The organism is Streptomyces sp. NPDC006314, from assembly GCF_040613075.1.
GTDB lineage: Bacteria > Actinomycetota > Actinomycetes > Streptomycetales > Streptomycetaceae > Streptomyces.
On the sequence record NZ_JBEXRL010000003.1, the window covers coordinates 95643 to 151912 of the forward strand.

49 protein-coding genes, 3 tRNA genes and 3 pseudogenes (1 of these 55 only partly in view) are annotated in these 56270 nt (G+C 71.1%); 15 read left to right on the forward strand and 40 right to left on the reverse strand.

Annotated features, from left to right (window positions below):
* The first annotated feature begins 205 nt into the window (after positions 1-205).
* Positions 206-1144 (forward strand): RNA polymerase sigma factor SigF, encoded by a 939-nt coding sequence (locus ABZ079_RS06110; RefSeq protein ID WP_356938209.1) that lies wholly within the window; start codon positions 206-208, stop codon positions 1142-1144.
* 777 nt (positions 1145-1921) lie between these two features.
* Here the strand turns inward: ABZ079_RS06110 and ABZ079_RS06115 are convergent.
* Complete coding sequence (locus ABZ079_RS06115; protein WP_356938210.1) at positions 1922-2116, reverse strand: hypothetical protein; 195 nt, start codon at positions 2114-2116, stop codon at positions 1922-1924.
* Between the two features lie 205 nt (positions 2117-2321).
* Here ABZ079_RS06115 and ABZ079_RS06120 point away from each other — a divergent pair, with 205 nt between their 5' ends.
* From ABZ079_RS06120 to ABZ079_RS06135, 4 genes are all read left to right on the forward strand, one after another.
* Positions 2322-2813 (forward strand): MarR family transcriptional regulator, encoded by a 492-nt coding sequence (locus tag ABZ079_RS06120; protein ID WP_356938211.1) that lies wholly within the window; start codon positions 2322-2324, stop codon positions 2811-2813.
* A 13-nt stretch (positions 2814-2826) separates the two neighbouring features.
* Positions 2827-5355, forward strand: coding sequence for an MFS transporter (locus ABZ079_RS06125; protein WP_356938212.1), 2529 nt, complete (start codon positions 2827-2829; stop codon positions 5353-5355).
* A 155-nt stretch (positions 5356-5510) separates the two neighbouring features.
* On the forward strand, positions 5511-6332 hold the full coding sequence (locus tag ABZ079_RS06130; RefSeq protein ID WP_356938213.1) for a YceI family protein: 822 nt from the start codon (positions 5511-5513) through the stop codon (positions 6330-6332).
* 201 nt (positions 6333-6533) lie between these two features.
* Positions 6534-7004, forward strand: coding sequence for a PPOX class F420-dependent oxidoreductase (locus ABZ079_RS06135; RefSeq protein WP_356938214.1), 471 nt, complete (start codon positions 6534-6536; stop codon positions 7002-7004).
* Between the two features lie 39 nt (positions 7005-7043).
* Here ABZ079_RS06135 and ABZ079_RS06140 read toward each other — a convergent pair whose 3' ends face one another.
* From ABZ079_RS06140 to ABZ079_RS06190, 11 genes are all read right to left on the reverse strand, one after another.
* Complete coding sequence (locus ABZ079_RS06140) at positions 7044-7802, reverse strand: TetR/AcrR family transcriptional regulator (RefSeq protein WP_356938215.1); 759 nt, start codon at positions 7800-7802, stop codon at positions 7044-7046.
* A gap of 117 nt (positions 7803-7919) precedes the next feature.
* Entirely contained in the window at positions 7920-9317 is a 1398-nt protein-coding gene (locus ABZ079_RS06145) for an MFS transporter (protein ID WP_356938216.1), read from the reverse strand.
* A 49-nt stretch (positions 9318-9366) separates the two neighbouring features.
* Positions 9367-11499 (reverse strand): glycosyltransferase family 39 protein, encoded by a 2133-nt coding sequence (locus ABZ079_RS06150; RefSeq protein ID WP_356938217.1) that lies wholly within the window; start codon positions 11497-11499, stop codon positions 9367-9369.
* Positions 11496-13004, reverse strand: a complete 1509-nt coding sequence (locus ABZ079_RS06155) for a bifunctional glycosyltransferase family 2/GtrA family protein (protein ID WP_356938218.1) — start codon at positions 13002-13004, stop codon at positions 11496-11498. Before ABZ079_RS06155 ends, ABZ079_RS06150 begins: the two co-directional genes overlap by 4 nt.
* A 14-nt stretch (positions 13005-13018) precedes the next feature.
* Positions 13019-14695: a HAMP domain-containing sensor histidine kinase gene (locus tag ABZ079_RS06160; RefSeq protein ID WP_356938219.1), complete on the reverse strand. Its 1677-nt coding sequence runs from the start codon at positions 14693-14695 to the stop codon at positions 13019-13021.
* A complete protein-coding gene (locus ABZ079_RS06165; RefSeq protein ID WP_356938220.1) occupies positions 14692-15432 on the reverse strand; it encodes a response regulator transcription factor in 741 nt (246 codons plus the stop codon). Before ABZ079_RS06165 ends, ABZ079_RS06160 begins: the two co-directional genes overlap by 4 nt.
* A 118-nt stretch (positions 15433-15550) precedes the next feature.
* Positions 15551-15931 (reverse strand): antibiotic biosynthesis monooxygenase, encoded by a 381-nt coding sequence (locus ABZ079_RS06170; RefSeq protein ID WP_356938221.1) that lies wholly within the window; start codon positions 15929-15931, stop codon positions 15551-15553.
* Positions 15932-16017: 86 nt separating this feature from the next.
* Positions 16018-16890, reverse strand: a complete 873-nt coding sequence (locus ABZ079_RS06175; protein ID WP_356938222.1) for a DUF2797 domain-containing protein — start codon at positions 16888-16890, stop codon at positions 16018-16020.
* A 308-nt stretch (positions 16891-17198) separates the two neighbouring features.
* The gene (locus tag ABZ079_RS06180; protein WP_356938223.1) at positions 17199-18353 is read right to left on the reverse strand and encodes an HTTM domain-containing protein; all 1155 of its coding nucleotides are present in this window, start codon (positions 18351-18353) and stop codon (positions 17199-17201) included.
* Entirely contained in the window at positions 18340-18909 is a 570-nt protein-coding gene (locus ABZ079_RS06185) for a DUF5819 family protein (protein WP_356938224.1), read from the reverse strand. Before ABZ079_RS06185 ends, ABZ079_RS06180 begins: the two co-directional genes overlap by 14 nt.
* Positions 18910-19240: 331 nt before the next feature.
* Entirely contained in the window at positions 19241-20719 is a 1479-nt protein-coding gene (locus ABZ079_RS06190; RefSeq protein ID WP_356938225.1) for an ice-binding family protein, read from the reverse strand.
* 856 nt (positions 20720-21575) lie between these two features.
* On the opposite strand from ABZ079_RS06190, the pseudogene ABZ079_RS06195 reads away from it, so the two are divergent.
* A pseudogene (locus ABZ079_RS06195) lies at positions 21576-21752 on the forward strand (ASCH domain-containing protein); the annotation flags it as partial.
* A gap of 140 nt (positions 21753-21892) precedes the next feature.
* Here the strand turns inward: ABZ079_RS06195 and ABZ079_RS06200 are convergent.
* From ABZ079_RS06200 to ABZ079_RS06210, 3 genes are all read right to left on the reverse strand, one after another.
* Positions 21893-22381 carry a hypothetical protein gene (locus tag ABZ079_RS06200; RefSeq protein WP_356938226.1) on the reverse strand — a complete coding sequence of 163 codons (489 nt, stop codon included), beginning with the start codon at positions 22379-22381 and terminating at the stop codon, positions 21893-21895.
* Positions 22382-22544: 163 nt separating this feature from the next.
* Positions 22545-22617, reverse strand: a tRNA-Arg gene (locus tag ABZ079_RS06205).
* 216 nt (positions 22618-22833) lie between these two features.
* Positions 22834-22924: transfer RNA gene (locus tag ABZ079_RS06210), tRNA-Ser, on the reverse strand.
* Between the two features lie 230 nt (positions 22925-23154).
* Here ABZ079_RS06210 and ABZ079_RS06215 point away from each other — a divergent pair.
* Both ABZ079_RS06215 and ABZ079_RS06220 read left to right on the forward strand, forming a co-directional pair.
* The gene (locus tag ABZ079_RS06215) at positions 23155-23652 is read left to right on the forward strand and encodes an SSI family serine proteinase inhibitor (RefSeq protein ID WP_356938227.1); all 498 of its coding nucleotides are present in this window, start codon (positions 23155-23157) and stop codon (positions 23650-23652) included.
* A gap of 270 nt (positions 23653-23922) precedes the next feature.
* A complete protein-coding gene (locus ABZ079_RS06220; RefSeq protein WP_356938228.1) occupies positions 23923-28626 on the forward strand; it encodes a PAS domain-containing protein in 4704 nt (1567 codons plus the stop codon).
* 21 nt (positions 28627-28647) lie between these two features.
* Here ABZ079_RS06220 and ABZ079_RS06225 read toward each other — a convergent pair.
* From ABZ079_RS06225 to ABZ079_RS06255, 7 genes and pseudogenes are all read right to left on the reverse strand, one after another.
* Positions 28648-28962: pseudogene (locus ABZ079_RS06225) on the reverse strand (TetR/AcrR family transcriptional regulator); the annotation flags it as partial.
* 39 nt (positions 28963-29001) lie between these two features.
* Complete coding sequence (locus tag ABZ079_RS06230) at positions 29002-30657, reverse strand: long-chain fatty acid--CoA ligase (RefSeq protein ID WP_356938229.1); 1656 nt, start codon at positions 30655-30657, stop codon at positions 29002-29004.
* A gap of 99 nt (positions 30658-30756) precedes the next feature.
* A complete protein-coding gene (locus ABZ079_RS06235; protein ID WP_356938230.1) occupies positions 30757-31347 on the reverse strand; it encodes a SigE family RNA polymerase sigma factor in 591 nt (196 codons plus the stop codon).
* 169 nt (positions 31348-31516) lie between these two features.
* A complete protein-coding gene (locus ABZ079_RS06240; protein ID WP_356938231.1) occupies positions 31517-32683 on the reverse strand; it encodes a lipid-transfer protein in 1167 nt (388 codons plus the stop codon).
* A gap of 245 nt (positions 32684-32928) precedes the next feature.
* A pseudogene (locus ABZ079_RS06245) lies at positions 32929-33306 on the reverse strand (MaoC/PaaZ C-terminal domain-containing protein); the annotation flags it as partial.
* 52 nt (positions 33307-33358) lie between these two features.
* Positions 33359-34276 (reverse strand): bifunctional MaoC family dehydratase N-terminal/OB-fold nucleic acid binding domain-containing protein, encoded by a 918-nt coding sequence (locus ABZ079_RS06250; RefSeq protein WP_356938232.1) that lies wholly within the window; start codon positions 34274-34276, stop codon positions 33359-33361.
* A 2-nt stretch (positions 34277-34278) separates the two neighbouring features.
* Positions 34279-34530, reverse strand: coding sequence for a hypothetical protein (locus ABZ079_RS06255; RefSeq protein WP_356938233.1), 252 nt, complete (start codon positions 34528-34530; stop codon positions 34279-34281).
* A gap of 379 nt (positions 34531-34909) precedes the next feature.
* Between ABZ079_RS06255 and ABZ079_RS06260 the strand changes: the two genes are divergently transcribed.
* Complete coding sequence (locus ABZ079_RS06260) at positions 34910-35782, forward strand: bifunctional DNA primase/polymerase (protein ID WP_356938234.1); 873 nt, start codon at positions 34910-34912, stop codon at positions 35780-35782.
* Between the two features lie 60 nt (positions 35783-35842).
* Here ABZ079_RS06260 and ABZ079_RS06265 read toward each other — a convergent pair whose 3' ends face one another.
* The 12 genes from ABZ079_RS06265 to ABZ079_RS06320 form a co-directional block, all read right to left on the reverse strand.
* Positions 35843-36490 carry a hypothetical protein gene (locus ABZ079_RS06265; RefSeq protein ID WP_356938235.1) on the reverse strand — a complete coding sequence of 216 codons (648 nt, stop codon included), beginning with the start codon at positions 36488-36490 and terminating at the stop codon, positions 35843-35845.
* Between the two features lie 311 nt (positions 36491-36801).
* Positions 36802-37257 (reverse strand): hypothetical protein, encoded by a 456-nt coding sequence (locus ABZ079_RS06270; protein WP_356938236.1) that lies wholly within the window; start codon positions 37255-37257, stop codon positions 36802-36804.
* Positions 37258-37824: 567 nt separating this feature from the next.
* Positions 37825-38046, reverse strand: coding sequence for a hypothetical protein (locus tag ABZ079_RS06275; RefSeq protein WP_356938237.1), 222 nt, complete (start codon positions 38044-38046; stop codon positions 37825-37827).
* 116 nt (positions 38047-38162) lie between these two features.
* Positions 38163-39302: a site-specific integrase gene (locus tag ABZ079_RS06280; RefSeq protein WP_356938238.1), complete on the reverse strand. Its 1140-nt coding sequence runs from the start codon at positions 39300-39302 to the stop codon at positions 38163-38165.
* Positions 39302-39511: an excisionase family DNA-binding protein gene (locus tag ABZ079_RS06285; protein ID WP_356938239.1), complete on the reverse strand. Its 210-nt coding sequence runs from the start codon at positions 39509-39511 to the stop codon at positions 39302-39304. Before ABZ079_RS06285 ends, ABZ079_RS06280 begins: the two co-directional genes overlap by 1 nt.
* A 2-nt stretch (positions 39512-39513) precedes the next feature.
* Positions 39514-40905 carry a replication initiator protein RepSA gene (gene repSA, locus ABZ079_RS06290; protein WP_356938240.1) on the reverse strand — a complete coding sequence of 464 codons (1392 nt, stop codon included), beginning with the start codon at positions 40903-40905 and terminating at the stop codon, positions 39514-39516.
* Positions 40906-40909: 4 nt separating this feature from the next.
* A complete protein-coding gene (locus ABZ079_RS06295) occupies positions 40910-41089 on the reverse strand; it encodes a hypothetical protein (protein WP_356938241.1) in 180 nt (59 codons plus the stop codon).
* 93 nt (positions 41090-41182) lie between these two features.
* Complete coding sequence (locus ABZ079_RS06300; RefSeq protein ID WP_356938242.1) at positions 41183-41488, reverse strand: hypothetical protein; 306 nt, start codon at positions 41486-41488, stop codon at positions 41183-41185.
* An 18-nt stretch (positions 41489-41506) separates the two neighbouring features.
* Positions 41507-41695, reverse strand: a complete 189-nt coding sequence (locus tag ABZ079_RS06305) for a mobile element transfer protein (protein ID WP_356938581.1) — start codon at positions 41693-41695, stop codon at positions 41507-41509.
* A gap of 16 nt (positions 41696-41711) precedes the next feature.
* Positions 41712-42338 carry a DUF2637 domain-containing protein gene (locus ABZ079_RS06310; RefSeq protein WP_356938243.1) on the reverse strand — a complete coding sequence of 209 codons (627 nt, stop codon included), beginning with the start codon at positions 42336-42338 and terminating at the stop codon, positions 41712-41714.
* Between the two features lie 11 nt (positions 42339-42349).
* Positions 42350-43672, reverse strand: a complete 1323-nt coding sequence (locus tag ABZ079_RS06315; protein WP_356938244.1) for an FtsK/SpoIIIE domain-containing protein — start codon at positions 43670-43672, stop codon at positions 42350-42352.
* 2 nt (positions 43673-43674) lie between these two features.
* Entirely contained in the window at positions 43675-44004 is a 330-nt protein-coding gene (locus tag ABZ079_RS06320) for a hypothetical protein (protein WP_356938245.1), read from the reverse strand.
* Between the two features lie 187 nt (positions 44005-44191).
* On the opposite strand from ABZ079_RS06320, the gene ABZ079_RS06325 reads away from it, so the two are divergent.
* Positions 44192-44950 (forward strand): GntR family transcriptional regulator, encoded by a 759-nt coding sequence (locus tag ABZ079_RS06325; protein ID WP_356938246.1) that lies wholly within the window; start codon positions 44192-44194, stop codon positions 44948-44950.
* An 809-nt stretch (positions 44951-45759) separates the two neighbouring features.
* On the opposite strand, the gene ABZ079_RS06330 is transcribed toward ABZ079_RS06325, so the two are convergent.
* The 4 genes from ABZ079_RS06330 to ABZ079_RS06345 form a co-directional block, all read right to left on the reverse strand.
* Positions 45760-45847 (reverse strand) — tRNA-Ser (locus tag ABZ079_RS06330).
* A gap of 211 nt (positions 45848-46058) precedes the next feature.
* Entirely contained in the window at positions 46059-46454 is a 396-nt protein-coding gene (locus ABZ079_RS06335) for a hypothetical protein (protein ID WP_356938247.1), read from the reverse strand.
* Between the two features lie 343 nt (positions 46455-46797).
* Complete coding sequence (locus ABZ079_RS06340) at positions 46798-47430, reverse strand: LysE family transporter (protein ID WP_356938248.1); 633 nt, start codon at positions 47428-47430, stop codon at positions 46798-46800.
* Positions 47431-47746: 316 nt separating this feature from the next.
* Positions 47747-49192, reverse strand: coding sequence for a trypsin-like peptidase domain-containing protein (locus ABZ079_RS06345; RefSeq protein WP_356938249.1), 1446 nt, complete (start codon positions 49190-49192; stop codon positions 47747-47749).
* 230 nt (positions 49193-49422) lie between these two features.
* On the opposite strand from ABZ079_RS06345, the gene ABZ079_RS06350 reads away from it, so the two are divergent.
* The 3 genes from ABZ079_RS06350 (at position 49423) to ABZ079_RS06360 (ending at position 52169) form a co-directional block, all read left to right on the forward strand.
* Positions 49423-50250, forward strand: a complete 828-nt coding sequence (locus ABZ079_RS06350) for a glycerophosphodiester phosphodiesterase (protein ID WP_356938250.1) — start codon at positions 49423-49425, stop codon at positions 50248-50250.
* A gap of 55 nt (positions 50251-50305) precedes the next feature.
* Complete coding sequence (locus tag ABZ079_RS06355; protein ID WP_356938251.1) at positions 50306-50944, forward strand: ATP-binding protein; 639 nt, start codon at positions 50306-50308, stop codon at positions 50942-50944.
* Between the two features lie 235 nt (positions 50945-51179).
* Positions 51180-52169 (forward strand): DUF5926 family protein, encoded by a 990-nt coding sequence (locus ABZ079_RS06360; RefSeq protein WP_356938252.1) that lies wholly within the window; start codon positions 51180-51182, stop codon positions 52167-52169.
* Positions 52170-52430: 261 nt separating this feature from the next.
* On the opposite strand, the gene ABZ079_RS06365 is transcribed toward ABZ079_RS06360, so the two are convergent.
* Together ABZ079_RS06365 and ABZ079_RS06370 are read right to left on the reverse strand one after the other, a co-directional pair.
* Positions 52431-53027 (reverse strand): hypothetical protein, encoded by a 597-nt coding sequence (locus ABZ079_RS06365; RefSeq protein WP_356938253.1) that lies wholly within the window; start codon positions 53025-53027, stop codon positions 52431-52433.
* A gap of 55 nt (positions 53028-53082) precedes the next feature.
* Positions 53083-53748, reverse strand: coding sequence for a bifunctional DNA primase/polymerase (locus ABZ079_RS06370; RefSeq protein WP_356938254.1), 666 nt, complete (start codon positions 53746-53748; stop codon positions 53083-53085).
* Positions 53749-54360: 612 nt separating this feature from the next.
* On the opposite strand from ABZ079_RS06370, the gene ABZ079_RS06375 reads away from it, so the two are divergent.
* Both ABZ079_RS06375 and ABZ079_RS06380 read left to right on the forward strand, forming a co-directional pair.
* Positions 54361-55773 carry a PP2C family protein-serine/threonine phosphatase gene (locus tag ABZ079_RS06375; RefSeq protein WP_356938255.1) on the forward strand — a complete coding sequence of 471 codons (1413 nt, stop codon included), beginning with the start codon at positions 54361-54363 and terminating at the stop codon, positions 55771-55773.
* A 158-nt stretch (positions 55774-55931) separates the two neighbouring features.
* A protein-coding gene (locus ABZ079_RS06380) for an aminopeptidase P family protein (RefSeq protein WP_356938256.1) crosses the window boundary here: on the forward strand, positions 55932-56270 show its 5' end (the start). It continues 1146 nt past the right edge of the window; only the first 339 of its 1485 coding nucleotides appear in the window; its start codon is at positions 55932-55934; its stop codon lies beyond the right edge, outside the window.

The window sequence follows — 56270 nt, forward strand, 5'->3', positions numbered from 1 at the left end:
GTTGCGGCCCGAAAAGGCGTCAGACCCCTTCTTTCCAGGCCCGATTCACATCTCTCGTGTCGACATGTCACTACAGCGCGTTGCCGACATGTGACATTCTGCGGGAAGCGCGTTTGCCGTGGCTCCGGCTCCGGTATTCAGGTGAAGGCTGCGTTGCTCGAAAGGCAGCACCGCCGCGACCGTCCCGCGACCCAAAGGGGGTGGCATGTCCGCAGATCAGGGCAGCTCGAAGGTGCTGACGCCCACGAAGAGCGAGGCAGCGCCCAAAGAGCTCGACGCTCTCGACGTCCTCGATGACGTCACGGCCCTCGACGCCGTGCCGGCCCCAACCGACCCCTCCGCCGTGCCCACGGAGGCCGTCCCGGCCGCCCAGGCCTCGGCGGACCTCGACACCCGTACTCTGTCCCGCTCTCTCTTCCTGCGGCTCGCCACCCTGGACGAGAACAGTCCCGAGCGGGCCTACGTCCGGGACACCCTGATCGAGCTGAACCTGCCACTGGTCCGCTACGCGGCCGCGCGCTTCCGCTCCCGCAACGAGCCGATGGAGGACATCGTCCAGGTCGGCACGATCGGCCTGATCAAGGCGATCGACCGCTTCGACTGCGAACGGGGCGTGGAGTTCCCGACCTTCGCGATGCCGACCGTGGTCGGCGAGATCAAGCGCTTCTTCCGCGACACCTCGTGGTCGGTGCGCGTCCCACGCCGGCTCCAGGAGCTGCGCCTGGCCCTCACCAAGGCCAGCGACGAACTCTCCCAGAAGCTGGACCGTTCCCCGACGGTGACGGAACTGGCCGCGGTGCTCGGGGTCTCCGAGGAGGACGTCGTCGACGGTCTCGCGGTCGGCAACGCCTACACCGCTTCCTCGCTGGACTCCCCGGCCCCCGAGGACGACGGCGGCGAGGGTTCGCTGGCCGACCGGCTCGGCTACGAGGACAGCGCGCTGGAGGGCGTGGAGTACCGCGAGTCCCTCAAGCCGCTGCTGGCCAAGCTCCCGCCGCGCGAGCGCCGGATCATCATGCTGCGCTTCTTCGCCAACATGACCCAGTCGCAGATCGGCGAGGAGGTCGGCATCTCCCAGATGCACGTCTCCCGGTTGCTGACCCGGACCCTGACCCAGCTGCGGGACGGCCTGATCTCCGACTGAGGCTTCCCCGCCCCGTCAGCCACCGGCCCGGTGTCGCGAGCGGCAGGGCCGCAGGGGCGACGCGCACGATGTGGACTCGTGGCCGCCGAGGCGCCGTTACGGCAGCGTCGGCGGCCGTCGTCCGTCTCGCCGGGGTACTGGCCGCACGCGGTGGCGGTGGCTCGGGCGGCGGTTACGCCGCGGTCGGCGCGGGAGACGGCCGGGGCGGCCCGGCCGGTGGCCCCGGTCGGGCCGGTGAGGTCGCTCCCGCTCGACGGCGAGCAGGGCGAGGGCACGGGCCAGGGCGGTAACTCCGCCTCGGCCAGGGCTGTCCCGGGCAGCGCTGGGCGGTGTGCGGGGCGGCGGTGCGGGACGGACCGCCCGGAACCACGCTTCCGGCCCGGGCAGGGACCCCCGCACGGGTACCGCGGGCCCACCGCGGGCCCTTCCGGTGACGCGGGCGGAAACAGGCCCGGTCGTACGAACGGCTCCCGGCGGGACCACGGCCCCTCCCGCGTCACCGTCCGGCCTCTCCCGGGGAGGACCCGTGACCGAGGACACGGACAAGCGCCGGGTGCCAGAAGGCGGCCATCACCCTCCGCAACTCCGTTGACGTGGCGGCGCCTTCGGGCTCGGTGACGTTCGGGACGCGCGTCATCGGCGCGCTCGGCAGCGACTGGGGAACGGTCGAGTCGACCGAGGACCTGCCGGTACCGATCGGACCGGGGGCACACACGGACCACATCCGGACGGTGTGCGTCGAGGATGCGGGACGTGTCCGTCCGGTGGGAGCAGGTCCTACTTGAGCGCCAGCCAGGCGACCCCCGCCACCACGACGAGCGCGACGACAATGCCGATGATCAGGCCGACGCGGGGGCCCGAGGAGGCCGCCTGCGGCTGCCGTCCCTGGGGTGCCTCGTCGACGAACGCGCGGAACATCTGGGTGCTGCCGGCGGGGTCGTAATTGCCCTGGGGGCCCTGGGTGTTAGCCATGCCCCGAGACCCTAGCGAATCCAGGTGACCGACCCAAGTGCGGGGCCACCGGGACAGACGGGGGCACGTCACCTGCGGCTGCCTGCTTATTTACACTCGCAATACTTGCCTTTGCCAAGGTTTTGCGTCGGTGGGCCCTGATTTATTTGCCTGCAGCAACCAAGCAGACCTATGGTTGCCCCAAGCAACGAATACGGGAGGTGTGATGGCCGAGCAGGCGCAGTTCGAAGAGCTGGCGCGTCAGCTCAGTGCCGTCGGAGCCGTGAAACGGGACATGGGGCGGATCCTGCCGCCCGACTGCCCGGCCGGCTCGGCCGCCGTGCTGACGCTGCTCGGCCGGCATGGCGACATGCGCATGAGCAAGCTCGCGGAGCTGCTCGCCGTGGACATGTCGGTGACGAGCCGGCATGTCGCGCACGTCGCCGCACGCGGCTGGATCGAGCGGTCACCGGACCCCGCGGACAAGCGCTCGCGCATCCTGCGCCTGACACCCGAGGGGCTCGAGCAGCTCGACGAACTGTCCCGGCGGACCACGCGTCTGCTCGCCGAGCGGCTCGCCGACTGGACCGACGACGAGGTCGGCCAGCTGATCCGGCTGATGACGCGCCTGCGCGCGTCCTTCGGTGACTGCCGTTCCGCCCCGCGGCTACCCGCACCCGTAATCGAAGAGACCACCCGTACACCCGCAAGCACGTAAGAGAAGGAAGCCCATGGCAACGACCACACCAGCCGGTGTGCGGGCTCACGCCAAGCACGGGGGAGGCGCAGGCCACGCCCCGATGACGCACCGGCAGATCATGGAGGCCCTGTCCGGGCTGCTGCTCGGCATGTTCGTGGCGATCCTGTCGTCCACGATCGTCTCCAACGCCCTGCCGGAGATCATCGGAGACCTCGGCGGCGGTCAGTCCGCCTACACCTGGGTGGTCACCGCCGCCCTGCTGTCGATGACCGCGGCCACTCCCCTGTGGGGCAAGCTCGCCGACCTGTACAGCAAGAAGGCGCTCGTCCAGATAGCGCTGATCATCTACGTCGTCGCCTCGATGGCGGCCGGTCTGTCGCAGAACCCCGGCATGCTGATCACCTTCCGGGTGTTCCAGGGCATCGGCGTCGGCGGTCTGTCCGCCCTGGCCCAGATCGTCATGGCGGCGATGATCTCCCCGCGCGAGCGCGGCCGGTACTCCGGCTACCTGGGCGCCACCTTCGCCGTCGCCACCGTCGGCGGCCCGCTGCTCGGCGGTGTCATCACCGATACCTCCTGGCTGGGCTGGCGCTGGTGCTTCTACGTCGGTGTCCCCTTCGCGATCATCGCGCTGATCGTGCTGCAGAAGACCCTGCACCTGCCCGTGGTCAAGCGGGAGGTCAAGGTCGACTGGGGCGGCGCGACCCTCATCTCCGCCGCCGTCTCCCTGCTGCTGGTCTGGGTCACCTTCGCCGGTGACAAGTACGACTGGCTCTCCTGGCAGACCTACGCGATGGTCGGCGGTTCGATCGTCCTCGGCGTGCTGTTCGTGCTCGTCGAGTCCAGGGCGAGCGAGCCGATCATCCCGCTGCGCCTGTTCAGGAACCGCACGATCACGCTCGCGTCGCTCGCCTCGCTGTTCGTCGGTGTCGCGATGTTCTCCGGCACCGTGTTCTTCAGCCAGTACTTCCAGCTGGCCCGCGACAAGTCCCCGACCATGTCGGGCGTCATGACCATCCCGATGATCGCCGGCCTGTTCGTCTCCTCGACCGTCTCGGGCCAGTACATCACCCGCACCGGCCGCTGGAAGGCGTGGCTGGTCAGCGGTGGCGTGCTGGTGACGGCCGGCCTGGTGCTGCTCGGCGGCATCCGGTACGACACCGACTACTGGAAGATGGCCGTCTTCATGGCCCTGCTGGGTCTCGGCATCGGCATGATGATGCAGAACCTGGTGCTCGCCACGCAGAACCAGGTGGCGCCCTCCGACCTCGGCGCGGCCAGCTCCACGGTCACCTTCTTCCGCTCCCTCGGCGGCGCGGTCGGCGTCTCCGCGCTGGGTGCCGTGATGTCCCACCGGATCACGTCGTACGTCCAGGACGGCGTCGCCGGCCTGAGCCCCAAGTACCAGGCGGCCATGGCCCGCTCCGGCTCCACCGACAGCATCCCGGACATGGACAGGCTCCCGGCGCCCATCCGGACGCTCCTGGAGAGCGCCTACGGCCACGGCATCGCCGATGTCTTCCTCATCGCCGGCTGCCTCGCCGCCGTCGCCTTCCTGATCACGCTGTTCATCAAGGAGGTCCCGCTGAAGACCAAGGGGGCGCTCGCGCAGTCCGCCGACGGGGAGGCCCCCGTGGCCGACCCGGCCGCCACCCCCGTCGTCGCCGAGGCCCAGGCCCCGGCCGCCGAGCCGGTGCCGGCCGCGGTCGCCGCCGCCCCGGTGTCCGACGGTACGACCGGGACGACCGCCACCCGGCCGCCGACGGCCGTCGCCACGGTGGCGGAGCCCGGGCCCTCCGACGGCACCCCGGTGCACGGCTTCGTCCGCGGCGCCGAGAGCGCCCCGGTCGCGCGGGCCGCGGTCACCCTGATCTCGCTGTCCGGCCGCCAGCTGGGCCGCTCGGTCGCCCAGGCCGACGGCTCCTACGCGCTGCGCGCCCCGGGTGCGGGCAGCTACGTCCTGATCGCCTCCGCCGAGGGTTACCAGCCGCAGGCCTCCACCATCGTGGTGGGCGAGGAAACGCTGTCGTACGACATCCTGCTCAGCGGCACCAGCGGGCTGACCGGTGTGGTCCGGGCCGCCGGAAACACGCTGCCGGTCAAGGACGCGATGGTGATCGTCACCGATGTGCGCGGTGACCTGCTCGCCACCGCCCTCACCGGGGAACAGGGCGAGTTCACGTTCGGCGAGCTGGTGCCGGGCGTGGTGACCGTCGCGGTCAACGCGATCGGGTTCCGGCCGCGCGCGCTGCCGGTCGAGGTGGGCGCCACCGGGGTCACCCGGATCGAGGTCGACCTGGACGCCGGTGCCCGGCTCCAGGGTGTCGTGAAGGCACCGCACGGTCCGCTGGCCGACGCCCGCGTGACGCTGGTCGACCAGGCGGGCAACGTGGTCGGCACGGCCACCACCGGCTCGGACGGGGCGTACGCCTTCACCGACCTGGACAGCGGTGAGTACACCGTGATCGCGACGGGCTACCCGCCGGTGGCCACGGCCCTGACCGTCAACGGCATCGGAGTCGACGGTCACGACATCGAACTCGCCCACCCCGGCGAGTAGTTCGGCCACGGCCCGTGGTGCGCGCGGCTCCTCAGGTGCGGCGTGTGCCACGGGCCGGTTCGATACGACCACTTTGCAATGCTTCGCAGCGCTGGGAGCCGAAGGGGCCGGAGGGCCCCGGAGGCGTACGAGCACGGGAAAGGGACGAAAACGGGATGGGACTGACCGCGAAGATCCGTACGCGGGACGGGTGGGCCGTGTCGCACGCGGTCGTCACGGTGACCGACATGGCCGGTACGCAGGTGCTGCGGGCCGAGGCGGACACCGAGGGGGCAGTACGGGATGCCACCGAGTTGGCCCCGGGGGCGTACACCGTGATCGTGACGGCCGTCGGGTACGCGCCCGCCGCGTCCAGCGCGATCGTCACCGCGAGCGGCCGGGCCGAGGTCGGCACGGTCACGCTGGCCCGGCAGGGCGGCACCGAGCTGCCGCCGCCCGGCCCCTGGACCATCGACCCGGTGCACTCCTCCGTGGCCGCGGTCGCCCAGCACCTGGGCATCTCCAGCGTGCACGGCCGGTTCACGGAGTTCGGCGGCACGATCGAGATCGCGCCCGACGACGTCACCAAGTCCCGCGTGGAAGCGGTCATCCGGGCCGCCTCCATCGACACGGGCAACGGCATGCGCGACACGCACCTGAAGTCCGCGGACTTCCTCGACGTCGAACGGCACCCGGAGATCACCTACCGCTCGACGGGTCTGACCCAGGCCGGTCCGGACCGCTGGACGGTGCACGGCGAACTGTCGATGCACGGAGTGGTACGGCCGGTCGACCTGGACCTGGCCTACCTCGGCAGCGGCGCCGACCCGTGGGGCGGCACCCGGGCCGCCTTCCGGGCCACCGCGGAACTGCACCGCGAGGACTTCGCGATGAACTACAACCAGGTCCTCCAGGCCGGCATCGCCGCCATCGGCACGACCCTGAAGGTCGAGCTGGACATCCAGGCGGTCCAGGGCGACTCTCTGCCCGTCGCCTGAAGGTCGTCCCGTAGGGGGTGGGGGTTCTCGGGCGAGGTCCAGGTCCTCTCCCACCGGGAGGACGGACCAGGCTCTCGGAGGCCGCCGCCGCGTCGATGCCGAGGCACTCCCTCAGGACGCCGGCGGTCTGGCTCCGACGCGCTGAACCTGAGCCTCACAGGGGCAGGCCGGCAGCTGCCCTCTCCCCCTAGGCTGCGCGCCATGGCACCGAACATCGCGACCAACACCCGTGTATCGCTGGACGAGCTGCTGGACTTCGTGCGCCCCCGCCACCGCGCCCTGCTGATCACCCGCCGCGGCGACGGCGGGCCGCAGGCCTCCCCGCTGACCTGTGGCGTGGACGACTCGGGCCGGATCGTGGTCTCCACCTACCCCGAGCGCGCCAAGACCCGCAACGCCAAGCGGGACCCCCGGGTCGCCCTGGTCGTCCTGAGCGACGAGTGGAACGGCCCGTGGGTGCAGATCGACGGCACCGCCGAGGTCATCGACGCGCCCGGCTCCGTGGAGCCGCTGGTGGAGTACTACCGCAACATCGCCGGTGAACACCCCGACTGGAACGAGTACCGGCAGGCGATGCTCAAGCAGGGCAAGTCCATCATCCGGGTGACCCCCGAGCGCTGGGGCCCCGTGGCCACCGGCGGCTTCCCGGCACGGCTGACCGCCGACCGGTAACCACCACTCGACCGCACTCGACGGAAAGGAGTCCGGCGGTCAGCCGCGGGCGACCATCGCCTCGATGCCGGCGATCAGCAGGTCCAGCGCGAAGGTGAAGTCGCGGTCCAGCATCTCGGCCACCGTGTCCCCGCCGCGGGCCGCCATGAGGTCCTTGGACTCCTCCATAGCCTCGGCGGTCCCCGGGTCCTCGGCCACCATGATCATGGCCTGCTCCATGTACTCGTCGGGGCTCAGCCCGGTGTTCTCGATCCGCGCGGAGAAGTGGCTCTCTATCGTGCCGTAGCCGTACACGAACTGGAAGACGGCCGCGATGGCCCCGGTGACCCCCTGTGCGGGCAGCCCCGCCCGGCGGACCACCCGCTGGACCACACGGGAGAAGGCGAGCGAGTTCGGGCCGATGTTGAGGTAGCGCCCGGCCAGCGGCGACAGCCAGGGGTGGCGCACCAGCAGCGCCCGGTAGTCGGTGGCCAGCCCCCGCAACTGCTCCCGCCAGTCCTCGTCCGCGTTCCCCGGATCCGGCAGCCGCAGTTCGCCGAAGGCCGCGTCCAGGGCGAGTTCCAGCAGATCGTCCTTGGTGTCGACGTACCAGTACAGGGACATCGCGGTGACGTTCAGTTCACCGGCCAGCCGCCGCATGGAGAACTTCGCGAGCCCCTCGGCGTCCAGCAGCCGCACGGACACCTCGGTGATCCGCTCCCGGTCGAGGCCGGACGGCTGCCCGCTGCGCCCACCGCGGCGGGCCTTGCCCGCCAGCCAGACACTCCCTCGCGCCGACCGCGCAGCCTGCTTCACCATCGGCGCACCTTTCTGAAGTCTCCGGCCCGGTGTCCCCACTTTAGGGGCGCGGGCCGCGCCCCAGCTGCGGCTCCCTCGCGATCAACCACGAACGAGCCGCAGCCGCACGCATTCCCCCTACCCCCCGGCCTCCTGGGCCACCACCCGCTCCGCCCGGCGAAGCAGTCCCGCCGCCAGGAACCCCCCGGCCACCACGGCAACGGCCCCCACCAACTGTCCGGCCCCCAGGCCGGCGGACAACGGCTCGCCCGAGGCGACGGAGGAACTGAGCACAGCCCCCAGCACGGCCACACCAAGACCGCTGCCGAACTCGGCAAGGGTGCCGTTGACGCCCGCACCCACCCCCGCCTTCTCCGGAGGAATCGCGCTCATGATGGCGTGTGCCATGGCCGGATTGGCGACCGCGCACCCCGCACCGATCAGCAGCAGCCCCAGCAGCGCTCCGGCATAGCCGGTGTCCAGCTCGGCGATGGCCACCAGCCCCGCCGATATCGCCACCATCCCGAGCGCGATCGACACCGGTGTCCCCAACCGCGCCGACCACTTCGCCGCGACACCCGTGAAGTTGAGCGCCACCACGGTCAGCGCCAGCGGAGCGGTCCGCAGGCCGGCCTCCAGCGGTCCGTACCCGAGCACGAACTGCAGGTGCTGGGTCAGCAGGAAGAGCGCGCCGCCCATGCCGAACGTGATGAGCACGGCCCCGGTGACCGCGCCCGTGAACCGCCGGTCGCGGAAGAAGTGCAGGTCGAGCATCGGCTCGTGGACCCGGTTCTCCCACCACGCGAAGGCGCTCAGCACCACCACCGCCACCGCCGCCGGGGCCAGCACACGCGCCGAGGTCCAGCCGTGGCCGGGACCGGAGATGATCGCGAAGACGAGCGAGGCCATGCCGATGGTGGACAGCAGCGCACCGAGCAGGTCCGGGCGGTCGCCGCGGGGATCCTTGGACTCCGGTACGAGGGCCACGACCGCGGCCAGGCCCAGCGCCGCGACCGGGATGTTGACGAGGAAGATCGCGCCCCACCAGAAGTGCTTGAGCACGAAGCCGCCGATCAGCGGGCCGCCCGCGAAGCCCAGTGCGTTGACGGCGCTCCAGACGCCGATCGCCTTGGGCTGCTCCTCGGGCGCGAAGATCTGCATCGCCACGGCCAGCGTGGTGGTCAGCAGCAGCGCCCCGCCGATGCCCATGCCGGCTCGTGCGGCGATCAACTGACTGGTGGAGCCGGCCAGTCCGGCCACCAGGGAGCCGATGCCGAAGAGGGCCAGCCCGGCCATCAGCATCTTCTTGCGGCCGTAGCGGTCGGCGGCGCTCCCCGCGGGGAGCAGCAGGCCGGACTGCACCAGGGAGTAGGCGTTGATCATCCACTGGATGTCGGAGGTGGCCGCGTGCAGCTCGCGCGTCAGCGAGGGGATGGCCACGTTCAGGACGGTGTTGTCGAGCAGCACCGTGAGCTGCGCGAGGCAGATGACGCCGAGGATCAGCCAGCGTTGGGGATGACCTTGGGAAGAGGACATGCCGTACACCGTATAGCGCTCGCTATACGGTGTACAGCCCACCTCTCGGTCAGCCGCTCGTCTTCTGTGTGAGGTCGTAGAAGGTGGCCGAACCCACCGTCACCTTCTTGAAGTTGCTCTGCACCCACGAGCTGATCGAGGATGACGTGCCGCTGTTGGCGCCGCCGCCCATGCCACCGCCCGCGATGAAGTAGTGGATCCTTCCTTCCTCCACGTACTTCTTGAACCGCGCCGGCGTCGGGGACGGGTCGGTGCCGTTGAAGCCGCCGATGGCCATCACCGGATCCCCCGTGGCGAGCTGGTAGCCGGCCGCGTTCTGGGAACCGATGGACGCGGCGACCCAGGTGTACTCGGACGCGCCCGTCGCCAGCAGCTTCTTGGCCTCGGCGGACACCCTCGCGCCGTTCAGCAGGCCACCCGCGCCGCCGCCCATCACGCCGGCGCCCGTCCGGCCGCCGCCGCCGGGGAAACCGTTGCCGTTCTGCCGGCCCGGCATGCCGCCACCCGGGAAACCGTTGCCGTTCCGCTGCCCCTGCTGCCCCTGCTGCCCCGGCCGGGCCGGCATGGCGCCGCCGAAGCCGCCTCGTATGCCGCCGGGGCCGCCGGGGCCGCCGCCCCGGCCGCCCATCACGCCGGCGCCCGCCGGACCGGCCGTCACGATCGAACCGGTGTGGCCCTGCTGCAGCGTGCTGAGGGTGTACGCGGCCGGGCCGGCCAGCGCGGCGACAAGGCCCACCGCTGCCGCCCCGAGGGCCGGCCGCCGGGGTAGGCGGCCGGCGAAGATCAGGCCGAGCGCGGCCGCCAGACCGCCGATCAGCACCAGCCACTTCAGCCAGGGCAGATAGTCGGAGGTGCGGTTGAGCAGGACGTACCCCCAGGCCGCCGCCGCGACCACGGAGGCCGCGAGGGTGATCGACGCCCACGGCTCCCGCCGCCTCTCCCACAGCAGCCCGGCGCCCATGCCGGTCACGGCCGCGAGGTAGGGGGCGAGGGCCACGGTGTAGTACTGGTGGAAGATGCCCGCCATGAAGCTGAAGACGACCATGGTCGTCAGCAGGGAGCCGCCCCAGACCAGGAACGAGGCCCGGGTGGCGGACGTCCGCTTCGACCTGCGGGTGGCCACCAGGCCGGCGGCCAGCAGGATCAGCGCGGCGGGCAGCAGCCAGGAGATCTGGCCGCCGACCTCGGAGTCGAACATCCGGTCCCATCCGGTCTCACCCCACATGCCGGTGCCGCCCGCGCCGCCGCCGCCCACGCTGCCGGTCTCCTCGCCGTTCAGCCGGCCGAGGCCGTTGTAGCCGAAGGTCAGCTCCAGAAAGCTGTTGTTCTGCGAACCGCCGACGTACGGGCGGGAGGAGGCCGGCCACAGCTCCACGACCGCCACCCACCAGCCGCCGGAGACGACCAGCGCGAGCGTCGCCGCGGCCAGCTGTCCGAAACGCTTCTTCAACGGCACCGGGGCGCAGACCGCGTACACGATGGCGAGCGGCGGCAGGATCAGGAAGGCCTGGAGCGTCTTGGCGAGGAACGCGAAGCCGATCGCGACACCCGCCCACACCAGCCACTTCGTCCGCCCGTCCTCGACGGCCCGGACCACGAGGTAGCAGGCCACGGACATCAGCAGCGCCAGCATCGCGTCGGGGTTGTTGAACCGGAACATCAGCGCCGCGACGGGGGTGAGCGCGAGCACCGCGCAGGCCATCAGACCGGCCGCGGGGCTGAACCTGCGGCGCACACCGGCGTAGACGACGGCGACGGTCGCCACGCCCATCAGCACCTCGGGGGCGAGGATCGCCCACGAGTGGAGGCCGAAGATCCGCACCGACAGCTCCATCGGCCACAGCGAGGCCGGGGGCTTGTCGACGGTGATGGCGTTGCCCGCGTCCAGCGAGCCGAAGAAGAACGCCTTCCAGGACTCGCTGCCCGCCTGCACGGCCGCCGAGTAGAAGGAGTTGGCGTAACCGGAGGCGCTCAGGTTGTACAGGTAGAGCAGGAGGGTGGCGGCCAGCAGGCCGAGGAAGGCCGGGCGCACCCAGCGCGGGTCCTCGGGACGGCCGCGCCGCATTCTGCGCGCGGCAGGCTCTCGGGGTTCGCCGGCCTCGGGCGCCGTGGCGGCCGGGGGCGGGCCCCCTGGGGCGGGACTGGCCTGCCCGGCGGTCGGCTGGTCGTAGTGGGTGGTCATCGGGGGTCTCCCGGGTCGGTGTCGTGAGGGCGCACCGGCTGCGGGTGCAGGGTGGCGTCCCTCCAGTTGCCGTCCGCGGCTTCACCGGCGCGGATCTCGGTGGTCTGGTAGGGCCGGTGCGGCTGCTGCTCGTGCGGCTCCCGCTGGTACGGCTGCCGCGGGAGCGGGGCCGGGCGTCGAGGGAGCGGCGCGTACGGAGCCGTCGACCCGTACGCCGGTGCGGACGGGGTGTGGGCCGCGACCACCGTCGGGCCGGCGCCGGACTCACCCCGGTCCGGGAAGACCCAGGCGCGGAAGAGCAGGAACCGCAGCACGGTCGCCGCGAGGTTGGCGGCGATGAGCACCGCCAGCTCGGTGGAGTGCGCCGGGCTGGCGGTGGCCGTCTCGAGGGCGGCCAGGGAGCCGCTGGTCAGGGCGAGTCCGATGGCGAAGACGACCAGGCCCTGTGCCTGGTGCCGTACGGCGCCGCCCCGGCCGCGCACCCCGAAGGTGAGCCGGCGGTTGGCGGCGGTGTTGGCCATGGCGGAGACCAGCAGCGCGAGCGCGTTGGCGGCCTGGGAGCCGGAGAACTGCCGGAAGAGGTTGTAGAGCAGCAGGTAGCACAGGGTCGACAGCGCGCCGACGACGCAGAACCCGACGAGCTGGCGGGCCAGCCCCCTCGGCACGTCGGCCAGTTCGCGGTCGCGGGGGTCGTCACCGAAGGGCCGGGTCAGCCGGTCAAGCGGCAGCGAACCGGTGGCCAGCGCCTTGCCGACCCGGCACACGCCCTTGAGGTCGTCGGTGGCCGTCCTCACGATGTGCACGGTGGAGTCCGGGTCGTCGACCCAGTCGACCGGTACCTCGTGGATGCGCAGCCCCGCCCGCTCGGCGAGCACGAGCATCTCGGTGTCGAAGAACCAGCCGGTGTCCTCTACCAGCGGCAGCAGCACCTGCGCCACATCGGCCCGGATGGCCTTGAAGCCGCACTGGGCGTCCGAGAAGCGGGCCTGGAGGGAGCCGCGCAGCATCAGGTTGTAGGCCCGGCTGATGAGCTCCCGCTTGGGGCCGCGCACCACCCGGGAGGTACGGGCGAGCCGGGAGCCGATCGCCAGGTCCGAGTGACCCGAGATCAGCGGCGCCACCAGCGGCAGCAGGGCGTTGAGGTCGGTGGACAGGTCGACGTCCATGTAGGCGAGGACCGGTGCCTCGGACGCGGACCACACGGTCCTGAGGGCGCGACCGCGGCCCTTCTGCTCCAGGCGGATGTGGGCGACCTCGACAAGCTCCGTCGCCAGCCGCGCCGCCACCTGCGGGGTGGTGTCCGTGGACGCGTTGTCCGCGATCGTGATGCGGAACGCGTACGGGAAGGTGTGCGTGAGGTGCTCGTGCAGTCTGCGGACGCACGGCTGAAGGTCCTTCTCCTCGTTGTAGACGGGGATCACTACGTCCAGGACAGGCGTACCGGCGTCTCCGGCCGGGAGGTGCTCCCGCGCCGGCAGGGTGCCGGGAGAAGAGTCGGTTCGCATGGCACCGACTCTCCTCAAGCCCCCTGTCGCACCCATGTGGTGGCACTGTGCTGTGCCTGTGAGTGTGGTTGCCGGTTCGTTTCCGCGGCGGGTCGCGGAACGGCCGGGACGAGCGCGGGCAGCTGCACGGTGAACACCGTCCGCCCCGGAACGCTGTCCACGGTCACGGCACCGCCGTGCGCGGCCGCGACGGCCTGCACGATGGCGAGCCCGAGCCCGGTGGACCCGGTGGCCCGGGAGCGCGCGGAGTCGCCCCGCGCGAACCGCTCGAAGACACGCGGCAACAACTCCGGCGCAATGCCCTGCCCGTCGTCCTCGACGTCCACGCACATCCACGGCCCGCGCCGCTGCACGCGCGCGGTGACGGTCGTCCCGGGTGGCGTGTGAGTACGGGCGTTGCCCAGCAGGTTGACCAGCACCTGCTGCAGCCGTGCCGCGTCCGCGGACACGAGGGCCGGCTCGTCGGGCAGGTCGAGCCGCCAGTTGTGGTCCATGCCGGCCGCGCGCGCGTCGCTGACCGTGTCCACGACGAGCGGGATGAGGTCGGCCCGCTCGAACTGGAGCGGCCGTCCGGCATCCAGCCGGGCGAGCAGCAGCAGATCCTCGACGAGAAGGGTCATGCGGCCGGCCTCGGACTCGATCCGCCCGAGCGCGTGCCGGGTGTCGGGCCCGACCTGCTCCCGTCCACGCCTCGTCAGCTCCGCGTACCCCCGGATGGAGGCGAGAGGTGTCCGCAGCTCATGACTGGCGTCGGCCACGAACTGCCGTACCCGCGTCTCGCTCCGCTGACGGGCGTGCAGGGCGCCGTGGACGTGGTCGAGCATGCGGTTGAGCGCACCACCGACCTGGCCGACCTCGGTGTGCGGGTCGCACTCAGACTCCGGTACCCGCTCGCTGAGGTTCACCTCGCCGGTGTGCAGCGGGAGTTCGGAGACCCGGGTGGCGGTGCTGGCGACCCTGCGCAGAGGGCGGGTGGCCACGCCGACGAGCACGTAACCGGCGATACCGGCCGCGACCAGGCCGGCCACGGTGACGCTGACCTCGATGAGGATCAGGGCGTTGATGTTGCCGTCGGTCTCCTCGGTGGGGATGCCGACGTAGTAGTCGCCGCTGGGGCCGTCGGCGTACCGCACGCGGTAGGAGCCCAGGCCGGGGATGTCCACGGAGTGCGGCTTCTCGTCCCGGGTGACGGAGGCGAGGGCGGCCAGCTGGGCATCGCCGAGGGACTTGGCACTCAGCAGGAGGGTGTCGTTGGACTTGTCGCCCACCTTGCCCTCGGTCACAGTGCCGCTCTCGACCCTGGCCGCGATCGTGTACTGCGGCTGCGGGCCGTGCGTGACGAAGTTCGAGAGGTCGGTCTCCCGGCCCTTCAGACTGTTCCGCAACCCGGTCTGACCGCTCTGCTGTGCCTCCTGGCCGTCCTGCCGGCCGCCGGGCCCGAGGGCGCTCCTGGCCGCGCCGGGCGGGGCGAAGTCACCGGACGCACGGGCCCCGACCTCGTGCAGCTGGTCGTCGAGCTGCTCGTACAGATGCGACCGCAGGGCCAGCGTGGTCACGGTGCCGATCACCGCGCAGACCACGGCGATCAGCACCACCGAGGCGACGACGAGCCGGCTCCGCAGGGTGCGCGGCTGTCTCGCTCGACTCTCGCGCCGACCTTTCCGCGGACTCGGCCGTCGGGGCCCGCTCATGACACGGCGGGCTTGATCAGATAACCGGCCCCACGACGGGTGTGGATCATCGGCTCCCGCCCGGCGTCGATCTTCCGCCGCAGGTAGGAGATGTACAGCTCGACGACATTGGCCTGCCCGCCGAAGTCGTACGACCACACGCGGTCCAGGATCTGCGCCTTGCTGAGCACGCGCCGCGGGTTGCGCATCAGGAAACGCAGCAGTTCGAACTCGGTGGCGGTGAGGTGGATGAACTCACCGGCCCGCGAGACCTCGTGGCTGTCCTCGTCGAGCGTCAGGTCTCCCACGACGAGCACGGAGTCCGACCGCCGGTCGGCGGCACCGGACCGGCGGATGAGCCCCCGCAACCGCGCGACGACCTCCTCCAGGCTGAACGGCTTGGTGACGTAGTCGTCGCCGCCGGCGGTGAGCCCGGCGACACGGTCCTCCACCGCGTCCTTGGCGGTCAGGAACAGGACGGGCACGTCCGGCAGTTCGCGGCGCAGCCGCCCGAGGACGGACAGCCCGTCCATGTCGGGCAGCATCATGTCCAGCACGACGGCGTCGGGCCGGAACGCACGGGCCGTCTGGATGGCCCCCTGCCCATCACCCGCACTCCTGATCTGCCAGCCCTCGTAACGAAGAGCCATGCTCAGCAGTTCGGTGATCGACAACTCGTCGTCCACCACAAGCACTCGGACGGGGCTCCCGTCCGGCCTCAGCAGTTCGGTGCGCCCCTGGGGCGAGGTCGTGGTCATGGTGGACACCCTTTCGGGGTCCTCTGAGAAGACGCTTTCCAGAATCTGTGATTTCCCTGAGAAACACACAGGCGCCGCTCAGGGAATCCCTGGGAAGGACATCAGGAGCGGAAGCACATCAGGAGCGCTGGAAGGCGTGGCTGTGCTCGACCCGGGCGATGTGGATCGCGTACCGCTCGAACCAGTGCTCGCGGCCGTGCCGCTTGGCCGCGAGGTGCTCGGGGTGCTGCCGCCACCGCTCGATGCCGGCGAGGTCGCGGAAGTAGGCGACGGAGATGGCGAGTCCGCCGGGCGTGTGGGCGGAGTCCTCGCCGAGGAAGCCGGGCACGTCCCGCACGAGACGGGAGAGCCGGGCGGCGGTGCCGCTGTATCCGTCGGGATCGTCGTCGGTGCGGCGGGAGGTGAACACGACCGCGTAGTACGGCGGTTCGGGGACGGTGGTGGGTACGTCGGCGGGGACGGCCGGGTCGGTTCCGTGATCTTTTCCGTGATCGCTCATGTCAACCACGCTCGGCCGTTCGGTCGTTCCCGTCCATGGATCTTGCCCAAAGGGATCCGTACGGGATCCGATCCTTTACCTTCCCCTCAGAAGAGTCCCTCCTGATCCCTCCTGAACTCCCGGACCGGGAAGGTGAGACGCTCCTGCGCCGATGCCGTGGGCAGCAGCTCCCAGCCGGCCATCAGCCGGGTGTCGAGGACGACGACCCCGAGTTCACCGGCCGCCAGATGCAGATCGGGGCCGGCAGCCGCGACCAGCTCACCGCTCACGGCACCGCCCGGCCCGAGTGCCACGACCTCACCGAGTGCCTCCGGGGCCTCGTCCAGCCCGAAAGCGCGTACCTGGTCGGTGACTTCGCATGGCTCCGGGCGCAGGGACTCCGGCCACCCGGCGAGCGCGGCGGCCCGTGCGTGCAGCTCCCGCACTTCGGCGGCACGCTCCGTCTCCGTCCCCGGCAGCACCGACCGCACCGCCCGCTTCTCGGCGTAAGGAATACGGTCCGGTACCCGCAGCGCGGCCCGCAGCAGTTCCTCGGTGCGCCGCGCGGCCATCAGCGGACCGGTGCCGAGCCAGCTGAAGCAGACGGCACCCTGCTCCAGCAGCCGGGCGTCACCGCGCTCGGCCGCGGTGATCCCGACCTTGACCATCCCGGGCCCGAACCAGGCCAGATACACCCGGTACGGCCGGGGATCGTCGGCGATCGTGTCGGCGGCCACGGAGTGCGCCCGGTCCAGCCGCGCGCACTCCTCGCACCGGGCCCCCGTACTCCGCACCGGCACGGTGGCCCGCAGCGGGCAGGCATGCCCTCGCGCCCCCACGCATGTCCGCGCAGCCCCCTCCGGTACCGCGAAGGCGACCCGCTTCCCCCGGGGCAGCGCGCTGCGCCGCCCGCCGTCCCACACCAGCACGGGACCGTCCGGCGCCCAGCGCAGCCCCGAGCACTTCCACACCTGTGCCATCACCCATGAGGGTAAAGGCCGGGTCTGACAGTGAGGCTTCACGACAGGACGTACACCGGCGATGCGCCCGCCGCGATCCCCGCCTGCCGCATGCAGCCCCGCTTGATCAACATGCGTACGCAGTCATGCACCCGGTCGAGCGTGAGCCCCGTACGTCGGCGATCCTTCCGAGAAAGTCGTTGGTGCGACCGAGCTGACCGTTGATGCCACCAAGTCGTTCGTCGATCCCGCCCGGCTTTTCGTTGGTTCGGCCCAGCTTTAGGGGAAGCGGAGCTCCGGCCGTCGCGCAACGGTATCGGGTTGCGGCCTCAGCCGGCCGGTCCCGACTGCGCAGGTACCAGTGCGGCCTCTGCGGGGGCGGGGGTCGGAGTCCGCGCCTCTTCGACGTCGGCCCACGGGACAACGCGCCGCGACAGCTGTCCGAGGTACCGGTAGAAGCGGTCCGGAAGGAACACGGCGTCCGCGACGATCATGGCGCCGGAAAAGAGCGGCAGCCCCAGGAACACCGCGATACTCACGTGCATGCCCAACAGCACTGTCAGCACCGGGTACTTCAGCCTGCCGAACAGGACGAACGGGAAGCCCACTTGCAACAGCACCGTCAGGTAGCAGGCGATGGCGATCAGTAGGTCGTGTTCGTCCGCCATGGCGGAGAGCTCGGGCCAGGGCCGGAACACGTCGAGGTTCAGGGCGTAGTGGAGTGCGGTGCCGTTGCCCCAGGAGGCGCCCTGCACCTTGTACAGGCCTGCGGATCCGTAGAGGAAGCAGACCTGGGCGGCGATGACGAGCATGCCGCAGTTGTGCAGCACGGTGATCACTGTCAGGCGCGCCTCACCGAGGTGACGCCGGAACTCGCCCGACGCCTGGTCCAGCGGGAGCCGGGCAGTCCTGTCGGCGGACGCTCGGAGCCGGGTCCTGCGCGCGTCGAGGGACCATCGCCGGCCGCATGCGGTGAACACGAGGTAGAGGGCCATGAGGATCATGAGGTTGTCCCCTCCGTCCGCCATGTAGATCGCCCTGGCGTGGAACGACGACACTACGACCGCGAACAGCACGGACACCGCTCTCGTCCGCCAGCCCAGCATGAACAGTGCGGAGGTGATGAGGGCTGCCGCGTAGCAGATCTCGAAGTAGGCCCGACCGTCGGACAGGGTGAGGATGCTGGCCCACCCGGTCTGGTCGAAGAGTTGCCTGGCCAGTGCCGGCGTCCACGGTGAGCCGGGACCCCAGATCTCGTCGCGGTGGGGGAACTCGCGCAGCAGGAAGCCGAAGTACAGGAAACCGTACCCGATGCGCAGAGCCGCCGCGGCGTACAGGGAGATCGGCTGCTCCAGCAGGAGGGCGAGGAGCGCGGCGATACGGGCCGGCACCGGCTGCGGCGCGTGTGCGCCCGCCCGCTCGGTGCCGCGTCCCGGGCGCCCCGGCCTGGCCGCCGCGAACGATGTCTGCTCAGCCTGTTGCATGGCGGGCCACCTTCCACCAGGGCAGGTAACGAGTGTCGGCGGGCTGTTGTGCGGCCGCGCCGGGACCGGGGCCACCCGCTGCGTGTGGCGCGGCGATGGGCACGGTGATCACCCGCAGCTGGATGAACTCGAACGTGCCGTGGCGATGGGCGGCTACGCGATCCGCGGCGATGTTGCGCAGGTATCGCTGGATCATCCGGGCGCGCTGCGAGCGCGCACGGTCGTCGCCACCGTGCGTTTCGAGGTAGGAAATCCAGGCCCGGCGCAGCATGTTCTGTGCTGTGTGGCTCGGAAAGGGGTCGTGTCTCACCGCAGCTGTGTCGACGGCGGTCAGGTCGAACCATCCGCTGACCTGGACGCGGCCGTCCGGGGCGGTGTGCGCGGTTCTTGCCGAAATCCGCCGGTTGACCGATTCCGGGTCCGGGGCGAAGAGTCGCCAGTTCTGTTCGAACCACGGGAAGATCCAGGCGCTGACCTGCCGGCTGTACTGCCGGGAGATGGGATTTGGTGGTGCCACCTGCAGGAACACCAGGAGCACGTGGACCAGGGCCGTCACCAGACACAGGATCACGGTGACGCGTACTCCGGCCCTCAGCGTGGCGGGCGGCTCCGAAGGAACTTGGAATGCAGGCGGTCTCCCGCCCCCCTTCTGCGCGGCCGACCCAGCGCCGGCCTCGTCCGACTCGTCGGCATCGGGTGTTGCGACGCCACCCCGCACGGCTCCATCCGGCCTCTCCGTCCCGACTTCTCTCACCCTTGTTCTCCTGAGCTTTCGCCGACGGCGTGCGGTGGAATCGACGACGATCCGCGCCGCACGCCGCCCGTCCTACTCCCGCACCTGGGCGGCTGCCTTCGAGCACTCACCCCGTCGGGGTCGGCCGTGCACGCTAGGCAGGATCACAGCCGTAGCCATCGTCCTTGTCGGACTTTTTGCGCTTTTTAGACTTTTCGGGCTTTTTGGACTTGTCGGGCTGGTCGCCGTACCCGTAGTGCTCATCGGGCTTGTCGCCATGCCCGTTGTGCCCGGGCTTGCAGCCGTGGTCGTGGCCGTTCCCGCCGGTCGTTCCGGTGGTCGTAGTGCCGGTGGTGCCCGTGGTTCCGGTCGTGGACCCCGTGGTTCCGGTCGTGGACCCCGTGGTTCCGGTCGTGGACCCGGTGGTTCCGGTCGTGGACCCGGTGGTTCCGGTCGTGGACCCGGTGGTTCCGGTCGTGGTTCCTGTAGTGCTGGTTCCGGTGGTTCCGGTGGTTCCGACAGCGCCGGTGGTTCCGGTGGTACCGGTCGTCCCGACGGCGCCGGTGGTTCCGGTGGTACCGGTCGTCCCCACAGTGCCGGTCGTTCCTGTAGTGCCGGTCGTCCCGACGGCGCCGGTAGTCCCGGTGGTACCGGTCGTCCCTACAGTGCCGGTCGTTCCCGTAGTGCCGGTCGTCCCTACAGTGCCGGTAGTGCTGGCTGTTCCGGTAGTTCCGGTGGTTCCCGTAGTGCCGTCTGTTCCAGTGGTACCGGTGGTGCCGGTGCCGGTGGTGCCGGTGGTGCCGGTGGTGCCGGTGGTGCCGGTGGTGCCGGTAGCCGTGGTGCCGGTAGTGCCCGTAGTGCCGGTAGTCGTGGTCCCCCCGGTGGTGCCGGTCCCGCACTCCGGCCGGGTGATCGTGTTGGTGTCCAGCGTCACGGCACCGTTACGGGCCAACGCCCGCCCCTCGATGGTCGCGCCCGTGTTGGCAGTGATCGAGGTCATGGCCAGGATGTTGCCCACGAAGGCAGTGTTGGTGCCGAGAGTGGCCGAACTACCGACCTGCCAGAACACATTGCACGGCGAGGCGCCGTTGATGAGGGAGACACTGCTGCCGGACGCCGTCGTGAGACCCGAACCGATCTGGAACACCCAGACGGCGTTGGGGTCCCCCTGGCCATCCAGGGTGAGCGTTCCTGTGAGCCCGAGAGTGGAGGAGGCGGTGTAGACGCCCGGAACCAGCGTCAGGCCACCGGCGTCCGGGGGAAGTGCTCCATTGGAGGCCTGTCCGGCGGCGGCGTCGTATGCCGCGGCCAGGTCGGTCTGGGCATCCTGAGCCACAGTGTCCGCAGAGTGCAGGGTCCCGTTCACCACGGCGGGCGGCCCGTAGCCGGTGATGGACGTTCCCGGAGACACTCCGACATCTCCAGTGATCACCGAGGGGCCGGTGTTGGTGGTCGCCGAACCGGCCAGTACCGCGAAGCTGTCAGCCCTGCCCAGATCCACAAACGTGACGAGGGCATTCGCCTGTGTCGACGTCACAGCCACTACGACAGCGGAGATCACCACGGCAAGCACCGCCGCGGTCCATACCGACAAAGTGCGCCGCAGAGGCGCGACAGGGATTTTGAGCGTCATCGAAGGGCCAACTCCTGTGAGGGGAAAGTGACGTATTCGGCGGTTCTCAGTCGCACGGAATCGCCTGCTTGTCGCTGGCATGTTACTCAGGAGCACGCACCGAGTTACGATTTATGCGAGTGATTTCGTCGAATTTGAGGAGCTGATCACAAATCACAAAAAGTTATCAATGAGCTGAATGGGCGTGCCTGTTTAGCCGAGGCGGGCGACACGGCGACACCAGGTCAGTCCAGGCGGCATTCGTGCACTCGTTGCCCCTGGGCGACGCTGATCCCATTCGGCATCCCACTTCTCACCGGCGTGTTGAGCAAATGAGTAGTTCCGTGGCTCTCTCCGGAGCAGCAGTCATGGCACATCTATGCGTCACCGGCGAAGAGGCTTTGGCCGCATCCGGCACTCATCCTTCGGATGAGGATCTGATCACGGTCGACCGGGCCACCGGAAAAGGCAGGGGTACCGGTTCGGCAGCTGCACTGCGACATTCGGTGCAATTATTCGCGCCGAGCGGCGCGGCTCCACGGGGAAACGTAATGATCCAGGCAGCCGAGGTCCGTGAGTGGTGCAACCGCTATGTCGTCGACGCGCGAGGCCCTGACGAACGGGGGATCGGCGGCCTCCAGCGCGGAATAGCGGCTTTACTGCTTCATCGTCGCCTGTCAGCGTCAAGTCCCTCATCCGCGAGGGACGCATGCTTGCACGACGGCGCGGTCCCATGGATGCTCGACAGCCGAGAGTGCGCAGGCCCGTTGGCTGAGTACGTCGACCGCTTGCTCGGTCCGACCGGCGTGTCACTCACCGGCCCCCGCCACTTCGGCCGGCTCACGTCCACTGCAACGGCTAGGAGCGTTCCCTCCCGATGACAGGGACTGCTGCCGCGCGTATCCGCGAACCGAGCCTCTACCGCCGGTACTTCGACCTCGTCGTCGCCGGTCAGAAGACGATCGAGGTACGGGTGAAGTACCCCCACTTCGAAGACCTGGCCTCCGGAGACGTCATCCGCTTCCGCGTCAGGGGCACGGACGAGACGTGTGACGCGGCTCTGCCTTCGATCGCGCCGGGGAGCGCTCAGGCGTGACGGCCACGGCCCCGACGATGACCACGGCGCGGCCGGCGTCCCGGTGGCCGTCCGATCCCCCTCCCCGGACTCGCCAGGGACTGCCCGGTGGACACGGCTCAGGAGAGACCTCCGGCCCTGCGCAAGTGATCGGTGACCTCATCGCGGGTTCGCATCAACCGGCGGGCAGGCTCTACCAGAGCCGATCCATCACCTGAGCGCCCGACCTCGATCAGCAGTCGGTATATGGGTGCCACCTGGTCCTCCAGCGACTTGACCAGGTCGAAGGCGCTACGCGGCCCCACCAGCCTGACGATCGTGCCCTGTCGCCGCAGTCGGCCTATGTGATCATCTACGGCGGCGACGATCGCTTGCATGTCGACGTTGTGCCCCTCGTCCAGTTGTTCGGCAGTCTGCCGGAGAGTGCGTGCGATGTCCGTCGCACCTTGCAGAAGATCGGCATAGGCCTGGAGCGACCGGGCCTCTTGCTCGGTATGCCGGGTCCGCTGCCACTTGCTGCGCTCCAGGTACATGTTGCCCGCAAGGGTCAGTGCGACTCCCGCGAGCGCGGAGGCCACCGGAACCACTTGCGTTGCCAGATCAGCCATGGAGCGGGAGTGTGCCACGCCCGAGCCTCACCGGACCCTCCCGGACCAGCCGATCACCCAAGGAGTGACCCACCGGACAGCCCATCAGCCGGTTGCCGTCACACTGCCGTCAAGGCAAAGCCAGAGGCCCTGTGGATCACTCCACAGGGCCTCTGGCTTGTTGTGCACTCGGCAGGATTCGAACCTGCAACCTTCTGATCCGTAGTCAGATGCTCTATCCGTTAAGCTACGAGTGCTTGTTCTTTTGTTTTCCGTCTCCGCTCCCGGCCCTTCCGGCCCGCTCGCGGCGACAGGAAGAACATTACATGACTGCCGCCGTCATGTGAAATCCGATTCGCACACCCGTTGTGACCTGCGCAAACGTCCGAGCGGGGCTGCGGAGGCCACGCGGGGAAGCACGCCGGGAAACACCGAAGCCCCGGTCCTGGGGGACCGGGGCTTCGGGATCGGTGCGGAGGCGGAGGGATTTGAACCCTCGATGGGCTTTAAGACCCAAACCGCATTAGCAGTGCGGCGCCATAGACCGGACTAGGCGACGCCTCCAGCACAACCGCTCACGCGAGCGTGAGTGGTGCGTGCAGATGATGACACAGTCGGGTGCGGTGTCACCAATCGCCCCCCACGGTACTAGGCAGTCGGGTCACAGGGCAAAGGGCTTCCCCCGGCGCGGCGCGCGGCGGCGCGGCGGCAGAGCTACGCGGCGGGGGGGGGCCGGCAGGCAGGCGGACGGGTGAGCGGCGCAACGTCCGGCGGGCGGGGGCGTTGGACAGGGCATGGTTTCTGTTCTGCCGGCCACCGGGCGGCACGTCCTCGTGTCGTCCCTCGCCGCCGTCGCGTCCCTCGTCCCGCTCACCGCCGTACCCGCCGTGGCGGCCGGTGCCGTGCCACCGCCCGTCCGGCCCGAGGACCGGGCCCCGCGGCAGAGTGCCGCTCACCGCGGCGATCACCTCACCGTCGTCGTCCGGCGCGCCGGGACCGGGCGGGACGGGACGTACGAGCTGTCATGTCATCCCGGTGCCGGCCGTCACCCGGACGTGGCCGGGGCCTGCCGGATGCTCGACACGCACACCCAGTGGGGCCGGGACCCCTTCGCCCCGGTTCCGCCCGACAGCACCTGCACCCTGATCTACGGCGGGCCGGCCACCGCCCATGTGATCGGCACCTGGGCCGGGCGCCCGGTCGACGCCACGTACGACCGCAGCAACGGGTGCGAGATCGGGCGGTGGGACCGGATGGTGCCGCTGCTGCCGGAGCTGGGGGCGTCCGCCTAGGTGCCATGGACGTCGTGGGCGTCGTGGGTGCCGGGGGTGCCGGGGACGTCTCCCGGCGGGGACACCGGTGTCGTAAAGGTCCCGCGAAGGTCTCGCGTAGCCGAAACGTGCGGTCACACGTTCGCCGTCACTTTCCCGTGGGACGTCCCTCTCATCCGGCGTCGCGAGCGCAATCCGTGCGCTTAGACTCCCTCGCGTGACACGCCGCGGGCAGGTTGGCAAGATGGCCCGAGCGGTCGGCAAGGTGCGGTAACAGGGAGGAAGCGTCTCGTGAGCAGCAGGCCATCCCGAGGCGCTGCTCGCCTCGCAGCCATACTCGACGCGCTGCCGGACGCGTTGGTCCTGGTCAACGCCAACGGAACCGTCGTCAACGCCAACACCATCGCGCTGGAGGCCTTCGAGGCACCGGGGACCGCGCTCGTCGGGCGCGGGTTGCTCGATCTGCTGCCGCAGTTCGACTCCCGGCTCATCCCCGGATCCATGCGGCGTCCCGATCACATGGACCCGCGCGGGCGGACCAAGCCGACGCGGATGATCGCGCGCCGCACCGACGGGACCGAGTTCCCGGTCGAGGTCACGAGCGCGAACCTGGAGAACGGACAGCAGGCGTACGACGGTTACGGCTACACCGGTGACGAGCTGCTGATGCTCGTCGTGCGGGACCTGTCCGGAACCGTCGACACCGAGGCGGAGCTGGCCCGCTCGCAGCGGCAGACCGAGATGATCCTGCGGGCCGCGTCGGAAGGGGTGGTGGGGACCGACACGGACGGGCGGATCGTGCTCGTCAACCCGGCCGCCGCCCAGATCCTGGGGTACCGGGCGGGTGAGCTGGGCGGCAAGGAGCTGCACGCGCTCGTGCTGCACTCCCGTGCCGACGGGTCCCCCTTCCCGTACGAGGAGTCCCCGCTCGCCGACACCCTGCGCTCCGGGCGCAAGCACCGGGTGCGCGGGCAGGTGCTGTGGTCCAAGGGTGACGAGAAGGTCTCGGTCGACCTCACCACCGCTCCCGTGCGCGACGGCGATCAGCTCGTCGGCGCCGTCATGACCTTCGCCGACCGGCGGCCGTACGACACCCTCGCCGAGGAGAAGGCCGCGCTGGAGAAGGCGCACGCCGAGGAGCTGGAGCGGCTCTCCGAGGAACACGCCTCCGACCTGACCGCGCTGCGCCAGCGGCAGGTCACCGAGCTGGAGGAACTCCGCGAGGAGCACCTGGAGGAGCTGGCCGCCGGCGAGGAGCGGTACGCCGCGCTCGCCGAGCGGGAGAAGGACCGGTACGAGGCCCTCGCCGGGCGGCACGAGCAGCTGCTCACGCTGCTAGGGCAGTCGCTGCGCGGCCCGCTGGACGAGCTGCGGCGCGAGCTGTCCGCCCTCGCGGCCGACGACGCGGGGCAGCTGTGGCCCGAGGCCAACCAGGTGCTGCATCACCTGTCCGCCGGGTACGCGCGCATCACCACCCTCATCGACAACGTCCTCGGCTACCAGCGGCTGGACGCGGGCGGCGAGGACATCACCCGTACGAAGGTGATGCTGGACGCCGTCGTCGCCGCCGGTGTGGACGGGGCGGTGGAACTGATCGGTCCCGGGCGGGTGCAGTTCGCCGTGCACGCACCGCCCATCGAGGCCGAGGTCGACCCGCAGCGGCTCGCCACCGCGCTCGCACACCTGGTCGCGGATGTGGCGGGCGTCGACGCGACCGGCAACACGCCCCTCTCCGCGGGCGGTTACCTGGACAACACCGTCGTGGTCGCCGCCGCGCAGCGCGGTGAGGTCGCGCGGATCGAGGTGCGCGGGCCCTACGCCGGCGGAGACCCGGTGCACGAGCCGATCGTGCGCGGGATCGTGCGCGCCCATGGTGGAGTGCTCCAGACGCACGAGGTGCCGGGCATGAGCGGTAGTGCGTACGTGCTCGAGGTGCCGCTCGGCGGTGGTGCCGGGGCGGTCGCCGCGCAGCTTCCGGACGACGGTGAGATGCCCTCGGAGGAGGCCGGTGCGGGCGAGCAGGGCACCGGCGGTACCGGTGGCGGACGGCGGCGGGCCCGGCGGGCCTCCACGGACGCCTTCCTGGAGAGTGACGTGCCCGGCACGGGCGAGGCCACCGGTGAGGTGGAGGCCCACGTGCCGACCGGACGGCGCCGCCGGCGTGCCGGTGCGCCCGCCGGGGAGGCCGCCGTGGCGGTCGTGGCCGAGAGCCCGGAGGCCGCGTCCGGCGGGACCGGGCGGCGCCGTGGCCGGCCCGCCGAGACCGGTGCCGAGGGTGCCGGTGAGGGCGAGGATGCGGCTGAGGGTGTGGCCGAGGGTTCCGTGGTGACGGCCGCCGAGCATGCGGCGGGTGCCGCCGCCTCCGGTACGGGGCTCGGTGGCACCGTACCTCCGCAGGGCGTGCCCGCGCCCACGGGCCGCCGTGCCCGCCGTGACGTGGACGCCCCGCAGGTCGCCCTGCCACCCGCCCTGCCCGCGGCCGGCGGCGCGCCGACGCCGGATGTGATGGCGGTGCCGGGCACGGAGGGCGCTTCGGCCGAGGGTGCGCAGCCGACCGGGCGGCGCCGGCGTGCGCTGGCCGCCGCGGCGGAGCGTGCCGCGGCCCAGGAGGCGGGTGGCGCCCGTACGGTCTTCGCCCTGCCGCCGGCCGAGGCCGACCGCCAACCGGGACCGGCGAACGCGGAGGCGAGCGGGGTGGCGGTGCCAGGTGCGCCTGTGGGTCCGGGCGCGGGTGCGCCCGTGGGCCCGGATGCCGGTGCCGGTACGCCCGTAGGCCCCGGTGCCGGTACGCCGGTAGCCCCGGGGGCCGGTGTCGAAGGGCAGCCGCAGGCAGCCGGGCCGATTCCCGGCGCCGTTGCCGACGCCGTTCCCGGCGTCATGGCTGGGGCCGTTCCCGGTGCCGTTCCGGAGGCGGGGGCATTGCCCGGGCAGGGTCAGGTGCCCGCCCCGATGCCCGTGCTTGGCGAGGGCGTGCCCGGTGACGACGGCCGGCACGACGCCGTACCGCTCGACCAAGCCGAGGACCACACACCCCCGCAGCCGCATCCCACCAGCGCTCCGACCGGTCGGCGCCGTCGGGCTGTTGCCCAGCCGGCCGAGGCCGCCCAGGCCGTTGCACCGGTGACCGCGCCCGGAGAGGCGGCGGCTGTCGCGCAGCCGCTGCCCGCGTCGGCGGCTCCGGCGCAGACGGCTCCTTCAGCCGCGCAGCCCACGCCCGCTCCCGGTCAGGCCCCCCAGAGTGCGGCCGTACCGTCGACTCCCGGTCCGGGGACTCCGGCTCACGGCATTCCGGCGCAGGGTACGGCCGGGCAGGGCGTCCCCGTCCAGGCCGGCCACGCCGCACCCGCGGGGCAGCCGCCCGCTCCGGCCCCGGTGCCCGCGCAGCCGGGTCCCGGCGCCCAGCCGGGAGTCGCCGCACCCGGTCAGCAGATGGCCGTTTCCCCTCCCGTGGTCCCGGCACAGGGCACCGCCGGCCGGCCCGTACCGGCGGCCCCCGCCCAGGCTCTGCAGGCCCCTGCGGCACAGCCCGCCACCCCGCCCGCCGGTACCCCGGTGGCGCCCCCGGCCGCCCAGCCGTTGCCCGCGGAGTCCGTCACCGGCCAGATGCCGGTGACACCCGGCACCGCCCCCGTGGCCGCCGTCCCCCACCAGTGGCCCGGTGCCGGCGACACCTCCGGCGCGGGCGCGCCCGTACCGCAGGGGAACCGGACCGGCACCCCGGCACCCGGCACCCCGCTGCCCGCGGAGCACGCCGCTGCCAGGCCGCAGCGGGCCGCGCAGCCGCTGCCCGCCGAGGCCGCGGGAGCCGGAGGAGCCGCTGTCGACCCGAACTCGACGCAGGGGCGGGCGATCAGTGTCCGGACGCTCGGGCAGGGCGTGCCGTTCGCGCGGCAGGCCGCGCAGGTCCAGCAGCCGACGGCGACCCCGCCCCCGCACGCGCCCGGCGGTTCCGGCCGCCGGCGCAAGCTGGGCACGCCCCCGGATCCGGCCACCCGTGCCGAGTCGCAGCCGGAGCAGGCGGCCCGGCCGCACCCGCCCGCCGAACCGGCTCCCGCACAGCCGTCGCTCGGCGGGCAGGCGGCCGTGCCGCAGCCGTCGCCGGCCGGACAGCCCCGGCTCGCCCCGGGCACCGAGGGAGCGGGACGGTCGTACGCCATAGGCGCCCCGGAGCCCAACGCCGCCGAGGGGCCCGAACCACTGGACGGTCCCGGCGGGGCCGTCGAGGTGGCGGACAGCCCGCGACCGCAGCCGCTGGACGACGAGCTGCCCCCGGAGCCGCTGGACAACCCGCGCCGGCTGCTGGTGTGGCCCGCGCCGGACGTGACGACCCAGCAGGCGCTGAGCGACCGTGGCTACCGGCCCGTCATCGTGCACTCGCGCGAGGAGGTCGACGCACAGATCGCGGCCTTCCCCGCCGCGCTGTTCGTGGACCCGCTGACCGGGCCCATCACCCGTACGGCCCTTCAGGCGCTGCGCCAGGCCGCCGTGGCCGCGGAAGTGCCCGTGCTGGTCACGGCCGGGCTCGGGCAGGCCACGCGCGAGGCGGCGTACGGCGCCGACCCCGCCGTACTGCTGAAGGCGCTGGCGCCCCGGGACAGCGAGCAGCATCCGCCACGGGTGCTGCTCATCGAGGAGCACGCGGAGATCGCGCTGGCCCTGACCTCGACGCTGGAGCGGCGCGGGATGCAGGTGGCGCGGGCCGCGAACGACGACGACGCGGTGACGCTGGCGGGGCAGTTCCGGCCGAATCTCGTGGTGATGGACCTGATGCAGGTGCACCGGCGGCGGGCCGGGTTCACCGGGATCATCGACTGGCTGCGGGCGAACGGGCAGCTCAACCGCACTCCGCTCGTCGTCTACACCGCCGCCGTCGACCAGGCCGACCTGCCCCGGCTGGCCTCGGGCGAGACGGTGCTGTTCCTCGCCGAACGGTCCACCAGCACCGAGGTGCAGACGCGGATCGTGGACCTGCTGGCCCGGATCGGGACCAACTGATCAGGACGACGGGGGTCCGCTTCAGCGGGCGACGAGTCTGCGGACCGCCTCCTTGACGCAGGCCCGCAGGCGGTCGCGGTCGGGGTCCTCCGTGCCCGTGAGGATGCGCCGCATCTCAGGGACGACGATGACCCGGTCGGCGAGCGCCACCAGCAGGAACAGCGGGTCGCCGGCCGGGATCGCGTCGGTGTTCACGCCCCGGGCCTGGCCGCCGGCGATGGCGGCGACCTCGCGGGCGTAGTGCTCCTGGCGTTCCGTCTCGTCGGGCAGTTCGGCGGTGCCGTACTCGCCGCCCTCCCAGAAGAGCAGGCGCAGCAGTTCCGGGTGGGCGGCGTGCGCCGGGCGGGAAGGGTGCCGCCCTGCGCACGGCCCCGGTCAGAGCCGGGTGACGTCCAGTTGCCCGTCCGCGTACTGCCTGCGCAGCACCTTCTTGTCGAACTTCCCCACGCTCGTCTTCGGCACCGACTCGATCACCGTCCAGCGCTCGGGCAGCTGCCACTTGGCGATGCTGGCCTCCTCGGCGAGGAAGGCACGCAGCGTCTTGAAGTCGGCGGTCGCGCCCTCCTTGAGGACGACCGTGGCCAGCGGGCGCTCGCCCCACTTCTCGTCGGGTACGGCGACCACCGCGGCCTCGGCGACGTCCGGGTGGGACATCAGCGCGTTCTCCAGCTCCACCGAGGAGATCCACTCACCACCGGACTTGATGACGTCCTTGGCGCGGTCGGTGAGGGTGAGGAAGCCGTCCGGGGAGATGGTGCCGACATCGCCGGTCTTCAGCCAGCCGTCCTCGCTGAACTTGTCGGCGGGGCGCAGCGGTTCGGCGTCGGGACCGTTGTAGTAGGCGCCCGCGATCCAGTTGCCGCGCACCTCCAGCTCGCCCGCCGACTCGCCGTCCCAGGGCAGGCGCTCGCCGCCGGGGCCGGTGAGGCGGCCCTCGACGCCGGCCGGGAAGCGGCCCTGGGTGAGGCGGTAGGCGAACTCCTCCTCGGTGCCGACCGCGTGGGCCGGCGGGCGGGCCACCGTGCCCAGCGGGGAGGTCTCCGTCATGCCCCAGGCGTGGCAGACCCGCATGCCGAGCCGGTCGAAGGCCTCCATCAGGGAGGGCGGACAGGCCGAGCCGCCGATGGTGACCTGGGTGAGGGAGGAGACGTCACGCGGTCTGCCGTGCAGCTCGACGAGCAGGCCCTGCCAGATGGTCGGCACGGCGGCCGCGTGGGTCGGCTTCTCCCGCTCGATCATCTCGGCGAGCGGTGCGGGCTGCAGGAATCGGTCCGGCATCAGCATGTTGACGCCGGTCATGAACGTGGCGTGCGGCAGGCCCCAGGCGTTGACGTGGAACTGGGGCACCACGACCAGAGAGGTGTCCTGGTCGGTCAGGCCCATCGACTCGGTCATGTTGACCTGCATGGAGTGCAGATAGATCGAACGGTGGCTGTACACCACGCCCTTGGGGTCTCCGGTGGTGCCGGAGGTGTAGCACATGGCGGCGGCCTGGCGTTCGTCCAGCTCCGGCCAGTCGTAGGTGGTGGGCCGGCCGGCGATCAGTTCCTCGTACTCGTGGACCCGGGCATGCGTGCCGTGCAGCGGGGAGCGGTCGCCGGGCCCGGAGACGACGACGTGCTCGACCGTCGGCAGCTTCGGCAGCAGCGGCGCGAGCAGCGGGATCAGTGAGCCGTTGACGATGACGACCTTGTCGGCCGCGTGGTTGACGATCCACACCAGCTGCTCGGCGGGCAGCCGCAGGTTGAGCGTGTGCAGCACCGCGCCCATGGAAGGGATCGCGAAGTACGCTTCGACGTGCTCGGCGTTGTTCCACATCAGCGTGGCCACCCGGTCGTCACCCCGGACACCGAGTTCGTCGCGCAGTGCGTTGGCCAGCTGTACCGCCCGCACCCCGGCCTCGGCGAAACTGCGCCGCTGCGGCTCGGCCTCCCCGGTCCAGGTGGTGATCTGGGACCGTCCGTGCACCAGCACCCCATGCATGAGGATGCGGGTGACGGTCAGCGGTACGTCCTGCATGGTGCTCAGCACGGCGTCCTCCCGGGCGACATTGCCTACGCGGTGGTAGAGGTTGCGCTGATTCTGCGCACATACCGCGCGGTATGTCACTAGGGGAAGAGAAATTGGGTCCTAGCGCGCCAGTACCAGCTCGGGGTCCTCGCGCAGCTTGCCGAGCGCCCGGGACACCGCCGACTTCACCGTACCCACGGATACTCCGAGCACCTCGGCGGTCTGCGCCTCGCTGAGATCCTCGTAGTACCGCAGGACGACCATCGCCCGCTGCCGCGCCGGCAACTTCATGACCGCACGCCACATGGCGTCGTGCAGCGCCTGCCGCTCGGCCGGGTCGTCGCCGGGCGCGGGCTCCGGCTCGGGCAGCTCGTCGCAGGCGAACTCGTCGACCCTGCGCTTGCGCCACTGTGAGGTGCGCGTGTTGAGCAGCGCCCGGCGCACATAGCCGTCGAGCGCCCGCTGGTCCTCGATCCGTTCCCACGCCACATAGGTCTTGGCGAGCGCGGTCTGCAGCAGATCCTCGGCATCGCAGGGGTTCGCGGTCAGCGAGCGCGCGGTACGCAGCAGAACCGGCTGGCGGGCTCTCACGTACGACGCGAACGACGGATACGTGGGGGTCCCCCCGCCCGGTCGAAGCCGGGAGTGGGCAAGGGTCTGTCCCGCTGGTGCGGCGGCGGCCGAGGCGCTGGTGCAGACGGGTGTGGTCATGGCCCCACGCTAGAAGCGGGCCCCGGCCCGGCGGATCGGCCGCAGGTCCCGAAGCGGCGTCCCCCTCAGGTTGTAGGGGTGGGGCCCGCCCCACCTCCTGAAGGTGGACGGTGAATCCACCCTGTCTGCGGGTCCGACCCTGATTCCCTGTGCGGGTCAGGCCGCGGACCTAGCCGTCCGCCACCAGGACGAGGCCCGATGTCGGCACCCCGGTGCCGGCCGTCACCAGGGTCCGGGCCGCCCCCGGTATCTGGTTCACCGCCGTGCCGCGCAGCTGACGCACCGCCTCCGCCATGCCGTTCATCCCGTGCAGATACGCCTCCCCGAGCTGTCCCCCGTGCGTGTTCAGCGGCAGCCGCTCCTCGGCCACGAAGTCCGCCGCCTCCCCTTTTCCGCAGAACCCGAACTCCTCCAGCTGCATCAGCACGAACGGGGTGAAGTGGTCGTACAGGATTCCCACGTCGATGTCGGCGGGAGCGAGCCCGGACGTCCGCCACAGCTGGCGGGCCACCACGCCCATCTCCGGCAGGCCGGTCAGATCGTCCCGGTAGAAACCGGTCATCTGCTCCTGGGCCCGGCCGGCTCCCTGGGCCGCAGCCGCGATCACGGCGGGCGGATGCGGCAGGTCACGGGCCCGTTCCACCGAGGTGACGACGATCGCCTGCCCGCCGTCGGTCTCCTGGCAGCAGTCCAGCAGTCTCAGCGGTTCGACGATCCAGCGGGACGCGGCGTGCTCGGCGAGCGTGATCGGGCGTCCGTGGAAGTAGGCCGCCGGATTGGTCGCCGCGTGCTTGCGGTCCACCACGGCCACCTGCCCGAACGCCTCCGGCGTCAGCCCGTACGCGTGCAGATACCGCTGGGCCGTCATCGCGACCCAGGAGGCCGGCGTGAGCAGACCGAAGGGCAGCGCCCAGCCCAGTGCCACGCCCTCCGCCGACGGCTCCCGGTACTGCACGCCGGCGCCGAATCTGCGGCCGGAGCGCTCGTTGAAGGCCCGGTAGCAGACCACCACCTCCGCGACGCCCGTCGCCACCGCGAGCGCCGCCTGCTGGACGGTCGCACAGGCCGCCCCGCCGCCGTAGTGGATCCGGGAGAAGAAGGACAGCTCGCCCATCCCGCAGGCCTGGGCCACCGTGATCTCCGGACTGGTGTCCATCGTGAACGTCACGAGCCCGTCCACCTCGGCCGGCGTGAGGCCCGCGTCGTCGAGCGCGGCCCGCACCGCCTCCACCGCCAGCCGCAACTCGCTGCGCCCGGAGTCCTTGGAGAACTCGGTGGCCCCGATACCGGCGATCGCCGCCCGGCCGCCAAGGGTGTCCCGGGTGCGCACGCTCATGGGGTGGCCTCAGGGGCCGGGATGGTGTTCGGGGCTCGGGTGGCCTCAGGGGCGGGCGCCGGGGCCGGGGCGGTCTCGTTGCCTTGCGTGACCTCCGGGGCGGGGGTGCCCACCGCGTCCGGGACGGGCGCCGGGACAGGGGCGGCCGCCGGGTCGGGGACGGGCGCCGCGTCCGGGAGGGGCGCCGGATGGGGCGGCGAGGCCCCGGCGGGTCCCTGTGCCGCGCCCAGGAGTGGTACCGGCGCCGGGACCGTGACCGTGACCGTGCCCGTCACATGTCCGCCGATGCCGTTGGAGCCGGCGACCCGCACGGTGGCGGTGTCGCCGTCGACCTGTTCGATCGTGCCTGTCAGCACCATCGTGTCCCCCGGGTAGTTGGGCGCTCCGAGTCTGATGGCGACCTTGCGGAGTACCGCCGTCGGGCCGAAATGGTCCGTGATGTACCTGCCGACCAGGCCGTTCGTCGTCAGGATGTTCATGAAGACGTCAGGCGAGCCCTTCCGCCGGGCCAGCTCCGGGTCGTGGTGCACGTCCTGGTAGTCCCGGGACGCGATCGCCCCCGCCACGATCAGCGTGCGCGTGAGAGGGATCTCCAGCGGGGGCAGCTCGGCGCCCACCGTCAGTGCCGTCGTCATGCCTCACTCCCCACTCGCGATCGACTCCCCCAGCCCCATGTCATCCCTCGCCTCCGACGACCCGGAAGACCGGCAGGAGCAGTGCGCCCTCCTCGTCCTCGTAGGTCCGGAACTCCACCCGCACCGGCAGCCCGACGCGCACCTTGTCGTACGGCACGCCCACCACGCCGCTCACCATCCGCACGCCCTCGGCGAGTTCGATCAGGCCGACGGCGTACGGAGGGTCGAAGGCCGGAAAGGGCGGGTGGTGCATCACCACGTACGAGTAGACCGTGCCCGCGCCGCTCGCCTCGATCGTGTCCCAGTCCAGGCCACCGCAGGCGTTGCAGCCCGGCAGCCAGGGGTGGCGCAGGGTGCCGCAGTCCCTGCAGCGCTGGACGAGGAGTCTGTGCTCGGCCACGCCCTGCCAGAATTCCGCGTTGTCCCGGTTGACCACCGGGCGGGGACGCCGCGCCCGGGGGCCGGTGCGCCTGGGAGCGTACTTGAGGATGCGGAAGCGGTGGGTGCCCACCAGTTCGCCGCCGACCCGGACGTCGGTGCGGGTCGTGACGAAATATCCGGTGCCCAGCCTCGTCGTCTTGCGGCCGGAGACCGACTCGATCACCGAATCGAACGTGACCTCGTCGCCCGGACGCAGGGGCCGTAGATACTCCTGCTCGCAGTCGGTGGCCACCACGGACGTGCACCCCGAGGCGTCGAGCAGGCCGAGGAGTTCGTCGTAGGCCCCCGTGCGGCTCTCGTGGCCGGAGAGGCCGCCCATCGTCCAGACCTGCAGCATGGTGGGCGGGGCGATGGCGTCCGGGCCGGAATACGCCGGGTTGGTGTCGCCCATCGCCTCGCACCAGTGCCGGATCATCGGCGCGTTCACCGGGTCCTTGCCCACCCCGGCGACGGCGGCCGGGAGCCCCTCGTACGCCGCGAGCCGCACGCCCGGTTCATCCGGATCCACCCCTGCCATGGTCACCTCCGCCCCCTCGTCAGCGTCACCATGGAGACGGGGGCTCCGGCCGGGTGCGTCTCGTCGAGGAACGCGAAGTGCTCGTCCGCGCCTGGCCCTTGACCGCGGTACTCGACCGGTGAGCCGAGTCCCGGCCGGCCCTCGGCGCCGATGCGCCGCGCGGCTGCGCCCTGGCGCTGTGGCGGCAGGTTCCGGAAGCAGGAGCGGAGTTCGGCGCGCTGGTGCTGTTGCCGCTCGGTGGAGGCGAGGTGCACGGCGGACCCTCCCGGCCACGGTTGCCCGACGGGAATTCAGTTTCTGACTGTCCGTCAGATAGGAGGGGGTGTCAAGGACGGCCGTGAACGTCGGGTCGACCGGAGGGCGCCCGCTTCGGTCAACCGGGAGCCCACGCACCCGGGAACCGCCTGCGCGGCGGTACCGCAGTACCGCCGCGCGCGGCCCCTGGGGCCGGAAGTACGCAAACCCGCATCGCCACCCTTCACCCCCGCTTGCAGCGCAGCACGGACAACCGCGGACCCACCCCCGGGCAGCGCCACAAGGTGAATCGTTCCAGCGCTCCGTTCGGCCGCCTCCGCCCACCTCGGCGCGCCACAAGCCCTTCCCTTTTTCGAACACCTGTACGAACATAGTTCCATGGCCACCATCGACCGGCAGGCCACGACGCTGGCCCTCGCGCACGCCCTGTCAGCCGCCGAACGCGGACTGGCCGTCATCCCCCTGTCCCGGACGAAACTCCCGGCCCTGCGCTCACCCCACCGCACCGACCCCGATCCGGCGGGAGCACGGTGCCACGGCGAGTGCGGCCGCTTCGGACACGGCGTCTACGACGCCTCCACCGACCCCGTCCGCATCCGCGAACTCTTCACCGCCGCGCCCTGGGCCACCGGCTACGGCATCGCCTGCGGGTTGCCCCCGTACCACCTGATCGGCGTCGACCTGGACATCAAGTCCGGCACGGACTCCTCGGTCGCCCAGCGCGAGCTGGCCCTCCGCCATCTGTTCACGATCCCGGAGACGGTCGTCGTCCTCACCCCGAGCGGCGGCCGGCATCTGTGGCTGACCGGCCCACCGGACGTCGTCGTACCGAACTCGGCCGGCCGACTCGCCCCCGGCATCGACATCCGGGGAGCCGGTGGCTACCTCGTGGGCCCCGGCTCCCGCACCGGCCACGGCGTCTACGCCACCGCTCCCGGCACCGCGCACCTGCCCCCCGCCGCCTGCCCGTCGTCCCTGCTACGCCTGCTTCTGCCCCCGCCCCGCAGCAGCCACCCGGCTCCGCCCGCGGCCGGCGACCACGGCCGCGGGCTGGTCCACTTCGTCCTCTCCGCCCACGAGGGCCAGCGCAACACCCGCCTGTTCTGGGCGGCGTGCCGCGCGTACGAGAACGGCATCGGCCCCGCCCTGGCCGACCCCCTGACCGAGGCGGCCCTCAACACCGGCCTGACCGAACGCGAGGCCCGCGCGACGATCGCCTCGGCGGCGCGGATGACGGGGCACCGGCCTTGAGAGGGCGGGAACGGGAGGCGCGCCGCGTGCCAGAGGTGCCGATCGACGACGTCGGGAGGGCTACGGCGCGTAGACCTGCTGAAGGCGGTCGATGGAACCGTCGGCGCCGGTCTCGTACCTGAACACCAGGCCGGAGTCGGGATGCGCCTTGACCCAGTCGATCAGCTCGCCCACGCCGATGCGCCGGTTCTCGCTGCTGTCGGTGATGGGGTTGGTGGCGGTGACGTACGCGGCCTGGTCGAGGGCCCAGCGGCTGTCCTCGCCGGTGACGACGAATGGCGCGGCCTCGCCGTCCTCGCCAGGGCAACCCCAGGCGCCGTGCCGGAGGACGAGGTTCACCTTGCCGGTGCTGCCGTCGAGTTCCTCGACGCGGTAGAGGGCGAACTCGTCCGGGTCGGCGTGGTCCGGGTCCGGCGCCTCGCTGACGCAGTCGGCGGCCGGTGCCGTGGTCCCGGCCGGTTCGGTGACCTTGGCGGCGGGGGTCGCGGCCACGGTCCCACCCGAACGTGCCGGAGCCCCGCCCTTGCCCCCGCGCTTGGCGCCCGTGCCGTGGCCGGCCTTTCCGGGCGCCGAACCGGCCGTCACGCCGGGGCCCGGCGCGCCGTCGGCCCCCGCGGCGGAGTCGTCCCCCTGGCAGCCGGTGAGCACGGCGGCCAGCGCGACGGCCGCGAACGTGATGACGACGGGTCTGAAGCGATGGGCGTTCATCTGGGACGTCCCCCCTGGTCACGGGCGGCCCGACCGGCCACACCCGGATCCGGACCGTACCGCCCCGCCGCGCGCGACCGCACCACCGAGAGAGCTTGTGTCACGGACTCGGGACAGTGCCGTCACCGGGCCCGGATCACGTGACGGGACCAGGCCACCCCCATGCCCTCCGTCTGCGGCAACAGCGACGGCCCCGGGCCGGTTCGCCCGGTCAGCGACCGGCGGCCGTATCCGCCCGGTGGCCCGGCCCCCGGGTGGTGCGGGCCACCGTCACCCCGCACCGCCCGTCACCGCCAGTCAGTCCTCTCGCGTCACATCGAGGAGTCGTCGAACGGATTGTCCATCACCGACGAGGACTCGCAGTGCGAGATGACACCGGTGCTCACCTTGATCTTGCAGACCTCGATGTAGGCGTTGTTGATGTAGCCGCCCGGCGCGGCGTACGTCGTCCACGTCGCGGTGTCCTGGCCCGACGGAATGGTCCGCATCCGCCACACGATATGGCCGTTGTCGCCGTTGGTGATCAGGCGGGCACCGATGGCGTAGCCGTCGGTCGCGGTGTCCTCGACGTGGATCGTGACGGGGTCCAGGCTGTACGGCCGCAGCCGCCAGCCGATGTCCACGCGGCCGGAGTACGAGTAGTCCGTCGCCCGCACGCTGGCCGACGTGGTCGGCGCGGCAGCGGCGGCAGGCGTGGCGGCGGCCGGGACGAGCACGGCGGCCAGAGCCACCGCCGCAGAGGCAGCCAGAGTGTGCTTGAGACGCATGAATCCCCCAAAGAACGAGCTCAGGAGAACTGAGCTACGAGATGATCACTTTAGCGCCGGCTGGCTGGATCTCACGCACGCTCAACTAGCGTTCGGATACCGCCCCTTCGAGAGGAGGCGCGAGAAGGGTGGGCAGAACCGCCTCGCTGGCGCTACTAAGCCAAGGTGCTGGAGGGCGAGGAAGCCGAGATGAACGCCCTGATCGAGCAGGGGTTGGCGGAGCACGATGACGGGGGCCGACGGGCCCTGGTTCCTGGCCGCAGGTTGGCCGCACGCACTGGTCAGGGGTGGGAAACCGGCGAGCCGAGGTGAGACAAGGTCATGCGGAAGGGGTGCCGCTCCGGAGAGCTGCACCCCTTCAGACCTGCTAGGTCTCTGACCTGCTGGCGGTGGGTGTGGGATTTGAACCCACGGTGACATCGCTGCCACGACGGTTTTCAAGACCTTTCGGCGGTCGGGCGGCATCTCCGCTGCCACGCAGGTCAGACCAACGAAACCGGGCCGCTGCAGTCGCAACCGTGCTTGTCGTGCCCTCTACGTGCCCCAGGCACACGATCGTGCCCACGCTCAGCCGCCAGTCACAGCGCGCACGCCATAGGCGTTGTTGCGGCAGTAGGTCTGCCCGTCTCGGTTAACCGCTCCACACCAGACCGGCACCTGGAAGGCGGCATAGAGCGAGACGCCGAGTGACAGAGCCACGATCACCTGCAAGGCCCATTGCTGGCTCCAGGCAACGACCAAGGCAGCAGCCACCATGTATCCCCAGTACAGACGCACTACTTTCCCCATGGGCACGCAGAGTATCGGCGCATATGCACAGCGCATAGACGGGAATTGGACACTGCGGCACAGCGCAACGCCCCTGACCGTTGGTCTGGCCAGGGGCGTCACAAGAGCACGGCGTCTCAGAGCGGCTCATCTTCGCGAGAGCCGATCCCTTCATGCCCTCCGAGCCATGCATCGGCCGCTTCCGCCACCTGATCATCGCGACCGGCGACCGGACGAGCGTAGTGCCGGGTGGTGACGCTCGCGTTCGAGTGGCCGAGCCGGTGAGCGGCGGTCATCACGCCGTACCGGTCGGCGACCCACGTCCCGTGCGAGGCGCGGAGATCATGCGGGGTGACGTCGGTCAGCCCGGCCGCCGACACAGCGGGGTCGAAGTACGCCTTGCGCCACTGGTTGTAGCGCAGCGGCTTGCCGCCAGGCGTCGTGAACAGAAGCGCGTCATCCCCGCCGGGCAGGCTCTCGAGGTGCCGGCCGAGCCGCTTGGCGAGCGACGGACCGACCCGAAGGAGCCGCTTCTGGTGCGACTTCGGGGTGTCGAAGACCAAGGTGCCGTTGGCTTCGGCCAGGTTCTCGTCGACCAGGACGAAGCCGCCGGACACGTCGATGTCCACCCGCCGGAGGGCGAACGCTTCACCGACCCGGAGCCCTGCGTACGCGAGAAGCGCGATCAGCAGGTCATGCGGCTTGGCGGCACTCCGCACGATCTGGGACGCCTCCAGCGGGGTGAGGATGTGCGGCTCCGTCTGAGGCATCCTCGGCAGCTTCACGCCCCGGCACGGTGTCTGCGGGATCATGTCGTTGTCGACCGCCGCCCGCATGATCTGCGACAGGACCCGGTACGCCTGGCGGATACGGGAAGCGCTCAGACCCTTCGTCTTCATGCCGCCAACCCACTCAGTGATCGTGATCGGCCGGAGGCTCGACAACTCGCGGTCCCCCAACGCCGGATTGATCAGCGAGTTGATCAGGGACCGGTAGGACGCTTGCGTCTTGTGCTTGAGCTGTGGAGAGACGGCAGCGAGCCAGCGAGCCGCCCAGTCTCGTACGGTCGTCTGTCCCTCGGCAGGGTCGAGCCAGCGCCCATCTTCGATCTCGATGCGCTTCTTCGAGAGCCATCGGTCAGCGTCCGTCGAGGTGGCGAACGTCCTGTCCGCAGGCCGGAGTACGCCGTCAGGCCCCGGGTACCGGGCTTGGAAGCGGCCGGACGGAAGCTTGCGGACACGGCCGAAGGTCCGGCGGGACTTGCGCTTGCCCGGCATCAGGCAGCCCTCCTCAGACCCGTCGGCCGCAGCACGACCGGCTGCACCGTGTTGGCAGTCACGTACGCCTCAACCGCGCTCTCAGGGATGCGGACGTGGCGGCCGACCTTCACGAAGGTGATGCGGCGTTCCTCGATGAGGCGACGCGCGAACCGCACGCCAGTGCCGAGGCGTTCGGCGACCTCCCGCACGTCGAGCAGTCGGTCCATCGTCACCAGCCCTCCCCTTCGTCGCGCAGATCCGCGACTGCCTCACGTGCGGTTTCACGGTTGAGCTGGATGTCGCGGTGGATGTTGGCGGCGAGCCAGGACTCGCCGGGGGTGTAGCCGTGTCCGGCGTAACTCCAGTGGGCGAGGGTGAGCGTGGTTGCCTCCGTCTCGTCGTTGGGGTCGGGCAGGCCAAGGGCTTGGCGTTGCTGGGCGGCGCGGTAGTCGGCGCGCACCTGGCGGAGAGCGCCGAGGGTGGTGGAGTAGCGGCGGGACTTGGTGGAGAAGTGCCCGCGGAAGCCGAGCATGTGAGCCCAGTCCCGAAGCTTCCGGTCCGGGTAGAGGGCGTGCAGGTCGAGGCAGGCCTCGATGAGGCGGCGCGGGTGGTCGGGCACTCCGAGCAGCACGAGCGCTTCCTTGTTGCCGATCCGGCGGTCGACGGTGCCAGTGGTCTCGGCTGCCTTGGTGGCGTACTTGGCGACGTAGGAGGCCACGGCCTGTTCGGTGATCTCCTCGCCCTGGCCGAAGGCGCCGATCGGCTGCACGTCGAGCTGCACGCCCCATCGCAAGGTGCGGGCCGGTTGGTCACCGACCGGGGGGACGTCGACCGCGACGCGGGCGGCAGCAGCCTGGATCGCGTCGGTGAGAAGGTCGAGCGTGGCCCAGGCTGGGGGCGGGGAGTCCGGCCCGTCGGGACCGTCGAAGCGGATCACGGCATGGAAGTGGACGGCTCCGCGCTTCTGGTACTCGGCGACCTTGCCGAATGAGACCCGGGACTGCTCGCGGGCTGCCTTCTGGGTGAGTCCGGCGCGGCGGGCGATCTCGCGTCGGAGGTAGATCGTGAAGTACCGCCACAGGTCCGAGGCGTGGTTGTTCCACAACACGGCGCCCGCGTAGTCGTACGCCTCGGGGTCGAGCGGGGTGCTGAGTTCGGGCGCGTCCTCGGAGTGCCAGACACCGCAACGGCAGGAGCGGTTGCCAGGGCGGTTGTGGACCGGCCCGAACGAGGGAGCGGTGAGCGTGGCGAAGACGCGGGGGTGATCGCGCACGGTCTCCGGGGTGCCCTTAGCCAGGTCACCGGTGAGGCCTGCGCGGATGAGGTGGTAGGTGTCTCCGGCGTACGTCCAGGCGCAGGCCGGGCAGCGGGAAGCCCGCCGGTTGCCGCAGGCCACGCGGAGCATGCCGCCAGGCTCGTGGTCGGTGGTGTAGGCGTGCAAGACGGTCTTGGTGGCGGGGTCGATCGTCTTCGTGCCGCCGATCAGACGGATCGGATCGGAGCAGCCGCCGGTACGGCGGATCTGTTCCTGCCAGCGGTCGAAGTCGGCCGATGCGGCCACCCTCAGCACGTCGGTGAGGGTGGCCGCATCCAGGCCCGCCATGGTGGCGGCGTCGGTCACGCGATCACTTCCCCAGTCGGACCAGCGAGGCGGGAAAAGCGCGACCGGTGCCCTGGCAGACATGGCAGACGACGTGCAGGAGCACGCGGGAGCCGTCCGGGTGACGGGACCCGGTGGTGATGACGACGACCGGGAAGCCATCGCAGTTACGGCAGACCGGACGGTTCGAGGCGTGGACGGGCATGATGAAGGTCTCCCTTTCGGGTCTGTTGGATCTGGAAGGGGTGCAGGCGTCCGGGGCGGCGGATCTTTGGCGAGAGAGCCGCCCCGGGGGCCGTTACTTGCCGAGCGAGCGCGGAGGACGTTTGCGCTTGGATGTGCGGCTGATCGTGTAGCTGATGCCGCAGGTGGCCGACAGCACGGAGACGATCGACGCGGCGACGGCCTGGGCGACGAAGGCGATCACCAGCAGGACGACGACGGAGCCCACGGTGATCAGCAGGGTGAGGACGATCGGGCCGGTGTAGGAGCGCGGTGCTTCCTGGACGATCACGACCTGGCGCATGTCCGTGCCGGGCGGGATCTGCCGGTACAGATCGGCGGGGAGGTGCCCGGCGCGAAGCTGTTCGTCGGGCAGGCGCATGGGATATCTCCTTGACCGTCAGGCGGTGCAGCGGTGGGTGCGGGCGGCAAGCTCGGCGGCCGAGCGGTCGTTGTGCTCGGTGGAGAAGCCGCACTTGGGGGCGGTGCAGGCGGCGGTGTGCTTGGTCTGGCCACGGCCGTTGTTGAACGTGCCGACCTTCACAGGGCCGATGCGGATCACGTCGTAGAAGCGGTTCGGGCGCACGATGGAACCTCCTTGGTGATCAGGCGAGTTGGGCGACGATCGCTCCAGCGAGGGCTTCCGGGACGCCGAGGCGGGCGCGCAAGGTTGCGGTGTCGATGTCCCTGCCGGTGCGGGTGCGGTGCTCGGTGGCGACCTTGCGGGCGTGGTCGATCAGCGCCGGAGGCACCGCCGGAGCGGATGCTTCGGGCAGAGCTGGTGCAGGTTCAGGGGCCGCGATCGGATCGCGCTCAGGGATCGGCTCGGGGTCTGGTGCGGGTGCCGGCGGAACCGGCACCCGGTCTCCAGCCGGAGTCGGCGAGTGGGCGAGGAGGGTTCCCCCGAGGAACGCGAGCGCGGGCCATCCGGCGACGAGGATGCGCAGCCAGGCCGGGACGTGGTCGAGGTCGAGGAGTCCGGCGGTGGCGATGTTGGCACCGAGCGAGGCAACCAGGGCGACCAGGAACCAGAACCAGGCCATCCGGGACCGCTCCGTTCGGAGTCGGCGCCACACCGCGACCAGGAGCAGATCGACCGAGACGGGGTAGGCCCAAGCCTTCCAGCCGGTCTGTCCGGCGGCCTCCGCAAGGTCGTGCAGGTGGGCGAAGGACAACGCGCCAGCAATCCCGGCCTGCACGAGCACGGCGTCAATGCGGAGCGAGCGGGACATGTGCTCACCTCCTACGGAGCCGTCAGCGATGCAGCGAGCTTCGGCACGGACCGGGCGGGCGGCCGGAACGGGACCAGGAACGGCAACTCCGGAGTCAGGTGAGCGAATTCGCGGCAGACGGCCGCCGCCTGGTCCGGGGTGATCTCCGGTGTGCGGATGCGCGACCAGTAGCCGGAGGCGTCACCGGCCACCGCCACACCCGGACGGTCCGCCCGGATCCCGGTCACGGACACCACGGCGTCGGGGGCGATGTCACCCAGGCCCATCTCCGCTGTCTGCTTGTCGTTGACGCGGTGCACCACACGGCCGGTGAGCTGGGCGCGCAAGGCGGTCGCTCCCTTGCCCAGGTCGGATCCGAAGCGCTGCCCGCAGGCCTCCAGGTAGATGCCGACCGCACGGGCCATCTGGCCGAGCCGGACCAGCTGGATGACCGTGTGATCGCGCGCCGGTTCGTCCTTCTTGGACATCACCAGGAACAGCTCCGCCACCTCGTCGATCAGCACGACGAGCGGCACCGGCCGCAGCTCTTCGGGCAGTTCCCACAGGTCCGAGACGCCGTACAGCGCGAGCAAGTCGAAGCGGTCTTCCATCTCCGTGACCAGCGCGTCGATCAGCTGCCCGGCGCTGTCCTGGTCGGTGGCCAGCGCCGAGAGTCGCGGCGCATACCGGCTCTGCTCGACACCGCGCTTGCAGTCGATCCCGACCAGGCCCACCGGCAGCTTCGCTAGCCCCTTGATCAGGTTGCGCTGGTACATGGACTTGCCGGACTGGTTGGCGCCCAGGGTCAGGGCGTGCGGGATCTTGCGGTAGTCCCGCTCGAAGACCGTGCCGTCTTCGCGCAGCGCGACGGGGACGATCAGGTCACGGGGTATGGCCCTACGCGGCATCTTGACGCGGGAGAGCACGTCGTAGCCGGTCATGCGCAGCTCGACATAGCCGGGCTTGGTCTCCACGACGGTCACCGAGTGCACCCCGAAGGCGTGCCGGAGGCGTTCGGCGGACGCGGAGATGTCGGCGGGTTCCAGACCGGCCGGGAGCCGGAGCGTCACCCGCAGCCCGGTCGAGGTCGGACGGACCCGGCGGACCTTCGGCGGCACCGGCCGCACCTCGCGACGGGCGACGTTGCGGGTCATGAAGGCGCGGAAGCCGGACGGCTGCACCGTCAGCCCGCACACGTCCATGGTGGACTGGTAGGTCCAGGTGAACCGGCCCCAGGTGACCGGCAGGCCGACCGCCGACCAGTACACGCGCGGCGCACGGTGCTTGGCGTAGCCGAGCCCACTGGCACCAGCCGCAGCGCCTCCCAGCTCCAGCCAGGTCGCGATGTCCGCCATGGTCAGGCTCCCAGCGACGTGATCGCGACCGCGCGGAACGAGATCCCGTGCCGCTTCTGGCCGTTGAACTCGTTCTCCCAGTCACGGGCCTTCAGCCCGGTCACCGCCACAGGCGTACCCGGCACCAGGTCCGACGGGACACCGGTCTCGGGAACGGTGACCTGGTAGAGGTTGCCCTCCCCCTCGTCCGAGACGAGCAGGCCGACAGTCGACAGAGCCCGGTTCTCCTGGTCCACGGCCCGCTCACCGGTCCGCTTGTTGACCAGCTTCGGCTCCGGCGCGGTCGCCACGAACACCACAGCGGTCGAAAGGTCGATCTTGAAAGACGGCATGAGCGCATCCCTCGTTCAGGAGGCCGCCCGGTGCGACCTCTCTAGACATCTCCAGGAAAGCGCACATGTCTAGAGACGTCAAGGGAGATGTCTAGAGACGTTTCTGGAACCGGATTGGGCCTACACGCACAGGGCGGGCGCCTCACGCATGACCTAGGCTGTCTAGAGAAGAGAGGAGGGCTCCCTAATGGCCACCACCGACGACGACCGTCGGCCGAAGTACCAGCGGATCGCGGACTCTCTACGCGAGGCGATCCAGTCCGGCGAGTACGGTCCCGGTGATCGGCTTCCGGGAGAGAACGAGCTGATGGCCGCGCACGGCGTGGCCCGCATGACGGCCCGCCAGGCTCTAGGGGTGCTCAAGGATGAGGGCGTTGCCGAGTCCCGCAAGGGCGCCGGTGTCTTCGTACGTTCCTTCCGGCCTCTGAGGCGGCGAGGCATCCAGCGACTCTCGCAGGAGCAGTGGGGCAGCGGCCGGTCCATCTGGTCTGCCGACATCGAGAACCGCACGCTTGTCGTGGACCAAGTAACGGTGTCGGAAGAGACTGCACCGGAACAGATCGGGCAGGTGCTTGATCTGGGGGATGAGGACACCGTCTGTGTCCGGCGTCGGCGATTCGTCTTGGACGGGAAGCCCGTTCTGCTTGCAACGAGCTATCTCCCCACATCAGTGGTGGCAGGTTCAGCGATCACACAGGAGGACACGGGCCCTGGCGGCACGTATGCGCGTCTTGCCGAACTCGGCTACAAGCCAGTGCACTTCCGCGAGGAGATCCGCTCCCGCATGCCCACGAAGGCAGAGGCGGAGCAACTGAGCATCTCCGCAGGAACGCCGGTCATCCTCATCTGCCGGACCGCGTTCGCGGACGAGGGCCGCCCCGTGGAGATCAACGAAATGACGCTCGACGCCGCCTCGTACATCCTGGAGTACGACTTCGACGCGTGACCTAGCAGGAGCTGTTACAGGTTTCTCTACCTCATCAAGCCCCGGCTGCGCTCCGCTCCGCCGGGCGCGCTCCCGGCTCCGCTCCGGGCGCCGCTCCTGCCTTCGGCCCGCTCCGCCCGCGCTGCGCCGACGCGCGCCCACATGTGGATAGGGCCCGAAGGCCATGAGTCGAGCACCGCAGAGAGCGGGCACGGTCAGAACATGCCTCCGGCGGGGGCGCTCAGGCTCCGAGATGGCGGAGGCGCCGTTCGCGGGTGCCGGCCGAGTGTGGCGTGCGCGGTGTGCTCCCATCCCGTCTGCCGTCGACCCAGGCAGAGCCGAGCAGTCGCGGCCCAGGGCGTCAAGGTCGTTCGTCCAGCAGGGCGCTCCACCTTGACGCCCTGAACCACGCCCGCTCCACGGTGTGTGGGTCGACGGCAGACGGGACGGGAGCTGGGGCGAGTGGTGGGTAACGGGAGGATGGCTGCCAGGGGTAGCCTTCCCGTCCGTTCGAAGGTTTCTGGAAGGTTCCCTATGCACGCCATCGTTTTCCTGCTGCGGAGCGCACTCGGCCTTGGCGCCTGTCTGGTGTTCGCGTGGGAGCAGGACCGCCAGGCTTCGGGGCCGGGTTGGAGGAAGCCGCGAGTCTTCGCTGCGGCTGTGGCTGGGCTACTCGCCATCCTGTTGACCGCCTACGCCTAGAAGCCGCCGCTCGCCGTGCCCTTCCCGTGCCCGTTCAGTCGGGAAACAGCGGGGAGTCACGGGCGCTGGCGGACACTGGGCATGAGAACGGACCCCGACCGATTTACCTGATCAGGGTCCGTTTCTGTTGGCGGTGGGTGTGGGATTTGAACCCACGGTGACTCGCGCCACGACGGTTTTCAAGACCGTTCCCTTAGGCCGCTCGGGCAACCCACCCATGCCCCGGCCCACCTGGGACGGAGCGGGCTACAGCCTACCGGCCTCCGGCCTCGGGTGGGGTCCGTGGCCCACACGGGGTCCACTGGCTCTGCTCTGGCCGAGATCCCCACTCGGACCAATCCTTTCCCCGAGGCTCAGGCCGACACTGCGCAAGCCCGGTGTCGTGCCGCCCGCAACCGGCGGTCGGGGTCTCCGTACCTGGGCGCGGTCAGCCTGGGGGAGGGACGGCACGGGCGAGGGGCTCCAGGTCTCCGTACAGGGCGGCGTGAAGCGCGGCGGCGAGCTCGCGGGCTCGTTCCTCGCTCTGGACCCCGTGCGCCATGAAGTAGATCGGTCCCGCGTACGCGCCCCAGTCCACCTCGTGTCTCTGCACCAGTCGATTGATCGCGGCCCGGATTTCCTCGCTGACTGCGTCGGCGACTGCGTGACCGTGGCCGGCAGTGAGCGTGTCCGCCTTCACGGTCCATCGCTGACCTCCTTCGGACTCGATGGCGACGAAAACGGCGTGGTGCACCATGGCGTTCCGGTACGCGTCGTGGAAAGCGCCGGTGCCGGAGGCGACTGGAATGAGGTGGGCGGGGCAGGGAACCGGCAGTTGCTGCACGAGGGCATCCTGACAAGGTTCAGATCCAGACAGGCGCAGTGACACGGTCAGACCGCTTCCACCTCGACGGATGAGGGTCGGTTCATAGCGGGCCCTGGAGATCTTCACAGCTTCGAGGCATGGCCGAACAGACCTCGAAGCAACTCCCGGTGCGGACGCCGAGTTAGTCCCTGGCGCGTCGTTTCGTCCTCGCCTTGGCGACCTCGCTCTCGACCTCGCCAAGGGCGGGAAGATCGGTGTGTGCGTCGCCCTGCCGAGCGAAGGACCGGCGGGTTCCGATGAAGGCGACCGACTTCGACGACGCCACCCGTGCTCCCAGCTGGGCACCGAAGGTGCCCGTGCGTCAGTACGGCGCGAAGAGCATGCGGACGGCGAGGGCGGTGATCACGGCGCTGGAGACCAGGGCGGTGATGAGCCGCCCTCGGCGGCCGGTCAGTAGCCGGCCGAGCAGTGCGCCACCGCCGGCGAGAAGCAGTTGCCAGCTGGCGGATGCCGCGAAGGCGGCCAGCACGAACACAGCCTGTTCGAACGGTTTCGGTTCCACCGAGGCCTGGCTGCCGAGCACGAGGGCCGCGAAGTAGATCACGGTGAGGGGGTTCATCATCGTGATCCCCCACAGCCCGAGGTAGGCCCGCGCCGGGCCGACGGGGGCTTCTTCGGTCCGGGTTGCCGTCTGCGGCCTGCGATGGCGGATGATCGCCGTGGCGGCGCTGTGGGCCGCCAGTGCGATGAGGACCACGGCGGCGGCCCATCGCATGGGGTGCGTGATCGGCTCGATGGCGCGGGTCAGCGCCGAGCCTCCGATCATGGCGATCAGCGCATAGAGGCCGTCCGCAGTCGCAACGCCCAGTGCGGCACAGGCGCCGGTCTTCCACGAGGTCCGGGCGGTCAGCGCCACCAGATACGTCGCGACCGCTCCTACGGGCATGGCGATGCCATAGCCGGCGAGGAGCCCCGCGACCAGGGCCGCGCTCATGCGTGGACGGGCGTCGGCCTCCGTGGTCGGCCGGTCTGCTGCTGGACGCGCACCGATCGGACGGCGGCGGACGGCGGCAGGAAGGCGGTGATCGTGGTCATGGGCAGATCCTGGCGGCAGTGCGGCCGCCCGGACAACTCCTTTTTCCAGCGGCCGGTCCGGGGGGTCCGATCACCGGGGACGCCTTCGGCCCGGACGGACGCGACCTCCCGCGGGGTCCTCGGGCTCTGGCCGTCCGCAAGCCCCCGCGGGCCGGAAACCGTAAGGGGTGCCCCTTCCGAGAGGCACCCCTACGCGCGCGTACCGGTCGCCGGTGTCAGTTGTCGCCCTCGCGCGTGCCCAGCGTCAGGTCCACCGTGTGTTCCTCGCCGCCCCGCTTGTACGTGATCGTGACCTTGTCACCCGGCTCGTGGGTCCAGATCTCGCCGATCAGGGTCGGACCGCTGTCGATCACGTGGTCGTCCAGCTTGGTGATCACGTCCCCGGGCTTGAGACCGGCCTTGTCCGCCGGTCCGCCCGACTCGACCGGGGCGGCGCCGCCCGAGCCCTGGTCGGTGATCTTGGCGCCGTCGCCGGAGTCCCCCAGGGAGACGGACGCGCCGATCTTGGCGTACACCGGCTTGCCGGTCTTGATCAACTGCTGGGCGACGTTCTTGGCCTGGTTGATCGGGATCGCGAAGCCGAGGCCGATCGAGCCGGACTGGCCGGAACCGAAACCGCCGCTGCTGCTCGACTGGATCGCCGAGTTGATGCCGATGACCGCGCCTGAGGCGTCCAGCAGCGGGCCGCCGGAGTTGCCCGGGTTGATCGACGCGTCGGTCTGCAGGGCGCTCATGTACGACGCCTTGCTGCTGGAGCTGCCGTCGCTGGAGGCCACGGGGCGGTTCTTGGCGCTGATGATGCCGGTCGTCACCGTGTTGGACAGGCCGAAGGGGGCGCCGATGGCGATGGTCTCGTCGCCGACGGCCACCCTGTCGGAGTCGCCGAGAGCGAGTGGCTTGAGGTCGGACGGGGCGTTCTTGAGCTTGATGACGGCGACGTCGTACCCCTGCGCGTGGCCGACGATCTGGGCGTCGTACCTCTTGCCGTCGGGGAACGTCGCCGTGAGCTTGCCGCCGTCCACCGCGTCGGCGACCACGTGGTTGTTGGTGACGATGTGGCCCTGGGTGTCGAAGACGAACCCGGTGCCGGTGCCGCCCTCGCCGTTGCTGCTCTCCGCCTCGATGGTGACCGTGCTGGGGAGCGCCTTGGCGGCCACGTTGGCGATCGTGCCGGGCGCGCGCTTGACCTGCGAGGCGCTGCTGTCGGAGGCCGAGACGGTGGTGGAGCCGCTGCTGTCGTTGTTCTTGGCCAGCGTGTAGCCGAGCCCGCCGCCCAGGCCGCCCGCGACCAGCGCGGCCGCCAGGACGGCGGCGACCACTCCGCCGCGTCCGCTGCGCGGCTTGGGGGCGGGCTGCTGGTACGAGGCTCCCCAGCCGGCGCCGCCCGCGCCGCCGAAGCCACCGGCACCGCCGTCGCCGTAGGACGGGGTGGACGGCGGCGGAGGCGGCCAGGAGCCGTCAGGGGCCGGGCCGGACGGGCTCGCCTGGTGCGCCGGGGCCTGCGCCGCGGCCGGGGTGTCCTGGGGAACCGGCGGAAGCGGAGCCGTCGGCGCGTCCCCCTCGGGCGCGGGGCCCTGCGGGGAAACGGCGGGAGAGGCCACCGGCACGGGAGGTGCGGACGGGGCCGGGGGTACCGCGTTGCCCTCGTTCTCGGTGCTCACAGCTCTTCTCCTCGATCCACGCCTGGTGTCCTCGGTCGCACTCGGTCTGTAGTCAGCTTTTCCCACGGGCCGTCAGAGCACCATAAGCCGTGGCTGTGGGTCCGAGTGTTCCCTTTACTTAGGATCTTTTAGGCAAAAGTTACATAAACGAGCATGGTGTATGTACCCGTTCGCCGCACGGCTGCCTCCGTGCCGCCACGCGTACCCGGCGGCGGTGGCACCATGACGCGGTGACCCACGCATCACAGCACTCCATCCAGGTCGTCGCCCACCGAGGCGCCTCCGAGGACGCTCCCGAGCACACCCTCGCCGCCTACAGGAAGGCGATCGAGGACGGCGCGGACGCCCTCGAGTGCGACGTGCGGCTGACCGCGGACGGCCATCTGGTCTGTGTCCACGACCGGCGGGTGAACCGTACCTCCAACGGCCGCGGGGCCGTCTCCGCACTGGAGCTGGCCGACCTCGCCACCCTGGACTTCGGCTCCTGGAAGACGCGCGAGGCATGGCGCGGGCGCGACGAGGAGCCCGACTGGGAGAACCGGCCGGAGGACCCGGCGGCCACCTCAGTGCTCACCCTGGAGCGGCTGCTGGAGCTGATCTCGGACGCGGGACGGCGGGTGGAGCTGGCCATCGAGACCAAACACCCCACGCGCTGGGCGGGCCAGGTCGAGGAGCGGCTGCTGACGCTGCTGAAGCGGTTCGGCCTGGACGCGCCGGCCGCCGCCGCCGAGTCCCCGGTCCGGATCATGAGTTTCTCGGCACGCTCGCTGCACCGCGTGCGTGCGTCCGCGCCGACGCTGCCGACGGTCTATCTGATGCAGTTCGTCTCGCCCCGGCTGCGTGACGGGCGGCTGCCCGCGGGCGTGCGGATCGCGGGCCCCTCGATCCGTATCGTGCGCAGCCACCCCACGTACGTGGAGCGGCTGAAACGAGCCGGTCACCAGGTCCACGTGTGGACCGTGAACGAGCCCGCGGACGTCGACCTGTGCCTCGGCCTCGGCGTCGACGCCATCATCACCAACCGCCCGCGCGCGGTGCTGGACCAGCTCGGCCGCTGACACGGCCGTCACGGGGAGTGCACCGGCGTGTTCGCTGCGTGTGCGGCGGCTTCGAATGCGTCAGTGGAAGGTGATTGGCCGGTTTCCGGTACAGGCCAATGGGGCATCCACACCGTGGCGTGGGGCAAAGGAGGTCTCGGGGGTGGCGTTGGTGGTGGCACAGGAGGTGCCCACGTCGTCGAGCATGGCCGTACCCCATGGCCCTGCCGGCGTGGGGAAGGCGCGGCACCGGATGCGCGCACACCTACGCAGCGGTGGCGTATCGGATGCGGTCATCGACGATGCCGTACTGATCCTTTCCGAACTGCTGAGCAACGCCTGCAAGCACGGGCGCCCCTTGGGCGACGCTCTTGCAGGCGACGGCGACGTCCGGGCCGCGTGGCGGGTCGACGCACGGGGCCGGCTCATCGTCGAGGTGACGGACGGCGGTGGCCCGACCCGGCCCGCGCCGGCCACCCCGTCGGTGACCGCGCACGGCGGCCGGGGGCTGAGCATCGTCACGGCCCTCGCCGACGACTGGGGCGTCCGGGACGACGTCCGGGGCGAGGTGACGGTCTGGGTGGTGGTGCACGAGGATGTCCACGATCCCGATGCCGGGCGCCGCCCCGGCGCCTTCGCTACGCGCGTCGCCGCTCCCTCGCTCCCGGACCTGGCCGGCCTGGACCTCGCGGACGCCTTCGAGGACCTGGGCTGAACCCCCGGGGACACCCGGACCGCGCCGGGGTCGAGGGCCGGCGCCCGGGACCACCGGGGCCCGGACCGCACCGAGGACGGAGACCGAACTCCGCCGCACCGACACGCGGATGGTCCACAGGTTCACACCAGTGGCGTCGAGTGTGCGTGCGTTGTCCACAGGTTCCCGTCGGTCATGGCCCGAACGACTAGGCTCCCGCCCGTACGAGAAGAGCCGTAACCGGGAGACACCCACGATGGCCAAGAAGCGACCCCAGACGAAGGCCAAGCGGCCGCAGCTCAGCGACGGGGCCCGCGCCGCAGGCGCTGATGGACAGGTTCCGGTTGTCGGCGCCCGCGAGCCCTGCCCCTGCGGCAGCGGCCGGCGCTACAAGGCGTGCCACGGCCGGGCGGCGGCGCACGCCGCGACCGAACTGGTGCAGCGCCCGTTCGAGGGGCTGCCGGGCGAGTGCGACTGGGTGGCCCTGCGGGAGCTGGTCCCGGCCGCGACGGCCGAGCTGACCCTCAAGAACGGTCTGCCCGAGGGCGTCCCGTCGGTCACCCTCGCGACGGTGCTGCCGATGGCCTGGCCCGCGCTGCGCCGCGACGACGGCTCGGTCCTGATCGGCCTCCAGAACGACACGGCGTCCGGCGACATCAGCCGCGACCTCGCCGACACCCTCCAGCGTGCGCTGGAGGCGGAGCCCGGCACTCCGGTGCAGGGCCGCCGCGCCCCCGCCGACGGCCCGCGGCTGCAGGACCTGCTGGATGCCGAGGCCCCGTTCGAGCCGGTCGTGCACAGCGGCTTCGAGTTCTGGGTGCCGGACGCGGAGAACGCCACCCCGGAGGTGACCGCCTCCCTGGAGCGGGCGAACGCCGCCGCCATCCCGACGGCGAAGCTGGCCGGCGTGGACGCCGCGTACTGGTGCCAGACCCCGGAGAAGAACCACCTGCGCTGGGTTATGCCCCATTCGGAGGAGCAGCTTCTGGACGCTCTCGCGCGGTTGCACGCGGCGGGCCGCTCCAGCCTCGGTGAGGGCACCCGGCTCGTGGGCTCCTTCCGTGCTCACGGCCTTACCGTGCCGGTCTGGGACCTGCCCAGCGGGGTCACGGCGGAGGAGGTGGAGAAGCCGGCCGCCGAGTTCGCCGAGCGCCTCGCCGCCGCTCTCGCCGTCCAGGAACCGCTCACGGCGGACGAGCGCCGGGCGCGCGGCGGGCTGACCAACCGGCAGGTCACGCTCAGCTGAGGTCCCGCGCGCGCCTGTCGCGGCTGACCGACCGGTCAGCCGCGACGCCGGTCCGCGCAACAGGTGACTCCTGTCACAAGTCGCGCTCGTGACAGGGAAATCGGTGGCCGAATGACCCGGATCGAATTTGCGAACCGCCGATCTCTTGTTACCGTTCCAGTATCCCGGTTGCTGGTGCATCCCCCGTCGCCAGCAACCGGGTCTTTCCATGTCCGCGCCCGGTGTACGCGGGAGCGCTCGGCGTCAACTGCCGTACAGCTCTCAGGAGTTGCTGCCCGAGCGCAACAGCAGCGCGCCGTCTGCCCCGCGCTCGGCGAACTCGGTGACGGCCGTGTAGGCGTCCGGCCGGCCCCGGCTGTGCTGGCGGGGTGTCTCACAGGTGGCGGGCTCGTCGTCGGCGCCGGTGACGCAGCGCACCTGCAGGATCCGGCCACCCGGCCCCATCAGGCTCAGCACGGCGTTCAGCGACTCGCCGGTGGCGTTGCGGTAGTAGGCGCGCGCCCAGGTGTCCACGCCCTGGATCAGCACGCAGGTCTGCGCCTCGATGCCCTCGGGCGAGGTGAGTTCGGGACCGCAGCGCGCCGCGGTGGCGAGACCCAGGCCGAGGATCAGGGGAGAGCGGCTCGGGGCCGCGGAGGGGTCCTTGGCATCGGCGCGTTCCCCGGGGACCGAGCCATGCGGCGGCGTGCCCGCGCCCGCCCGTCCCGCGTCGCCCACCTGCCCCCCGGACGCCACGGTCAGCGGCAGCGCGAGGGCGGCCGCCACGACGCCCACGAGGGCCAGCAGACGAAGCCTTCGGGGATCCGGCCCGCCGCGGGGCGGCTGCGGGGCGCGGTGACCCCCGGAATGACGCACCATGTGCGGACGATAAACGAGCGCCGGGGACCGCCCGCCCCGTCCGCGCCCGACACCCCTAAATCTCGGGCGCGCTCACACCCGTACGGGTGAGGGCGTCGACCACGGCGTCCACCACGGCCTCCACGCCGGGCACCCACGGCGAGGCCGAGCCGGGCAGCGGGGCACGCTCCCAGCGGACGGCGCCCTGGCCGGTCTCGGACGGGGGAAGGGCGAGATAGCCGCCCTCGCCGTGGAAGCGAAGGGAGCCGGGCACGAAGTCCTTGGCGTACAGCAGCTCGCCCAGCTGTTCCATGGAGTACGGCTGCACCAGCAGCGCCCAGCGGGTGGCGGAGGCGATCACCGGACCGAGGCGCATGCCCCGCCGGTCCAGCAGGGCGAGGGCTCGGGATGCGGGGAGCGCCGGCAGGCTGACCGCGCAGGGCGCCATGCCGCCTGTGGCCAGGATGATCGGCGCGCTCGGCCGGTTGGTCCACCACCAGCGCACCATGCGCGCGTCGGTGGTGGCCGCGAGCAGGCCGGGGTCGAAGGGGTGGGCACCGGGCACCGTGCACTCCGGGTCGGGACAGGCGCAGCGGGCCTGCCCGCGCGGATCCGGGGCCACACCCGGGAGGACCGGCCACTGCCATTCCGTCGCGAAGGTCAGGGCCGCGCTGATCAGCTCAGGCCTCCCGTCGTTCCGCCTGGACAGGAGCCTGCGTCGCCTTCCGAGGATCTCGCGCATGAGCGCTCGTTCCTTTCCGTTGCACCGCTGGCAACACCGAGGACCACATCACATCATGTGTCGATCACTTCACTGTGCGTACCTGTTGGCGCATCACACCCCTGCGCCGGGCAGGGGGAACCCCAAGGGGTCGAGCGTTGGCCGCGTCCGCTTCCGTAGTGCGTCCATCAAAAGCACGGATGCGGCGTGGGGGTGGCGAAGTATGGCGTTTTGCCGTCGCGCGTGTTTCTCTCCGCCTCCGCCACGGGAGGATGGGGCTCGGCCGTCGGTGGCTATGACGCCCGGGTCCGTCGCCAGGTTCCGGGTGGTACCCAACCACCCCTGGCCTTCTCCGAGTACGTACCCATCACGACCGCTGTGACGCTCCGTGGAGCAAGGCCAGTCGACCGCAATAGGCCGCTCCCTGAGGCAGTTTTAAGCCAACTTGGCAGTAACACAAGAGCCTAGCGAGAAACCCGCGTCCGCCGCATGGACACCAGGAATCCCCGCAGGACAATGCTGGACATCCCCTCACGAGTGCGTGTACATGTGGAGACACCGCTAGCGGCGCAGAATGACATGGGGGTTTGCGATGCTTTTGAGCAATACGCACCGGTCTGAAAGCCGGACGCCATGAACGCCCCGCACCCTCCGAAAGTGGCCGGAATCGAGCCCATGGTCCCGACGCCCGCACACACTGTCGCACCCAATCCCCCCACCCCAGGCACCGGTCCCTCCCCGGACCCCCACCCGCCCGTCAAGAACGTCCCCGCCCCGCACACCCCCGCTCCCGGCACCCTCCTCCAGGACCGGCTGGCCGGCTGGGTCTCCGACCTCACCACCCTCCAGGAACTCACCGAGCGGCTCTCGCGCACGAACGCGCTGGACCCCGCCCTGCACGAGCTGCTGCGCGCGGGGGCCGCCCTCGTCGGCGCCCGCCGCGGCCTCATCGTCCTGGAACCCGGCGACGGACTCGGCCCCCGCACCACCGCCGGCCTCGGCCTCGGCCGCGCCGACCTCGGCCACATCGAGACCGTCCCGCGCGGCTCCCTGCCGTACGACACCGCCCAGGGCACCGAGAGCATCCACCCCGACCTGCTCGCCGAGGACAACCTCGACCCCCGCCACCGCGAGGTGGCCGCCCGCCTCGGCTACGCCGCCAGCTACGCCCTGCCCCTCGCCACCGACGCCGCCGGCCGCCTCGGCGCCGCCGTCTGGCTCTACGACGAACCGGCCGAGCCGCACGAGCGGCAGCGCCACCTCGCCGGCCTCTACCTCCGGCATGCCACCGAGCACCTCGCGCGGCTGCTGGAAGTGGAACGCACGCGCGCGTGCGTTGCGACCATCGCCGAGGAGCTGCTCCCCTCCCGGCTGCCCCGCGTGGCCGGCGTCCAGCTCGCCGCCCGGCACCGCACCGGCCCCCGCGGCGGCGGCGACTGGTACGACGCGCTGCCGCTGCCGGACGCCGCGCTCGGCCTCTCCGTCGGCTCGGTCACCGGTTCCGGGCCCAGCGCGGTGGCCGCCATGGGCCGGCTGCGCGCGTCCCTGCGGGCGTACGCCGTGATGGAGGGCGAGGACCCGGTCGCCGTCCTGTCCGACCTGGAGCTGCTGCTGCGGCTGACCGAGCCCGCCCGCTCCGCCACCGCCCTGTTCGCCTACTGCGAGCCGGCCCTGCGCAGGGTCACCCTGGCCGGCGCCGGGCACAGTCCGCCGCTGCTGATCGGCGAGCACCGCACCGAGTTCGCCGAGACCTCCGTCTCCGCGCCGCTCGGCATGCTCGCCTGCTGGGAGGCGCCCAGCGTGGAGATCGAGGCGGAGGCCGGTGACACCGTCCTGCTCTACACCGACGGGCTGCTGCACCGTACCGGCGACCCGATGGACCGCGCCTTCGCCCGGCTGCACGCGGCCGCCGCGAGCATCCCGCGCGCGGTGCGGCACGATCCCGGTGCCGTCGCCGACCACGTCCTGCGCACCGTCCTGCCGGACGGCCTGGACGCGGCCGACAGCGAGGAGGACGTGGTCCTGCTGGCGGCGCGCTTCGACTGAGCACCTGGGCCCGACCACCGGCATGACCGGGCATAACAGGTCATCCGACCCTCGGTCGCTCTCGGTACGACCGTACGATGATGGAGGTCCCCGCTCGGCCACAAGCATGAGCGTCGCGGGCCCCGGGGGAGATCACAAGGCGTATCGAGGAGGATCACGTGTCCGACGAGCTCAACCCGGCTGTGCCCGACTCTGCTACCGCAGAGGGCCCGGAAACCGAGTCCGAAGAGCCCATCAAGCAGCGGAAGAACGGCCTGTACCCCGGCGTCTCCGACGAGCTGGCCGAGAACATGAAGTCCGGCTGGGCCGACACGGAGCTGCGTGACCTGCAGCCGATCCAGCAGGCCGAGCACACCGCGCGCCGCCGTGCCGCGCTCTCCGCCCGCTTCCCGGGCGAGCGCCTGGTCATCCCTGCGGGCAACCTGAAGACCCGCTCGAACGACACCGAATACCCGTTCCGCGCCTCCGTCGAGTACGCCTACCTCACCGGCAACCAG

What these genes read in the sequence shown, in the direction of transcription:
- ABZ079_RS06150 (WP_356938217.1), bottom strand. Translation starts at nt 11,499, where the DNA reads ATGACCACCCACTACGACCAGCCGACCGCCGGGCAGGCCAGTCCCGCC.
- ABZ079_RS06215 (WP_356938227.1), top strand. Translation starts at nt 23,155, where the DNA reads ATGGTTTCTGTTCTGCCGGCCACCGGGCGGCACGTCCTCGTGTCGTCC.
- ABZ079_RS06145 (WP_356938216.1), bottom strand. Translation starts at nt 9,317, where the DNA reads ATGTCCTCTTCCCAAGGTCATCCCCAACGCTGGCTGATCCTCGGCGTC.
- ABZ079_RS06180 (WP_356938223.1), bottom strand. Translation starts at nt 18,353, where the DNA reads ATGCAACAGGCTGAGCAGACATCGTTCGCGGCGGCCAGGCCGGGGCGC.
- ABZ079_RS06125 (WP_356938212.1), top strand. Translation starts at nt 2,827, where the DNA reads ATGGCAACGACCACACCAGCCGGTGTGCGGGCTCACGCCAAGCACGGG.
- ABZ079_RS06140 (WP_356938215.1), bottom strand. Translation starts at nt 7,802, where the DNA reads ATGGTGAAGCAGGCTGCGCGGTCGGCGCGAGGGAGTGTCTGGCTGGCG.
- ABZ079_RS06295 (WP_356938241.1), bottom strand. Translation starts at nt 41,089, where the DNA reads ATGCCCGTCCACGCCTCGAACCGTCCGGTCTGCCGTAACTGCGATGGC.
- ABZ079_RS06235 (WP_356938230.1), bottom strand. Translation starts at nt 31,347, where the DNA reads ATGACCACACCCGTCTGCACCAGCGCCTCGGCCGCCGCCGCACCAGCG.
- ABZ079_RS06300 (WP_356938242.1), bottom strand. Translation starts at nt 41,488, where the DNA reads ATGCGCCTGCCCGACGAACAGCTTCGCGCCGGGCACCTCCCCGCCGAT.
- ABZ079_RS06370 (WP_356938254.1), bottom strand. Translation starts at nt 53,748, where the DNA reads ATGCGCGAGATCCTCGGAAGGCGACGCAGGCTCCTGTCCAGGCGGAAC.
- ABZ079_RS06265 (WP_356938235.1), bottom strand. Translation starts at nt 36,490, where the DNA reads ATGAACGCCCATCGCTTCAGACCCGTCGTCATCACGTTCGCGGCCGTC.
- ABZ079_RS06200 (WP_356938226.1), bottom strand. Translation starts at nt 22,381, where the DNA reads ATGGCTGATCTGGCAACGCAAGTGGTTCCGGTGGCCTCCGCGCTCGCG.
- ABZ079_RS06340 (WP_356938248.1), bottom strand. Translation starts at nt 47,430, where the DNA reads ATGAGCGCGGCCCTGGTCGCGGGGCTCCTCGCCGGCTATGGCATCGCC.
- ABZ079_RS06365 (WP_356938253.1), bottom strand. Translation starts at nt 53,027, where the DNA reads ATGGTGCGTCATTCCGGGGGTCACCGCGCCCCGCAGCCGCCCCGCGGC.
- ABZ079_RS06320 (WP_356938245.1), bottom strand. Translation starts at nt 44,004, where the DNA reads ATGCCGTCTTTCAAGATCGACCTTTCGACCGCTGTGGTGTTCGTGGCG.
- ABZ079_RS06310 (WP_356938243.1), bottom strand. Translation starts at nt 42,338, where the DNA reads ATGTCCCGCTCGCTCCGCATTGACGCCGTGCTCGTGCAGGCCGGGATT.
- ABZ079_RS06165 (WP_356938220.1), bottom strand. Translation starts at nt 15,432, where the DNA reads ATGACCACGACCTCGCCCCAGGGGCGCACCGAACTGCTGAGGCCGGAC.
- ABZ079_RS06155 (WP_356938218.1), bottom strand. Translation starts at nt 13,004, where the DNA reads ATGCGAACCGACTCTTCTCCCGGCACCCTGCCGGCGCGGGAGCACCTC.
- ABZ079_RS06325 (WP_356938246.1), top strand. Translation starts at nt 44,192, where the DNA reads ATGGCCACCACCGACGACGACCGTCGGCCGAAGTACCAGCGGATCGCG.
- ABZ079_RS06360 (WP_356938252.1), top strand. Translation starts at nt 51,180, where the DNA reads ATGGCCAAGAAGCGACCCCAGACGAAGGCCAAGCGGCCGCAGCTCAGC.
- ABZ079_RS06190 (WP_356938225.1), bottom strand. Translation starts at nt 20,719, where the DNA reads ATGACGCTCAAAATCCCTGTCGCGCCTCTGCGGCGCACTTTGTCGGTA.
- ABZ079_RS06135 (WP_356938214.1), top strand. Translation starts at nt 6,534, where the DNA reads ATGGCACCGAACATCGCGACCAACACCCGTGTATCGCTGGACGAGCTG.
- ABZ079_RS06285 (WP_356938239.1), bottom strand. Translation starts at nt 39,511, where the DNA reads ATGGACCGACTGCTCGACGTGCGGGAGGTCGCCGAACGCCTCGGCACT.
- ABZ079_RS06160 (WP_356938219.1), bottom strand. Translation starts at nt 14,695, where the DNA reads ATGAGCGGGCCCCGACGGCCGAGTCCGCGGAAAGGTCGGCGCGAGAGT.
- ABZ079_RS06250 (WP_356938232.1), bottom strand. Translation starts at nt 34,276, where the DNA reads ATGGCAGGGGTGGATCCGGATGAACCGGGCGTGCGGCTCGCGGCGTAC.
- ABZ079_RS06375 (WP_356938255.1), top strand. Translation starts at nt 54,361, where the DNA reads ATGAACGCCCCGCACCCTCCGAAAGTGGCCGGAATCGAGCCCATGGTC.
- ABZ079_RS06275 (WP_356938237.1), bottom strand. Translation starts at nt 38,046, where the DNA reads ATGGGGAAAGTAGTGCGTCTGTACTGGGGATACATGGTGGCTGCTGCC.
- ABZ079_RS06120 (WP_356938211.1), top strand. Translation starts at nt 2,322, where the DNA reads ATGGCCGAGCAGGCGCAGTTCGAAGAGCTGGCGCGTCAGCTCAGTGCC.
- ABZ079_RS06280 (WP_356938238.1), bottom strand. Translation starts at nt 39,302, where the DNA reads ATGCCGGGCAAGCGCAAGTCCCGCCGGACCTTCGGCCGTGTCCGCAAG.
- ABZ079_RS06115 (WP_356938210.1), bottom strand. Translation starts at nt 2,116, where the DNA reads ATGGCTAACACCCAGGGCCCCCAGGGCAATTACGACCCCGCCGGCAGC.
- ABZ079_RS06130 (WP_356938213.1), top strand. Translation starts at nt 5,511, where the DNA reads ATGGGACTGACCGCGAAGATCCGTACGCGGGACGGGTGGGCCGTGTCG.
- ABZ079_RS06175 (WP_356938222.1), bottom strand. Translation starts at nt 16,890, where the DNA reads ATGGCACAGGTGTGGAAGTGCTCGGGGCTGCGCTGGGCGCCGGACGGT.
- ABZ079_RS06260 (WP_356938234.1), top strand. Translation starts at nt 34,910, where the DNA reads ATGGCCACCATCGACCGGCAGGCCACGACGCTGGCCCTCGCGCACGCC.
- ABZ079_RS06270 (WP_356938236.1), bottom strand. Translation starts at nt 37,257, where the DNA reads ATGCGTCTCAAGCACACTCTGGCTGCCTCTGCGGCGGTGGCTCTGGCC.
- ABZ079_RS06315 (WP_356938244.1), bottom strand. Translation starts at nt 43,672, where the DNA reads ATGGCGGACATCGCGACCTGGCTGGAGCTGGGAGGCGCTGCGGCTGGT.
- ABZ079_RS06355 (WP_356938251.1), top strand. Translation starts at nt 50,306, where the DNA reads ATGCGTCAGTGGAAGGTGATTGGCCGGTTTCCGGTACAGGCCAATGGG.
- ABZ079_RS06170 (WP_356938221.1), bottom strand. Translation starts at nt 15,931, where the DNA reads ATGAGCGATCACGGAAAAGATCACGGAACCGACCCGGCCGTCCCCGCC.
- ABZ079_RS06240 (WP_356938231.1), bottom strand. Translation starts at nt 32,683, where the DNA reads ATGAGCGTGCGCACCCGGGACACCCTTGGCGGCCGGGCGGCGATCGCC.
- ABZ079_RS06110 (WP_356938209.1), top strand. Translation starts at nt 206, where the DNA reads ATGTCCGCAGATCAGGGCAGCTCGAAGGTGCTGACGCCCACGAAGAGC.